Annotated in this window: 51 protein-coding genes and 4 tRNA genes (2 of these 55 running past the window's edge); 25 read left to right on the forward strand and 30 right to left on the reverse strand. The window is 56.3% G+C overall.

The genetic code is table 11. The annotated features are described in order from the left end of the window. Positions 1-158 carry the 3' portion of an acetyl/propionyl/methylcrotonyl-CoA carboxylase subunit alpha gene (locus ACP7BO_RS05180; protein ID WP_426208986.1) on the forward strand. It extends 1783 nt beyond the left edge of the window, so only the last 158 of its 1941 coding nucleotides appear in the window; the start codon falls outside the window, past its left edge; the stop codon is at positions 156-158. Positions 159-236: 78 nt separating this feature from the next. Here the strand turns inward: ACP7BO_RS05180 and ACP7BO_RS05185 are convergent, their stop codons facing one another. Then, on the reverse strand, positions 237-896 hold the full coding sequence (locus ACP7BO_RS05185) for a LexA family protein (RefSeq protein WP_060694173.1): 660 nt from the start codon (positions 894-896) through the stop codon (positions 237-239). 129 nt (positions 897-1025) lie between these two features. Between ACP7BO_RS05185 and ACP7BO_RS05190 the strand changes: the two genes are divergently transcribed. After that, entirely contained in the window at positions 1026-1373 is a 348-nt protein-coding gene (locus ACP7BO_RS05190) for a DUF6124 family protein (RefSeq protein ID WP_397454432.1), read from the forward strand. Positions 1374-1477: 104 nt separating this feature from the next. Here ACP7BO_RS05190 and ACP7BO_RS05195 read toward each other — a convergent pair whose 3' ends face one another. Further along, on the reverse strand, positions 1478-2530 hold the full coding sequence (locus ACP7BO_RS05195) for a Glu/Leu/Phe/Val dehydrogenase dimerization domain-containing protein (protein ID WP_426208988.1): 1053 nt from the start codon (positions 2528-2530) through the stop codon (positions 1478-1480). A gap of 182 nt (positions 2531-2712) precedes the next feature. Here ACP7BO_RS05195 and ACP7BO_RS05200 point away from each other — a divergent pair, with 182 nt between their 5' ends. The 3 genes from ACP7BO_RS05200 (at position 2713) to ACP7BO_RS05210 (ending at position 6277) form a co-directional block, all read left to right on the forward strand. Next, positions 2713-3180 carry an Lrp/AsnC family transcriptional regulator gene (locus ACP7BO_RS05200; protein ID WP_016782348.1) on the forward strand — a complete coding sequence of 156 codons (468 nt, stop codon included), beginning with the start codon at positions 2713-2715 and terminating at the stop codon, positions 3178-3180. Positions 3181-3730: 550 nt separating this feature from the next. Beyond that, positions 3731-4882 (forward strand): M14 family metallopeptidase, encoded by a 1152-nt coding sequence (locus ACP7BO_RS05205; protein WP_426208990.1) that lies wholly within the window; start codon positions 3731-3733, stop codon positions 4880-4882. Between the two features lie 84 nt (positions 4883-4966). Continuing rightward, positions 4967-6277, forward strand: a complete 1311-nt coding sequence (locus ACP7BO_RS05210; RefSeq protein WP_426208992.1) for a protein kinase — start codon at positions 4967-4969, stop codon at positions 6275-6277. Positions 6278-6386: 109 nt separating this feature from the next. Here the strand turns inward: ACP7BO_RS05210 and ACP7BO_RS05215 are convergent, their stop codons facing one another. The 3 genes from ACP7BO_RS05215 to ACP7BO_RS05225 form a co-directional block, all read right to left on the reverse strand. Continuing rightward, on the reverse strand, positions 6387-7091 hold the full coding sequence (locus ACP7BO_RS05215; protein ID WP_060694185.1) for a YebC/PmpR family DNA-binding transcriptional regulator: 705 nt from the start codon (positions 7089-7091) through the stop codon (positions 6387-6389). Positions 7092-7198: 107 nt separating this feature from the next. Beyond that, a complete protein-coding gene (locus tag ACP7BO_RS05220) occupies positions 7199-8590 on the reverse strand; it encodes an FAD-dependent oxidoreductase (RefSeq protein ID WP_397454435.1) in 1392 nt (463 codons plus the stop codon). 15 nt (positions 8591-8605) lie between these two features. Beyond that, complete coding sequence (locus ACP7BO_RS05225; RefSeq protein WP_426208995.1) at positions 8606-9931, reverse strand: MFS transporter; 1326 nt, start codon at positions 9929-9931, stop codon at positions 8606-8608. 287 nt (positions 9932-10218) lie between these two features. Between ACP7BO_RS05225 and ACP7BO_RS05230 the strand changes: the two genes are divergently transcribed. Further along, complete coding sequence (locus ACP7BO_RS05230; RefSeq protein ID WP_397454437.1) at positions 10219-11088, forward strand: LysR substrate-binding domain-containing protein; 870 nt, start codon at positions 10219-10221, stop codon at positions 11086-11088. Positions 11089-11286: 198 nt separating this feature from the next. Here the strand turns inward: ACP7BO_RS05230 and ACP7BO_RS05235 are convergent, their stop codons facing one another. Continuing rightward, positions 11287-12159 carry a LysR substrate-binding domain-containing protein gene (locus tag ACP7BO_RS05235; protein ID WP_426208997.1) on the reverse strand — a complete coding sequence of 291 codons (873 nt, stop codon included), beginning with the start codon at positions 12157-12159 and terminating at the stop codon, positions 11287-11289. A gap of 116 nt (positions 12160-12275) precedes the next feature. On the opposite strand from ACP7BO_RS05235, the gene ACP7BO_RS05240 reads away from it, so the two are divergent. Both ACP7BO_RS05240 and phnX read left to right on the forward strand, forming a co-directional pair. Further along, complete coding sequence (locus tag ACP7BO_RS05240; RefSeq protein ID WP_426208999.1) at positions 12276-13385, forward strand: 2-aminoethylphosphonate--pyruvate transaminase; 1110 nt, start codon at positions 12276-12278, stop codon at positions 13383-13385. Positions 13386-13454: 69 nt separating this feature from the next. Continuing rightward, the gene (phnX, locus tag ACP7BO_RS05245) at positions 13455-14282 is read left to right on the forward strand and encodes a phosphonoacetaldehyde hydrolase (RefSeq protein ID WP_397454440.1); all 828 of its coding nucleotides are present in this window, start codon (positions 13455-13457) and stop codon (positions 14280-14282) included. A gap of 72 nt (positions 14283-14354) precedes the next feature. Here the strand turns inward: phnX and ACP7BO_RS05250 are convergent, their stop codons facing one another. Then, positions 14355-14915: an NADPH-dependent FMN reductase gene (locus ACP7BO_RS05250; protein WP_073509744.1), complete on the reverse strand. Its 561-nt coding sequence runs from the start codon at positions 14913-14915 to the stop codon at positions 14355-14357. Positions 14916-15111: 196 nt separating this feature from the next. Between ACP7BO_RS05250 and ACP7BO_RS05255 the strand changes: the two genes are divergently transcribed. Both ACP7BO_RS05255 and ACP7BO_RS05260 read left to right on the forward strand, forming a co-directional pair. Beyond that, positions 15112-15351 carry a hypothetical protein gene (locus ACP7BO_RS05255; protein ID WP_060694202.1) on the forward strand — a complete coding sequence of 80 codons (240 nt, stop codon included), beginning with the start codon at positions 15112-15114 and terminating at the stop codon, positions 15349-15351. 95 nt (positions 15352-15446) lie between these two features. Continuing rightward, positions 15447-16358 (forward strand): LysR family transcriptional regulator, encoded by a 912-nt coding sequence (locus ACP7BO_RS05260; protein WP_397454441.1) that lies wholly within the window; start codon positions 15447-15449, stop codon positions 16356-16358. 52 nt (positions 16359-16410) lie between these two features. On the opposite strand, the gene ACP7BO_RS05265 is transcribed toward ACP7BO_RS05260, so the two are convergent. The 4 genes from ACP7BO_RS05265 to ACP7BO_RS05280 all read right to left on the reverse strand — a co-directional run bounded on the left by ACP7BO_RS05265 (position 16411) and on the right by ACP7BO_RS05280 (position 19075). Further along, positions 16411-16983, reverse strand: a complete 573-nt coding sequence (locus ACP7BO_RS05265) for a GNAT family N-acetyltransferase (protein WP_060694206.1) — start codon at positions 16981-16983, stop codon at positions 16411-16413. A 44-nt stretch (positions 16984-17027) separates the two neighbouring features. Next, positions 17028-17786 carry a DNA polymerase III subunit epsilon gene (gene dnaQ / locus ACP7BO_RS05270; RefSeq protein WP_073509743.1) on the reverse strand — a complete coding sequence of 253 codons (759 nt, stop codon included), beginning with the start codon at positions 17784-17786 and terminating at the stop codon, positions 17028-17030. Then, positions 17779-18231: a ribonuclease HI gene (gene rnhA / locus ACP7BO_RS05275; protein ID WP_003441387.1), complete on the reverse strand. Its 453-nt coding sequence runs from the start codon at positions 18229-18231 to the stop codon at positions 17779-17781. Before rnhA ends, dnaQ begins: the two co-directional genes overlap by 8 nt. Positions 18232-18316: 85 nt before the next feature. Further along, a complete protein-coding gene (locus ACP7BO_RS05280) occupies positions 18317-19075 on the reverse strand; it encodes a methyltransferase domain-containing protein (RefSeq protein WP_060694210.1) in 759 nt (252 codons plus the stop codon). Positions 19076-19197: 122 nt separating this feature from the next. Here ACP7BO_RS05280 and gloB point away from each other — a divergent pair, with 122 nt between their 5' ends. The 10 genes from gloB to ACP7BO_RS05330 all read left to right on the forward strand — a co-directional run bounded on the left by gloB (position 19198) and on the right by ACP7BO_RS05330 (position 31522). Then, a complete protein-coding gene (gene gloB, locus ACP7BO_RS05285) occupies positions 19198-19977 on the forward strand; it encodes a hydroxyacylglutathione hydrolase (RefSeq protein WP_426209004.1) in 780 nt (259 codons plus the stop codon). Between the two features lie 98 nt (positions 19978-20075). Then, a complete protein-coding gene (locus tag ACP7BO_RS05290; RefSeq protein ID WP_397454443.1) occupies positions 20076-21476 on the forward strand; it encodes a transglycosylase SLT domain-containing protein in 1401 nt (466 codons plus the stop codon). Between the two features lie 156 nt (positions 21477-21632). Continuing rightward, positions 21633-23462, forward strand: a complete 1830-nt coding sequence (locus ACP7BO_RS05295) for an extracellular solute-binding protein (RefSeq protein WP_397454444.1) — start codon at positions 21633-21635, stop codon at positions 23460-23462. Next, positions 23459-25300, forward strand: a complete 1842-nt coding sequence (locus ACP7BO_RS05300; RefSeq protein WP_397454445.1) for an extracellular solute-binding protein — start codon at positions 23459-23461, stop codon at positions 25298-25300. Before ACP7BO_RS05295 ends, ACP7BO_RS05300 begins: the two co-directional genes overlap by 4 nt. After that, entirely contained in the window at positions 25301-26374 is a 1074-nt protein-coding gene (locus tag ACP7BO_RS05305; RefSeq protein ID WP_060694218.1) for a microcin C ABC transporter permease YejB, read from the forward strand. Position 26375: 1 nt separating this feature from the next. Then, positions 26376-27395, forward strand: coding sequence for an ABC transporter permease (locus tag ACP7BO_RS05310; protein ID WP_060694222.1), 1020 nt, complete (start codon positions 26376-26378; stop codon positions 27393-27395). Position 27396: 1 nt separating this feature from the next. Further along, positions 27397-29007 carry an ABC transporter ATP-binding protein gene (locus tag ACP7BO_RS05315; protein ID WP_426209008.1) on the forward strand — a complete coding sequence of 537 codons (1611 nt, stop codon included), beginning with the start codon at positions 27397-27399 and terminating at the stop codon, positions 29005-29007. A 19-nt stretch (positions 29008-29026) separates the two neighbouring features. Then, on the forward strand, positions 29027-29821 hold the full coding sequence (gene fabI, locus ACP7BO_RS05320; protein WP_003441378.1) for an enoyl-ACP reductase FabI: 795 nt from the start codon (positions 29027-29029) through the stop codon (positions 29819-29821). A gap of 202 nt (positions 29822-30023) precedes the next feature. Further along, complete coding sequence (locus ACP7BO_RS05325) at positions 30024-31181, forward strand: cytochrome P450 (RefSeq protein ID WP_426209010.1); 1158 nt, start codon at positions 30024-30026, stop codon at positions 31179-31181. Further along, a complete protein-coding gene (locus tag ACP7BO_RS05330) occupies positions 31178-31522 on the forward strand; it encodes an antibiotic biosynthesis monooxygenase family protein (protein WP_426209012.1) in 345 nt (114 codons plus the stop codon). Before ACP7BO_RS05325 ends, ACP7BO_RS05330 begins: the two co-directional genes overlap by 4 nt. Before the next feature lie 85 nt (positions 31523-31607). On the opposite strand, the gene ACP7BO_RS05335 is transcribed toward ACP7BO_RS05330, so the two are convergent. The 10 genes from ACP7BO_RS05335 to ACP7BO_RS05380 form a co-directional block, all read right to left on the reverse strand. Further along, on the reverse strand, positions 31608-33479 hold the full coding sequence (locus ACP7BO_RS05335; protein WP_397454449.1) for a SurA N-terminal domain-containing protein: 1872 nt from the start codon (positions 33477-33479) through the stop codon (positions 31608-31610). Between the two features lie 228 nt (positions 33480-33707). Beyond that, on the reverse strand, positions 33708-33980 hold the full coding sequence (locus ACP7BO_RS05340) for an HU family DNA-binding protein (RefSeq protein WP_003183171.1): 273 nt from the start codon (positions 33978-33980) through the stop codon (positions 33708-33710). 150 nt (positions 33981-34130) lie between these two features. Next, entirely contained in the window at positions 34131-36527 is a 2397-nt protein-coding gene (lon, locus tag ACP7BO_RS05345) for an endopeptidase La (protein ID WP_397454450.1), read from the reverse strand. Between the two features lie 154 nt (positions 36528-36681). Beyond that, on the reverse strand, positions 36682-37965 hold the full coding sequence (clpX, locus tag ACP7BO_RS05350; RefSeq protein WP_060694234.1) for an ATP-dependent Clp protease ATP-binding subunit ClpX: 1284 nt from the start codon (positions 37963-37965) through the stop codon (positions 36682-36684). A gap of 106 nt (positions 37966-38071) precedes the next feature. Beyond that, positions 38072-38713 (reverse strand): ATP-dependent Clp endopeptidase proteolytic subunit ClpP, encoded by a 642-nt coding sequence (clpP, locus tag ACP7BO_RS05355; protein ID WP_060694236.1) that lies wholly within the window; start codon positions 38711-38713, stop codon positions 38072-38074. Between the two features lie 91 nt (positions 38714-38804). After that, entirely contained in the window at positions 38805-40115 is a 1311-nt protein-coding gene (gene tig / locus ACP7BO_RS05360) for a trigger factor (protein WP_060694239.1), read from the reverse strand. 369 nt (positions 40116-40484) lie between these two features. Continuing rightward, positions 40485-40560 (reverse strand) — tRNA-His (locus ACP7BO_RS05365). Between the two features lie 134 nt (positions 40561-40694). Beyond that, positions 40695-40779: transfer RNA gene (locus tag ACP7BO_RS05370), tRNA-Leu, on the reverse strand. A gap of 55 nt (positions 40780-40834) precedes the next feature. Further along, a tRNA-His gene (locus tag ACP7BO_RS05375) sits at positions 40835-40910 on the reverse strand. A gap of 41 nt (positions 40911-40951) precedes the next feature. Continuing rightward, positions 40952-41028, reverse strand: a tRNA-Arg gene (locus ACP7BO_RS05380). Between the two features lie 280 nt (positions 41029-41308). Between ACP7BO_RS05380 and folD the strand changes: the two genes are divergently transcribed. After that, a complete protein-coding gene (gene folD / locus ACP7BO_RS05385; protein WP_060694241.1) occupies positions 41309-42163 on the forward strand; it encodes a bifunctional methylenetetrahydrofolate dehydrogenase/methenyltetrahydrofolate cyclohydrolase FolD in 855 nt (284 codons plus the stop codon). A gap of 116 nt (positions 42164-42279) precedes the next feature. On the opposite strand, the gene cysS is transcribed toward folD, so the two are convergent. Both cysS and ACP7BO_RS05395 read right to left on the reverse strand, forming a co-directional pair. Next, positions 42280-43662: a cysteine--tRNA ligase gene (gene cysS / locus ACP7BO_RS05390; protein ID WP_426209016.1), complete on the reverse strand. Its 1383-nt coding sequence runs from the start codon at positions 43660-43662 to the stop codon at positions 42280-42282. Between the two features lie 21 nt (positions 43663-43683). After that, positions 43684-45381, reverse strand: coding sequence for a glutamine--tRNA ligase/YqeY domain fusion protein (locus ACP7BO_RS05395; RefSeq protein ID WP_060694245.1), 1698 nt, complete (start codon positions 45379-45381; stop codon positions 43684-43686). Between the two features lie 278 nt (positions 45382-45659). Between ACP7BO_RS05395 and ACP7BO_RS05400 the strand changes: the two genes are divergently transcribed. Both ACP7BO_RS05400 and lpxH read left to right on the forward strand, forming a co-directional pair. Then, positions 45660-46163, forward strand: coding sequence for a peptidylprolyl isomerase (locus ACP7BO_RS05400; RefSeq protein WP_060694247.1), 504 nt, complete (start codon positions 45660-45662; stop codon positions 46161-46163). Further along, positions 46160-46912, forward strand: a complete 753-nt coding sequence (lpxH, locus tag ACP7BO_RS05405) for a UDP-2,3-diacylglucosamine diphosphatase (protein WP_397454452.1) — start codon at positions 46160-46162, stop codon at positions 46910-46912. Before ACP7BO_RS05400 ends, lpxH begins: the two co-directional genes overlap by 4 nt. Positions 46913-47022: 110 nt before the next feature. On the opposite strand, the gene ACP7BO_RS05410 is transcribed toward lpxH, so the two are convergent. The 5 genes from ACP7BO_RS05410 to ACP7BO_RS05430 form a co-directional block, all read right to left on the reverse strand. After that, on the reverse strand, positions 47023-48552 hold the full coding sequence (locus tag ACP7BO_RS05410; RefSeq protein ID WP_397454453.1) for a DHA2 family efflux MFS transporter permease subunit: 1530 nt from the start codon (positions 48550-48552) through the stop codon (positions 47023-47025). Between the two features lie 62 nt (positions 48553-48614). Next, positions 48615-49820, reverse strand: coding sequence for an efflux RND transporter periplasmic adaptor subunit (locus ACP7BO_RS05415; RefSeq protein ID WP_060694253.1), 1206 nt, complete (start codon positions 49818-49820; stop codon positions 48615-48617). A 15-nt stretch (positions 49821-49835) separates the two neighbouring features. Then, positions 49836-51305 carry an efflux transporter outer membrane subunit gene (locus ACP7BO_RS05420; RefSeq protein WP_426209020.1) on the reverse strand — a complete coding sequence of 490 codons (1470 nt, stop codon included), beginning with the start codon at positions 51303-51305 and terminating at the stop codon, positions 49836-49838. Further along, positions 51302-51775, reverse strand: coding sequence for a MarR family winged helix-turn-helix transcriptional regulator (locus ACP7BO_RS05425; RefSeq protein WP_060694257.1), 474 nt, complete (start codon positions 51773-51775; stop codon positions 51302-51304). The genes ACP7BO_RS05420 and ACP7BO_RS05425 overlap by 4 nt, the downstream gene beginning before the upstream one ends. A 249-nt stretch (positions 51776-52024) precedes the next feature. Beyond that, complete coding sequence (locus ACP7BO_RS05430) at positions 52025-52633, reverse strand: tRNA-(ms[2]io[6]A)-hydroxylase (RefSeq protein WP_060694259.1); 609 nt, start codon at positions 52631-52633, stop codon at positions 52025-52027. Between the two features lie 221 nt (positions 52634-52854). Between ACP7BO_RS05430 and ACP7BO_RS05435 the strand changes: the two genes are divergently transcribed. Beyond that, complete coding sequence (locus ACP7BO_RS05435) at positions 52855-53718, forward strand: universal stress protein (RefSeq protein WP_073509732.1); 864 nt, start codon at positions 52855-52857, stop codon at positions 53716-53718. 82 nt (positions 53719-53800) lie between these two features. Here the strand turns inward: ACP7BO_RS05435 and ACP7BO_RS05440 are convergent, their stop codons facing one another. Next, entirely contained in the window at positions 53801-54271 is a 471-nt protein-coding gene (locus ACP7BO_RS05440; RefSeq protein ID WP_060696959.1) for a DUF1289 domain-containing protein, read from the reverse strand. Between the two features lie 406 nt (positions 54272-54677). Here ACP7BO_RS05440 and acnB point away from each other — a divergent pair, with 406 nt between their 5' ends. Then, positions 54678-57278, forward strand: a complete 2601-nt coding sequence (acnB, locus tag ACP7BO_RS05445) for a bifunctional aconitate hydratase 2/2-methylisocitrate dehydratase (protein WP_060694262.1) — start codon at positions 54678-54680, stop codon at positions 57276-57278. Positions 57279-57345: 67 nt separating this feature from the next. On the opposite strand, the gene ACP7BO_RS05450 is transcribed toward acnB, so the two are convergent. Beyond that, a protein-coding gene (locus ACP7BO_RS05450; RefSeq protein WP_397454456.1) for an AI-2E family transporter crosses the window boundary here: on the reverse strand, positions 57346-57519 show its end. The gene runs 897 nt beyond the window's last position; 174 of the gene's 1071 nt are visible here — the last part of the coding sequence; its start codon lies beyond the right edge, outside the window — the gene reads right to left on this strand; the stop codon is at positions 57346-57348.

Raw genomic sequence — 57519 nt, forward strand, 5'->3', positions numbered from 1 at the left:
CCGGGCAAAAGGTCGAAGCCGGCACCCAGTTGGTAGTACTGGAGGCGATGAAAATGGAGCACAGCCTGCGCGCACCTCACGATGGCGTGGTGAAAGCGCTGTTTTGCCAGGAAGGTGAAATGGTCAGCGAAGGCACGGTGCTGGTTGAACTGACGTAAACGCAGCGCCCAAAAAAAGCGGACCTCTGTAAAAGGTCCGCTTTTTTATTCCGGCCCGCAACAACCCGGCCACTGCCCCTAGAGCTTGGTAGTAGCCTGCACTACCACTCCGATAATCCGGCAGTGCTCATCAAACACTGTCTTGGGATATGTCGGGTTCAAAGGCTTGAGGTAGAGCTGACCGCTCTCCTCCATCAACTGGCGAAACGTGGCTTCTTCCGAGCCCGGGGTTCGGGCCACCACCATTTTTCCGGGTTCGGGTTCAATGTCGGGGTCGACCAGAATCATCATCCCTTGTGCAACGCTGATACCTATCGGAGCGGTCATTGCATCGCCCCTCACTTGCAACCAGAACGCTGCACCTTTGGCGTAATGGTCACTGACCTCGAACGCCTCGCCGCGTTCATAGCCCGTCTCTTGCGCCTGCTCGTTGACCTGCCCTGCCGTCACCCAGTTACCGACCGGGTATCGAAACGCAGACGTGATATCGAAGGCATAGTCGTCCGCCGACGTGTCCTCGTTTGCAGCACTGCGATCGCGAATCACCAGGGCAACTTCAAGGTGCTCCAGCCCGAGGGCGTGCAGCACCTTGTTCATCGTTGGCAGGTCGGGTTGACGGCGTTTATTGAGCCAATGACCCACACCGCCCTGAGATGCCCCGACGCGTTCGGCTAGTTTTTCTTGGGTGAGCTTGAGCTCGCGCAATTTGGTTCTGACTAAAGCGATCCATTTATCCATCAGCCGAACAATACGGATTGAATTCGAGCCAACAATACACATTCGGTATTATTTATATCAATTCCAAAAATACCTTATGTACTAATCTGCTGATGGCTGATTCGATTAATCTTAGAACGCAGGCAAATCATGACTCCTATCACAAAAATAACCCCGCAAACCGAGGCGGATATTGAGCTCGAAGCCTTGAAGGACAGCGCCGCTACCCAGCGGGCGCTCGACTATTATTTGAAACCAGCTGTTTCTCAGCAGTTCTTCGAGAAAAAACTGTTCATCGTGCGCAGCGATCTGAGCCAGGAAGAAGCCATGGTCAATGCATCGGATTATCTGCGGTGTGCGATTGCTACCGCGAATGGCGCAGCCGAGAGCCAGCAGGGCTCTCCTCGCGACCTGTTCCTGAGCGTGGCGCACTTTGCCGAGTCAGCCAAGATGCTGCTGGACAAAGCGCTGGATGTTCAGCAAGTGTCTGTGCGCTGAAAGGCCAAAAGGCGCTGGCTGATTCACCTGGATCGGTTGAGATTTGATCGTGCTGGCGGCGCAACACGACTACACAACAGACCCTGTGAGCCAACGCCTTTCAATCATGCGTTCAGGCGCTCCTGAGCGAGGCTGTCGGCAATATCAGTAGTGTTGCGATCCTCAGCTTTGGCTCGCAGGAAGATCTGACGCAAGGTGTCACCAATGCCTTCGACGTGCCGACGTACCTGTTCAGGCGAACCCCCGGTGTACTCGTAGGACACATCAATAATGCCACCCGCATTGATCGCGTAGTCCGGCGCATGCAGGCAACCGCGTCGCCACAACACATCGGCATGAGAGGCTTTGGCCAACTGGTTATTGGCGGCACCGGCAATCACGGGGGCCTGCAGCAACTGCAGCGTTTCGTCGTTGATGATGGCGCCCATCGCACACGGCGAGAACACATCAACGTCCAGCCCGTAAATGTCTTGAGCACCCACTGCGTGAGCACCCAGCTCATCGACTGCACGACGCACGTTAGCCTCCTGGATGTCGTGTACCCAGAGCTCGGCACCCGCAGCCCTTAACTGCTGCGCAAGGTTGAAACCCACTTGCCCCAGGCCCTGGACCGCCACTCGCAAGCCTGTCAGATCGGCACGACCCAGCCGTTGCAAGACCGCTTCACGCAGGCCGATAAACACCCCAAGGGCCGTTGCAGGGGACGGATCTCCGCTGCGAATCCCCCCTCCCAGCTGTTCGCGGGTACCTGCGCCCACCACGTGGCGAGTGCGTTGGCCCATCAAAGCCATTTCGGCGACCCCGGTACCCGAATCTGCGGCCGTGATGTAACGCCCGCCCAAACTCTCGACAAACGCTCCCATGGCCTGAAACAACGCCGGGCTCTTGTCTTTACGCGGATCAGCAATGATCACCGCCTTGCCCCCGCCCAAGGGCAACCCGGCCAGCGCCGATTTGTAAGTCATGCCACGGGACAAGCGCAGTACATCGTTCAAGGCCTGCTGCTCATCGGCATAGGGCCACATGCGGCACCCACCCAGAGCCGGGCCCAAACGCGTGTTGTGTACTGCAATGATGGCCTTGAGCCCGGTGGCTTTGTCGTGACAGAACTGGACTTGTTCGTGCTGATCAAATTCTGGGTGAGTAAAAATCGGCATTTCATTTCTCTCTTGTTTTTAGCCTTGGAAGCAAGCCAGACCGGAAAGTCAGGATCTGACCCGACGCACAGTGCGAAGCAAAAGAGTGAAGGTTTTGCTTAGGATTTTTCTTTCTAAATTGAAGGAAATGTTCTGCTAGTCTGCATTCATCATTCGAAAACAATAAGAAATCAGCACAATTCATGCAGATCAAATTAAGCGCTATCGACCGCAAGATTCTTCGCTTGCTGCAGCACAATGCCGACCTCTCGGCTGCCGAAGTGGCGGAGCACGTTGAGTTATCGCAATCGCCCTGCTGGCGGCGTATTCATCGCTTACAGGAGGAGGGGCTGATCGAGCGCAAGGTCGCCCTGCTCAATCCGAAAAAGCTGGGGCTCAACGTGGTGGTGTTCGTCAATGTGCGCCTTTCAGGCCACGGGCGACGACATCTGACGGAGTTTGAGGAAGCCATCACTGACTACCCCGAAGTGATCGAGTGCTACACCATGGCCGGCGATATGGATTACCTGCTCAAAGTCGTGACCCACGACATCGACAGTTACGAGCGTTTTTTGCGCGACCACTTATTGCAGAAGCCACATGTCCAGGAAGCGCATTCAAATATCGCCATGAGCGAGGTCAAACGCACCACCGAGTTGTTGCTGGACTGAAAACTGTCTGGCCGTGAGGCCACGAGATAGAGGGGTTCAGCGAGGAATGGATAAATAATCCAGGGAAAGCGAGGAAAATAATTTGACTTGCAAATAGGAATGATTATTATTGCATGCAGCTGGTCGCGAGATCAGTCGATAATTCAAGGGACCTTAGGTCGGTCTTTTGAATTAGCTCCTCATCAGGCTAATCACGGTTATTTGACCCGGCTTATGGCCGGGTCTTTTTTTTGCGGCCAGTTATCTGGCTCTGCGTGCTTCAGGCTAATGAAGTCTGGTGTGCGACCGGTTTTTTTCAGTGGCCGCTACGATGCGGGCGATGATAGCAAAAGAACATCGACGAACGGAAGCCTGAAGTCCCTGGGCGATGGCCGTAATGGCAATTTAGCACTTGAGAATCACTCGCAAATACACTATTCTTGCGCGGCGTCAAGGATGACGCCCCCCCCCCTTCAGTTTCCCCCTCCCCGTCCTCCAAAATTCCGTATTGGCCCGGCGCCATTGCGAGGTAAAGTAACGCCCACAATTATCAGATTCCGGGACTTTGACGATGACCGTGGCGCCCTCTTCACTCCGCATCAGCAGTGACTTTGACAGCGGCAATATCCAGGTGCTGGATGCCAGTGACCCTTTGCACGTCAAGCTTGCGATCAAACCCGATACCCGCAGCCCGCACTTTCAGTGGTTCCACTTCAAGGCCGAAGGCCTGACACCTGGCCAGACCCATCATTTTCAGTTGAGCAACGCCAGCCAGTCCTCCTACAACAAAGCGTGGGATGGCTACCAGGCCGTGGCGTCTTATGACCACGAAACCTGGTTCCGGGTACCTACTGAATTCGACGGCAAATCGTTGAATTTCAGCGTGCAGGCCGAACACCCACACATCTGGTTTGCTTATTTCGAACCCTATAGCCGCGAGCGTCATGATCAATTGATCAAGAATGCCCTCCAATGGTCGGGCTGCGAATTGCTGGCAGTCGGCAAAAGTGTTGAAGGCCGCGACATTCAGCTTTTGCGCAAAGGCAATGGCGCCAGCCACAAGCGCAAAATCTGGATCATCGCCCAGCAGCACCCCGGTGAGCACATGGCCGAATGGTTCATGCAAGGGGTCCTCGAGCGTCTGGAACAAGGCAGCGACCCGCAACTGCGCAAATTGCTGGACTTCGCCGACCTTTACCTGATCCCCAACATGAATCCCGACGGCGCGTACCACGGCCACTTGCGGACCAACGCCAACGGCCAGGACCTGAACCGCGCCTGGCAAAACACCGACCCCAATGTCAGCCCTGAAGTGTTCTTTGCGCTTGAACAAATGACTCACTACGGCGTGGACCTGTTTCTGGATATTCACGGGGACGAAGAAATCCCTTATGTGTTCACTGCAGGCTGCGAAGGCAATCCGGGTTACACCGAACGCCTGGCCACTCTGGAAGAGCGTTTTCGCAACCATCTCAGCAACCTGACGCGAGACTTCCAGACCACCCATGGCTATACCCGCGATGAACCCGGCCAGGCCAATATGACCCTGGCCTGCAACAGCGTCGGACAACGCTTTGACTGCCTGTCGCTGACCCTTGAGATGCCGTTCAAGGACAACAATGACGCTCCTGCCCCACAAACCGGCTGGGATGGAAAACGCTCCATGCAACTGGGCAAAAGTGTGTTGAGCACCTTGTCGGACATGGTTCGCGAGTTGCGCTAAACCCCGAATAAGCGGCGGCACGAGGTAAAGCTTCCTCGCTGCTGCCACTTCCTGTCGATTTTCACGAGAACTCTAAGCCTGTTTATGGATACCCTCGCAAAACTGCGCGCTGGCCAATTGGCAGGCCACAAACGTCTTGATCTGTCCTGTGGGCTGACCGAGTTCCCGACCGAGATTTTTCAACTGGCAGACTCGCTGGAAATTCTCAATCTGAGCGGCAACGCTCTGAGCAGCCTGCCCGACGATCTACATCGCCTGACTCATTTACGGATTCTGTTTTGCTCGGACAACAGGTTCACCGAGTTGCCCGAATGCCTGGGCCAGTGCACGCAGTTGAGCATGATTGGCTTCAAAGCCAACCGCATCGCGTCAGTACCCGGCACTTCACTCCCCCCCCAACTGCGCTGGCTGATACTGACCGACAACTGCATCGAGCACATGCCCGAAGAATTGGGTCAGCGACCGCTGCTGCAAAAGCTGATGCTGGCAGGTAATCGCCTGCAACAACTGCCCGCCAGCCTGGCTAACTGCGAACGTCTGGAACTGATTCGTCTGTCTACCAACCAATTGCATGAAGTGCCCGACTGGCTGTTGACCTTGCCCGGGCTGAGCTGGCTGGCCTATGCCGGCAATCCGTTGCGAGAGGATGCCAGCGCTCATCTACCAGCCGACAACACGCCGGACATCGACTGGTCGCAACTTGAGCTTGAGCAAAAACTGGGCGAAGGGGCATCCGGCATTATCTCCAGAGCACAGTGGAGTGCACCCGGGCAGGCAAGCAGATCCGTTGCCGTCAAACTCTACAAAGGCAGCATCACCAGCGATGGCTCGCCACTCAATGAAATGAACGCCTGCATTGCAGCCGGCCAGCATCCAAACCTGATCAAAGTGCTGGGCCGTGTCACGGGCCATCCTGACAACACTGCGGGGCTGGTGATGGAGTTGATCGACCCGTCATTCGCCAATCTCGCCGCGCTGCCAAGCTTCGACACCTGCAGCCGTGACGTGTATGCCGCAACTACCCGCTTTAGCGCCGACAGCGCATTACGCATTGCCCGCGGCGTGGCTTCGGCAGCCGGTCATTTGCATGCGCAGGGCATCTGTCATGGTGATTTATACGCGCACAATATTTTGTTCAATGCCCAAGGGGACTGCCTGCTGGGCGACTTTGGCGCCGCGTGCTTTCACGCCATTGACGACAGCCCGCACACCCGCGCCTTGCAGCGCATTGAAGTGCGTGCGTTCGGGATCTTGTTGGGGGAATTGCTGGAGCGGATCGACTCGGGGTTGAGCGATCAACAGCGAGATCGGCTGCAAGACTTACAGCAGCGCTGCATACAGCCTGATGTACTGGCACGGCCAGCCTTTGTCGACATCACCCGGGCACTGGGATAAATGCCTGATGTTGTAGCCGCCGGCGCTGGCTGCAATGGGGCACAGTGGCCCTCACGTTTGTGAAGGCCCTGCGGTCCTTATCGCAGCCTGCGCCAGTGGCTACACGGAATTAAGCCAACGCCACAAACATCTCTTGTACGTCGTCCTGCTCTTCCAGCTTTGCCAGGAACTCTTGAACTTCAGCCATCTGCTCGTCGGTCAAACCGCTGACCGGGTTTTTCGGCTGATAGCCCAGCTTGGCCGACAACACGGTGAAACCGTGCTCCGGCAGGGCTTTTTGTACGGCATCGAGGTCCGTCGGTTCAGTGATGAACAGCGTAGTGCCTTCCTCTTCACCTTCCTCAAAGTCCTGGGCACCGGCTTCAATCGCCGCCATTTCAGGATCGGCATCCGGGGTGTCCGGTTTGGCTTCGATCATGCCGACATGGTTGAAGTCCCACGCCACCGAACCCGAGGCGCCCAATTGGCCCTTGCGGAAGGCCACACGGATTTCAGCCACCGTGCGGTTAATGTTGTCAGTCAGGCATTCGATGATCAGTGGTACCTGATGCGGCGCAAAACCTTCGTACGTGACGCGGTGATATTGCACCGCCTCAGTACCGATACCGGCGCCTTTGTTGATGGCGCGCTTGATCGTGTCCGCCGGCATCGAGGCCTTTTTGGCTTGCTCATACACCAGACGCAGATGCGAATTCATGTCCGGGTCCGCGCCATTACGGGCAGCGACCGTCAGTTCCTTGGCCAGCTTGCCAAAAATCTTGCCGCGGCTGTTGGCGGCGTCCGCTTTGTGTTTAACCTTCCACTGTGCGCCCATTACTCACTCTCTCAATCTGCTGTGTCGCGGCGGGTAGGCCGTCGAATGGGCGCAAGTTTATACGGCCAGAAGTCGTCAATCGACCAAAAAATCCAATCGGTCTGCCCTCAGCCCTTGTCCGCCTTGCCCGCCGCGGCGGCAAATTTGGCCAAACGCACGTCCAGATGCCTTGGCCTGCGCCCGTGATCCTCTGCCCGCTCCTTGCGGCGAATGGCATTGCGCACCATCAACGAGCCCAAATAGCGAATCGGCTCGGGCGGGAAGTAACCCAGCGGGCCGTTGACCAGCGGCGAGCGCGTCCAGTCGTTGGCGTGGCCCTGGACCAGCGACGCCAAAATCTGCCCGCCCATATGACAGGGGCCCACACCGCTTCCCGAGTAGCCAAAACCGTAGAACACATTGCCATGGCTGCTCATCTGCCCGAAAAACGGCAAGCCGGTCACTGAGCGGTCCGACGGCCCGTTCCAGGTGGCCTCGATACCCACACCGGCAAACGCCGGAAAAAACTGCTGCAAACTTTTTTGCAGCGACCCGGCATAGGGCGAAGGCTGATCAAACACCGGCAGCATGCGCCCGCCATAGGCAAAGGTATTACCGCCCTTGCCCAGCATGATTCGACCGTCCGGGGTGTTGTGGTAGTAGTGCACAAAAATTCGCGAATCCAGCACCGTCACGCCACTGGTAAGGCCGATCTCTTGCAGTAAATCCGGGCGCGGCTCGGTAATCAGCATGTCGCTGGACACAATCGCCACACTGCGGGAGAACTGCGGGAACGCCCTGGCCATCCAGGCGTTCATCGCCAGTACCACACGGTCGGCGCGAATACTGCCGGTCGGGGTCCGGATCAGGGCCGGGGAACCTTCTTCCAGGCCGACCATGGGGGTGTTTTCATGAATCCGGACCCCCAACTGCAAAGCGACCCGACGCAAACCGCGCACCAGTTTGCCCGGCTGCACACTGGCAGCGGCCGGAGAGAACCAGCCCTCGGCATGTTGGGCCGAGCCGGCACGACGCTGCACTTCATCCACCGCCAGCTTGCTGAAGGAGTTTATGGACTGGCGCTCCAGCGCGGCAATCACCCCGTCGGTCGAGCCGACCTGGGCCTGATTGGTGGCGGTGTAGAGCGTGCCATCCAGCCGGTAATCGGCATCTACCCCATACTTTTCGCAAAACGCGCCTATCGCATAGATGCTCTGCTCCGAGGCTTTCACCAGCCGCACCGCCTCCTCCACCCCGAACAGACGCTCAAGGGTGAAATACTTGGCCGACCACGACAGTGCGCAGCCCCCATTGCGCCCGCTGGCCCCCGCTCCGCAGATATCGGCCTCAATCAGCAACACGTCCAGCTCCGGGTTCTGCTCCTTGAGCATGATGGCCGTCCACAGCCCGGTATAACCGCCGCCCACGATGCAGACATGGGCACGGGCCTCACCCGTCAATGCTTCACAAGGCTCGACATGTTCCAGGGCAAGCGCCTGTTCCAGCCAAAAAGGTCGCATGGATAGTTCTCCCACTCAGGTACGAAAAGGCTTGATCAACAACGGATGGTTGGGCACGAAGGCACATTCGCGTTTGTACCCGTCAGGACGGCTGTTCCAGTGCGGGACCAGCACCAGCGCACTAAAGAGTGCGCAGACGGCAAAGACGATAAACACGGTGACCGTATCGAAATAGCCCGGCAGCAGACCACCCAGCACCGCCCCGACCGAACCGCAGCCGTTTACAAAACCCGCCGCCGTGGCACCGGCTTTGGCCGTGCCAAAGTCAATCGCTGCGGCGCCACAGATCATCGAATCCGGTCCGTACAGGGTCAGCCCCATCACAAACAAGAGGGCAACCACCAACAGCACGCTGCCGGACTGCAAAGCCCCCATAAAGAACGCCAGAGAAATGGTCAGCGCCAGCAGACTCAATATGCAGGCGGGCATACGCCGGGCACCGAAGATTTTGTCTGAGGCCAGACCAATCAGGACCGGCCCCAGCAAACCGGCCAGCTCAAACGCCGTGGGAATAATCGCCGCGCCGACCTTGCCCACTTGGGGCATCTGCTCGAAGACAATCACCGGCCCCCACAGCAGAATCGCGTACCGCGCCGGCTTGAGCATGAAGTACGCAAGACCCAGGGTCAGGACCGTTCGATTGCGCATGATTTCGCGCAGTGGAGCCCAAAGGCTGAGGCGTTTTTCGGCGGCCTGTTCTTCAGCCGTCATCCGGGGTTCGGGCTCGACCGTTGGCAAACCGACATCTTCGGGCTTGTTGCGCTGGAAGATAAAAAACAGCACCGCAGCCACCGCCACCACTGCTGCGCTTGAAATAAATGCCGCGTGCCACGTGCCCATCAAGGTGTAGGCCCACCAACCGGCAAACGGCGACGCTACCAACCCGCCAAAGGCGTAACTCGAACTCCACAGCCCCAGCACCCGACCACGCTGCTCTGCCGGAAAAAAACTGCCGATGTTCTTGCACAGTGCCGCCCAGCCCGTGGATTGCGCCAGCCCCTGGATCAGCATGCAGGTGGCGAATATCGGCAAGGTGGCAAAAGTGCCCATCATCAACGCGGCCAACGCTGAAATGATCAAACCGCCCATCACTACCACTCGCGGCCCATAACGGTCAGCGAGGATGCCCCAGGTAAACTGCCCGATCGCGTAGGCCGCAAGGTACACAGCATCGAGATTGGCCATTGCCATCTTATCCAGATGGAAGTTGGGGTCTTCAGCTATGCCCAGTTTTGCAACCGAGAACGCTTTACGGGTGAAGTAGAAGGCCGCGTAGGCCAGCCAAGTGATGGCAAAAACCTGCACGCGCCAACGCTTGATGGTGCCAATGGACTTGTTCATTTCGGGTCTGACCTCAGAGGTGGATGTGCCGGCAGAATCAAAAAAATCTCGCCTGTTTTTTTATTGTGTTGAGCACTTCAATACCGCCTTCAGACATGGACGGCATCAATCAGACAAACCGTGGCGATCCCGTTTTTAGCGGGCTTGAGAATCGCACCGGTCGTGTCACAACCCGGTGCTATCGAGGACATAACGCCGGGCGGGATCGATCAAAGCAATTACTGACTAATAGGTAAAATCGATTTATCGTATTTCACTCATAAGCTCAGCTTGTAAGAGATAACCCGATGCCGGTTTCCCATGCGCAGTTGAAAGCCTTTCATGCGGTTGCCGTCCACGGCAGCTTCACCCGGGCTGCCGAGCGGCTGTATTTAAGTCAGCCAGCCATTTCGGATCAGGTGCGAAAACTCGAAGATCGCTTCGGGGTTTTGCTGTTCCACCGCAATAAACGCTCGGTGCGCCTGACCGACCTGGGGGAGCGTTTGCTGAGCATCACCCAGCGCCTGTTTGTGGTGCAGGCCGAAGCCCAGGAATTGCTGGAGGACTCCCAGGCTTTGCAAACCGGCAGCCTGGTGCTGGCCGTAGATGCCCCCGTGCATGTACTGCCGCAAATTGCCCGCTTCTGCGAACGCTACCCCGGGATCACGGTAAAAATCGAAACCGGTAACACCGACGAATCTCTGGCCCGGCTGTTCAACTATCAGGCCGACCTGGCGCTGCTGGGGCGCGACGTCAATGACCAGAGGCTGCTTAGCCTGCGATTGCGCAGTGACCCAATGGTGGCGTTTGTGGCCCGCTCCCATCCGTGGGCCAGTCGCAGTTCCATATGCCTGGCAGATCTGGAAGACACGCCGCTGGTGTTGCGCGAAGTTGGCTCTGTAACCCGCCAGACCCTGGAAGAGGAAATGAATCAGGCAGGCCTGCGGATGCGGGCCGCGATTCAAGTCGAAGGCCGCGAAGCCGCGCGTGAGGCGGTGGTGGTCGGTATTGGAGTGGGGGTGGTGTCAGCAGCAGAGTTTGGTTCTGACTCGCGGGTGATCGCCCTGCCCATCACCGACTGTACGCGGCGCCTGACCGAAACCCTGGTCTGCCTGCAGGAACAAAGCTCCCGGCGGGTGGTGGAGACTTTTCTGGATATTGTGCGGGAGAGTTTGTAAGCCCTTGCAAATCCCCACGGAAAATAACAAAACCCCCTGTAGGAGCGAGCTTGCTCGCGAGCTTCTCAAAAATATTGCGTTCACTCGGTAATCAATATGCGCTCAATAAAAAGCTCGCTCCTGCAGCAGTCGGACAGCGAGGGTAAAGCCAGATTCTGAGTGTCAGTTCCCCTCAATCAAAGGATCTCCCACAAGGTGTCAGACCGTTTCAAATGCCGGGGCCAGCTCCATAAACGCCTTGATCAGCCGCAACCCGGCGCGCCGCTCCAGGCAGCCGAGCATGTGCCGGTTGACCAGCCCCGCACCGTTGATCGGCACCGCTCGCACCCGGGGGTCATGGCTGACTTCTACCGACGACACAATGCCTACGCCCAATTGCGCAGCCACGGCTTCGGTCACTGCCTCGCGGCTGTCCAGTTCCAGTAATACCCGCGGAGTTACACCAGCGCTCTCGCACGCATCATCAAAGGTGCGCCGAGTGATTGAGGTGGGCTCGCGCAACACCATGATCACCTGGTTCAACTGCGAAATATCGATACCATCCGCCAGCGCCAGCCAAGGATGTTCAAGGGGCACCAAGGCGCAAATCCGTGATTCGGTGAGTGCGCGCAACGCCAGCCCTTTACGCGGCTCGACCTCGGTCAGCACCGCCACATCGGCATGCTCTGAAAGCAGGGCAGCCAGGGTCTCCTGAGCATTACCCAGGCGCAAGTTGACGGTTACCCCGGGGTAACGCGCACGCAGGCTTGCCAGCATCGGCATCACCATGTGCGGGCCGTCCGCAGCCACTTCAAGCCGTCCCGTGAGCAACTGGCGATTGGCCTCCAGCATGACCTGCGCTTCATCCACCAGGCCAAACATGGCACGGGTGATGGCAGCCAGTCTGATCCCCTCTTCCGTCAGCTCCACACGCCGTGCCGTGCGCCGCAGCAAAGTAATCTGGTAGTGCTCTTCGAGGGTCTTGATATGCCCGGTCACTGCTGGCTGGCTGATGAACAGGCGGGCCGCTGCCCGGGTAAAACTGCCTTCTCGCGCCACGGCGTCAAACGCACGGAGTTGAAACAAATTCATAGACATAAGTCTCGCTGATGGCTGGCATAACAATAAACAATTTGATTGATATCAACTCAAACTGCAACTTATGCCGTGTATCCAGTAGCCATCCCCAAGCTTGTGAGGAAACCAGAATGAGTACTGTCGCGCCGATCCTGCTGACCCCTGGCCCGTTGACCACCTCGGCGCGCACCCGCCAGGCAATGATGGTCGACTGGGGCTCATGGGATGACAGCTTCAACCAGCTGACCGCCAGCCTCTGTGAGCAACTGCTGGCCATCGTCAACGGCGCCGACAGTCATTACTGCGTGCCCTTGCAAGGCAGCGGCACCTTCGCCGTCGAAGCCGCCATCGGCACCCTGGTGCCACGCGATGGCAACGTGTTGGTACTGATTAATGGCGCATATGGCAAACGCCTGGCAAAAATCTGTGAAGTCCTGGGCCGGCGTTTCAGCACGTTCGAAACCGCCGAAGACCAGCCCACTACTGCCGCTGACGTTGAACGCCTGCTGCTCGCCGACCCGGGCATCACCCATGTGGCCTTGATTCACTGTGAAACCAGCACCGGGATTCTTAACCCGCTAGCGGAAATTGCCGACGTGATTGCCCGGCATGGCAAGCGTCTGATTATCGACGCCATGAGTTCTTTCGGCGCCCTGGCGGTCGATGCACAAAAGGTGCCCTTTGATGCGCTGATCGCGGCCTCGGGCAAGTGCCTGGAAGGCGTCCCGGGCATGGGCTTCGTCTTCACCCGTAAAGAGTCACTGGCCGCTGCCGCAGGCAACTCTCACTCGCTGGCCATGGACCTGCAGGACCAGCACGCCTACATGGCCAGGACCGGACAATGGCGGTTCACCCCGCCGACCCATGTAGTCGCCGCGTTGCATGAAGCCCTGCTGCAATACAACGAAGAAGGTGGCTTGCCTGCACGTCACCGGCGCTACGCGGACAACTGCCAGACGCTGCTCGACGGCATGGCCGCACTGGGCATTCGCAGCTTCCTGCCAGAGGCGATCCAGGCGCCGATCATCGTCACTTTCCACGCACCCAAAGACCCGCGCTATCAGTTCAAGGCGTTCTACGAGCGCGTCAAGGCCAAGGGTTTCATCCTCTATCCGGGCAAATTGACCCAGGTTGAAACCTTCCGCGTGGGCTGCATCGGCCACGTCAACCAGGCCGAAATGCGAGCCGCCGTCAATGCTGTGGCCCAGGTACTTGAGGAAATGGAAGTGCTTGAAATCTGAAGTTCGCAACGCTCAAAAAACCCCGAATTATTGCGTGCGGCCTCGGCTGCTCATACAGGAATTACTGACATGAACTACACCAACCCAAGCAAACTTCAGGCAGCCATTTTCGACTGGGCTGGCACCGTGGTCGACTTCGGCTCATTCGCGCCTACGCAGATTTTTGTTGAAGCCTTCGGCGAGTTCGACGTCCAGGTGTCCATCGAAGAAGCCCGCGGGCCGATGGGAATGGGCAAGTGGGATCACATCCGCACCCTGTGCGATCAGCCTCAGGTCGCTGAGCGGTACAAAAAAGTGTTTGGCCGTACCCCGACCGACGAGGATGTGACCGCGATTTATGAGCGCTTCATGCCACTGCAAATTGAAAAGATCGCTGACCACTCGGCACTGATACCGGGCGCCCTGGAAACAATTAACGGGCTGCGCGAGCAAGGGATTAAAATCGGTTCATGCTCGGGCTATCCGGCGCAAGTCATGGCCAAGGTGGTCGAACTGGCAGCCACCAATGGCTACATCGCCGATCACGTAATTGCCACCGACGAAGTTCCTAACGGTCGCCCCTGGCCAGCCCAGGCACTGGCCAATGTCATTGCGCTGGGCATTGATGATGTGGGCGCCTGCGTAAAGATCGACGATACCGTACCGGGGATTCTCGAAGGTCGTCGCGCCGGAATGTGGACGGTGGCGCTGCTGTGCTCCGGTAACGCGCTGGGCCTGACCTACGAGCAGTACCAGGCACTGGACCCACACACCCTGGCCACCGAGCGCCAACGCATTCACACCTTGTTCGAAGGCTCACGCCCGCACTACATGATCGACACCATCACTGATCTGCCGGACGTGATTGCCGATATCAACAAACGCCTGGCCAATGGCGAGATGCCACAAAGCAGCTGAGTCCGTACAAACAAAACGCGGCAGCCTGTGATCAGGTCTGCCGCGTTTTGTTTGGGATCAACGCCTCAAGCTTCAGGCCTTGTGATGCTGTTCGACCCACTTGGCAAATTCGTCGATGAACTTCTGCAAAAACGGCCGGGTTTTCTCGGACAGCTTGCCGGACGCATCAAACGCATCGCCTGCGCCGCCCAGATAGGCTTCGGGCTGTTGCATGCACGGGACATTGAGAAACACCAGCGATTGGCGCAAATGATGGTTGGCCCCGAAGCCACCGATCGCCCCCGGCGAGACGCTGATCACGGCTCCAGGCTTGGCATTGAAGACGCTTTGGCCATAAGGTCGGGATCCGACGTCAATGGCGTTTTTCAATACGCCAGGTACCGAGCGGTTGTACTCCGGGGTGACAAACAATACGGCATCGGCCGGGCGGATCAGATCGCGAAAAGTGGTGTAGGGCGCAGGAGGCGGTGTCACATCAATGTCTTCGCTGTACAGCGCCAGTTCGCCAATCTCGACAATGTTCAGCTTCAAGTGCGCGGGAGCCAGTTCTGCGAGTGCCAGGGCCACCTTTCGATTCAGGGAGTCCTTCCTCAAACTGCCGACCAACACTGCCACGTTGTAGACCTTGCTCATAAAAAACCCCGAGTGTTTGGCGATAGGAAGACTAGTTATAGATGATCGGAGGCCTTTCTTGCACCCCGGTTCACCCTATCGGCTTGCAAGCCTGTAAAGTAGCCGGACTATTTTTTCCAAATCGTTAAACTTCCCCTACTGATCAACGGTCTACAGAACCGCAAATTGGGTGTTTATCTCCAGAGGTTCTCTACAAATGGCTGCAGTTCTCGTTGGGCAATTTCATGCAAGGGACGCGGAAGGTCGTGTCTATTCCGTGCATGAGTTTGAAAATTTAGATGCAACAGGCGACCAGCCCGTAACAACCTACAAACTGGCCATTGGCGATCGCGTCAAAAAGACTGATGACGACAACTTCGAGCTGGTGCAGTCGGGCGTCATTCTGATTCGCGAAACTGAATATGTCGCACCTGTAGTCCCGGTAATCCCTGCATAACCTGCTGCACTCGGCATACCGCTGAAGTCACAGGATGAGACTTGGGTCAGGCTTCACAACGCTGAAACCTCATCCGCTGAACATGGACTTCACGCATGCGCTTACGCCATATCGAAGTGATTCAGGCCATCTTGCAAACAGGCAGTCTCGAGCATGCTGGCGAGTTGTTGCAATTGCCAGTGGCCACTCTCAGTTCCACGCTGCATGACGCCGAGCAACAGCTCGGTTTCATGTTGTTTGCCAGCGTACGCGGACGCTTGCAAGCCAGCCGCGAAACCCTTCTGCTGCAACCTCTCGCCAATCAGCTGTATCTGGACTTCGAGCCGCTGCGCCGGTGTGCCGACTCCTTGCGCCAGCATCAGGAGCCTGTAATGCGCGTGGCCTGTAGCGAAACACTGGCCCAGACCCTGCTGCCCTTCAGCATTGCGTTACTCAGACGCCGTTTTGCCGATACACCCACGAGCCTGAGCAGCGCGCCCTGCGCCGAGATCGCTCGCCGCTTATTAATGGAGGAGTGTGATGTCGGCTTCAGCCTGCATCCGGCAGAACAGCCGGGCATCGAATGCCTCAAGCTGACGCAAGGCAAAGTGCAGTTGCTGGCGCCCCACGGCTGGTTGGCTCCCAAGCAAAAGTACATAGGCCTGCAAGATCTGGCTGGCCAGGCAATGATTGGGCTGCAACACCACGACCCGCTGAGCCGCGTACTGGACAGCAAGCTGCAAGCCTTGCGTCCGGCACCCGTGGTGCAGATTCAGGTTCAGAATTATCAGATGATGCGCAGCATGGTGGAGGCTGGCGAAGGGCTGGCGCTGGTCGACCCGTTTACAGCCGCGGGCGCCAAAGCCGGCGGGCTGGATGTGTGTCCACTCTCGCCTGCGATCGCTGTGACGCTGTATGCGCTGACACGCAAGGACTCGCAGCCGGGCCCCGCGTTTCAGGCGTTGTTCGATATCGTGCGGCACAAGGCCGAGGCCTTACTGGCTGATCAGGGTGTGATGGCGCTGTAGGTTGCCTGCAGGAGCGGGGTTAGTCGCGACAGCATCGCCGGCTCCTGCAACCTCAGCAGCGGTTTTCAAACAACAGGTACCAGAAAATCGCCACCTCGCTGGTCTGCGGGTCAATCCCGCGATAACGCAGATGATCGATCCCCCCCACCTGATACCCGCAACGTTCATACAGCCGGCAGGCGCCGATGTTGTTGTTCTGGGTTTCGAGCATGATGCCCGGCAGATTTTTCTTCAGGCTCCAGAACTTGACCACGTCCAGTAATGACTTGGCCACCCCATGGCGACGGGCACCAGCGGCGACAGCCAGCTCATCCACGTGGGCAAAACCATTCCAGTTGGTGCTGACCACAACATGTCCGACCGGCTGTTTGTCCAGATACGCCATGAAGATCGCGCTATCAGGCGCGCCCAGATAGCTTGCGAATTCGTCCGGGTCGATCCCGTAGCATTTGCGGTACGGCGTGACCATATCCAAAGGCCAGTGCTCGACCTTTTTATGCAGGTCGGCACGGGCATAGGCATTCACTTCAAAGCTGAAATCAGTGCCCCACACGTAGGGAGCAAAACCGTCATCAGCCAAACGCACAGAGACTTCCGGGTCCTTTGGATTCATAACCAGGTACATGAAAAATCCTTCTTCGCGGGCAATATCCCCGGCGTCAATCTGAACTATTGCAGGGTCTGTCCTTTGGCTTCGAGGAGCTGGGTCCACAACGAAGGCCCACCTGCGGATTTGGCAATAGCTTCAAGCCGCGCCGCATGCTCGGCGAGGTCGCTTTCACTTGCACGAATAATCCGTCCTGGCTGGCGGTCCGCTGATAAACGGCGGATTTCGCTGGCCTGATTGCCTGAGCCTTCGCCGGAACCATTGCCGTCAGATGCATTACCGGCCAGCGACAGGCTTGTCTGGCCACCGGTCATGGTCAGGTAAACGTCTGCCAGAATCTCGGAGTCGAGCAGTGCGCCGTGCAGTTCGCGACCCGAGTTGTCGACGCCATAGCGTTTGCACAAGGCATCCAGGCTATTGCGTTGCCCCGGGTGACGCGCTCGCGCCATCGCCAGGGTATCGAGGATGGTGCAGTGGCGGGTAATGTCGGCGCGGTCGGTCTGCCCGATCAGGGCAAATTCATTATTCAGAAAGCCGACGTCAAACGCGGCGTTATGAATGATCAGTTGCGCGCCTTTGATGAAGTCAAAAAACTCATCAGCGACTTCTGCAAAGCGGGGCTTGCCCACCAGAAACTCGTTGGTAATGCCGTGAACGCCAATTGCGCCCTCGTCACTCTCACGATCAGGTTGCAGATACACGTGAAAATGCCGACCGGTCAGACGGCGGCCCATCAACTCGACGCAACCGATCTCGATTACCCGGTGGCCATCGGTAACCGGCATACCGGTAGTTTCAGTATCGAGTACAACACTACGCATGCTTGATGCCCCTCATTTCGTCCACCCCGCGATTGGCCAACTGGTCTGCACGTTCGTTGCCGTAATGGCCGATATGCCCGCGCACCCACTGCCATTTCACGGTGTGACGATTGACTTGCTCATCGAGCAACTTCCACAGGTCGGCATTTTTAACCGGCTCTTTGGCGGCTGTTTTCCAGCCACGTTTTTTCCAGTTGACCATCCACTCGGTGATGCCTTTCATCACGTACTGCGAGTCAGTCACCAGCAACACTTCACAGGGACGCTTGAGTTCTTCAAGACCACGAATCGCAGCCATCAGCTCCATGCGATTGTTGGTGGTAGCAGGCTCGCCGCCCCACAGCTCTTTTTCAACACCCTGGCAGACCAGCAAGGCACCCCAGCCGCCCGGGCCAGGATTGCCCTTGCAGGCACCATCGGTGAACATCTCAACGCTATCGCTCATTACAAACTATCCAGAAAAGGCTGCCCTGGCCTGCCAATCAAGGATCAGCAGCACCTGAGGCCGGGTGAACCCGGCCTGACATTAATTAAGGTTCAGTGTGACGCCGATTGACCTTGGCCATCTGCAAGGGAATCAGCTTGCCCATCGGTTCTCTGCGCATCGGGTTGACGGGACGCAAGCCCACCACCATTTTGCGCGCGACCAATACATAGAAGGCGCCGCCGGCCAATTGCCAGCTGCCGGCCTTGCGCTCCCAGCCAGAAAATCGGCTTTGCCACGCTTTGGAGGCGAGCGGCGGACGATAGCACCCAAAGCGGCGTTTCTCCAGCGCAAAGCCCAGCAGATTCAGCCAGTCGGCCACCCGCGAAGGTGAGATGCAACGGGCCTTTCCAAGAGCATCTTTGGCGAAAACATGGCGCAATCCCCAACTGCTCCAGGGGTTGATACCTACAATCAACAAATGCCCGCCGGGACGCACGCTACTGGCGGCTTCTCGCAGCAGACCGTGGGGCGACAGACAGAAATCCAGGCCATGCTGCAATACCACGACATCGGCAGCGTGCTCACATAAAGGCCAGGCCTGCTCTTCACAAATGATCTCGACCCCTGGCAGCGGAGCCCCGAGACGGACGTTGCGTTGCACTTGCGGTGCCTTGGGCGGGGTGTCTGCGCCTGGGCCGTAATGCACCAGATAGCCGCCGAAATAGCGCCCCAATTCCTCCTCGAGTACCCGCTGCTCGTCGTTAAGCAGCATTTGTCCAAGGGGGCCGGACAACCATTCACGCGCCGAACTGATCAGCGCCAGCCACTCAGGGTCTGCCTGAGCCAATGCTTTATCGGTCATTGCTCCTCCATCTCGCCATCTATCTATTACAAGACCCGGGTCTGTTGCAGTTCATCGCGACTCGCCATGAAGCGGCAACAGACCCTAAGATGCGCCATTGTTTCGCACTTGGGAATTGCACCATGTTACAGATCGACGCCCTGCCCGCCTTCAGCGACAACTACATCTGGTTGTTACAGGACACGACTCACAAACGTTGTGCCGTGGTCGATCCGGGTGACGCCGCGCCTGTACTGGCCTGGCTGGCCAGGCACCCGGACTGGACTTTAAGCGACATTCTGGTGACCCATCACCACTTCGACCATGTGGGCGGTGTGGCTCAACTCCACGGGCACACTAACGCGAAGGTCTGGGGGCCGGCACTCGAGGACATCCCGGCCCGACAAGTGGCACTCAACGACAACGATCAAATCGAAATCCTGGGCCTGAAGTTCGATGTGCTTCTAGTGCCCGGCCACACCCTTGGGCACATTGCCTATTACCACGCTGACCCCTCGGCGCCTTTATTACTGTGTGGCGACACTTTGTTTGCAGCAGGTTGCGGCCGGTTGTTCGAGGGCACACCCGAACAGATGCACCGGTCTCTGAGCCGGCTGGCCGCACTGCCCGGCCACACCGGCGTGTACTGCACCCATGAATATACGTTGAGCAATCTGCGCTTCGCCCAGGCGGTTGAACCTAGCAACCCGGACATTGCGGCGAGGGTCGCTCAAGTCACTGAATGGCGGGCAGAAGGTCGCATCAGTTTGCCATCAACTATTGCCCTCGAATTGCTCACAAATCCTTTCCTGCGGGTCAACGAAACATCCGTTAAAGAAAAAGCTGACGAGTGGAACTCCCGCAACAATGACTCGCCCGGTGCGGTCTTTGCCAGCTTGCGCAGCTGGAAAGATAAGTTCTAAACCGGGTCGCGGTTGGCACAAAAATTCTGAACAGTTGACCGCGCCCCCCCTGCTTTCTAGAATCCCCCGACATTTTTGCCTGAACTATCTTCTAGCCAATGTCGTCATCTATAGGTAACTCCATCAATTCAGACGCATTGACGCGCTTGGTCAAAGCCATCGCAGTGGCGGTATCCGCCATTCTCGCGGGCTGCCAATCCATGGATCATTCGGCACAGCCAACCGAACGCGCCAGCCTTAAAATCACCAAGCGTATCCCTCAAGAGCCGCTCTGGCTCAGCGAAAAACCTAGCCCTGTTGCCCCGCAAGATGTGTGGGAACGGATGCGCCAGGGTTTCAAGTTGCAAGACGGCCAGAACGTTAACCCGCGCATCGAACAGCAACGTTTGTGGTTTGCCAGCAACCCGTCGTTTCTCGAAAACGCCGGAGAGCGCGGCAGCCTCTATATCCATTACATCGTTGAGCGTCTCGAAGAGCGCAACATGCCGCTGGAACTGGCACTGCTGCCAGCCATCGAAAGCGCCTACAACCCTATGGCGTATTCCCACGCCAATGCAGTCGGGCTCTGGCAGTTCATTCCTTCAACAGGCCGTTACTTCAATTTGCGTCAAACCCGCGCCTATGACGGGCGACGCGATATAACAGCATCCACCATCGCCGCACTCGACTACCTCAACCGCCTTCACGACATGTTCAACGGTGACTGGCTGCTGGCTCTGGCCGCGTATAACTCCGGCGAAGGCACCGTTAGCCGGGCCATTGAACGTAACCAGAAACTCGGGTTGCCGACTGACTACTGGAACCTGCCCCTGCCGCAGGAAACCAAAGACTACGTCCCCAAATTACTGGCACTGTCCCAAGTGGTTCTGGCCCCCGAGGCCTATGGCATCAACCTGAACCCGATAGCCAACGAACCCTACTTCGAAGTGGTCGAAATCAAACAGTCCATGGACTTGTCACGCGTGGCAGCGCTGGCCGAGATCGACGAAGACGAGATGTTCCAGCTAAACCCTGCCTACAAGCAGCGCGCTACCATCGATGGCCCCCAGCATTTACTGGTCCCCACTTCCAAAGCGCAACTGCTGACAGCCAGCCTGTCCAACCTCAACCAGGAAGAGCTGATCAGCCTGCGCCCTAAAAAGCCGGTATTTGACAACGTTGCAAGCGCTTCACCCGCCAGGCTTAACCGCAAGTACCGGGTCAAGAGTGGCGACAACCTGACGCTGATTGCCAAAGCCAACAAGGTCAATGCCAAAGACCTGCAGCACTGGAACAAACTAAGCGGCAACAACCTGAAGGTCGGCCAGATTCTGGTCATGCAGGACACACGCAAGCCAACAGGCAAAAAACCTACACAATACAAAGTCAAAAAAGGCGACTCGCTGTACATCGTTGCCAAGCGTTTCAACGTTGAAATGCAGCACCTCAAGCGCTGGAACCCGAGCAGCGCCAAAGCCCTTAAGCCAGGACAAATGCTGACGGTTTCCAAGCCTCGCTAAACACTGGCGGACAATATTGCGGGCAAGTTGTTTCCTACATAAATGTGAGAAACAACTTGCCCGTAGTGCTTTCCAGAGTGGCCTTTTTCCCGTAGATACAAGCTGTTACTGTACGGAAACCTTAAGCCCAACGCCTGGATCGGATCTCTTGCCTTGATGCGACCCCTCCTCCCGCTACTAATCAGCCTGGCCTTGAGCTTCCCCGCAAGCGCAACCCTGAGCGAAAGCCACGGTTATGCTCAGTTCGGCACCCTCAGGTATCCGGCCACCTTTACCCATTTCGATTGGGTCAATCCTGATGCGCCTAAAGGCGGGACGCTCAAGGTCATGGCGTTTGGGACCTTCGACACCCTCAACCCCTACACTTTCAAGGGCTCCAGCCCGGTGTCGACCGCAAATTTCCTGCAATACGGGGTCAACGAGCTAAACGAAACCCTGATGGCAGGGACCGGCCAATATGCACCCTCCGGCGATGAGCCGACCTCCAGCTACGGGCTGATCGCGCAATCAGTGGAGTACAACGAAGACCGCAGCTGGGTCGTGTTCAACCTGCGCCCCGAAGCCCGTTTTCACGACGGCACGCCGATCACCGCCTACGACGTCGCATTTTCATACAACCTGCTGCTCAAGGAGGGGCATCCGCAGTACCGGACCAACCTTCAGGAAGTGCAGCGCGTGGATGTCCTCGGGCCCAAGCGCATTCGCTTCGTGTTCAAGCGCGCGGGCAACCCGCTACTGATCTTGCGCTTGGGCGAGCTACCAGTCCTGCCACAGCACTACTGGGTAAACCGCGACTTTAAGGCCACCACCTTCGAACCGCCGCTGGGCAGCGGGCCCTATCGCATCACCAAGGTCACACCCGGCCGGCAACTGGTGTTCGAGCACGTCAAAAACTGGTGGGGGGCCAACCTGCCGGTCAATCGCGGCAAATACAATTTCGACAGGGTTGAAGTGGAGTTCTACCGCGACAGCGATGTTGCCTTCGAAGCATTCAAGGCGGGCGAGTTCGACATTTATATCGAACACCAGGCCAAGAACTGGGCCAATGGCTACAACTTCCCGGCAGTACGTCGGGGCGACGTGATCAAGGCCGAAATCACTCATCAGATCCCGACACAAACCCAGGGCCTGTTCATGAACAGCCGGCGCCCTGCTTTTGCGCAGGCCAAGGTACGTGAGGCCCTGGGGCTTATGTTCGACTTTGAGTGGACCAACCGTACGCTGTTCAACGGTGCCTACAAGCGTGCCACCAGTTATTACCCCAACAGCGAGTTCTCGGCCAGCGGCATTCCACAGGGACATGAGTGGCTAATGCTCTCGCCCTGGCGCAGCCAGCTGCCCCCGGAACTGTTCAATCAGGCCTTTGAGCTATCGCAGACCGATGGCCGTGGCATTCCCCGGCACACCATGCGCCAGGCACTGGGTTTACTGGCCGAAGGTGGCTGGAAACTTTCCGGGCAGCGTCTGCTCGATAACGACGGCAAACCCTTACGGTTCGAAATACTGCTGGTAAACCCCAACCTTGAGCGCATCCTGCAACCCTATGTAGAGAACCTGGCCAGCATCGGCATCGATGCCCGGCTGCGCACCGTGGACCGCGCGCAATATAAGCAACGCCTGGATCAATTCGACTTCGACATGATCCTGATGACCCTGGATCAGACCTTGAGCCCCGGCCTTGAGCAGTGGCAGTACTTCCATTCCAGCCAGGCCAATGTCAAAGGCAGCAAGAACTATGCAGGCGTGGCGAACCCGGTGGTCGATAAACTGCTTGAACGATTGCTAGCAGCCCAGACACGCGAAGAACAACTGTCGGCAGGCCGGGCGCTGGATCGCGTTCTGCTGTGGCAGCACTACAGCATTCCTAACTGGTATCTGAATTACCATCGCCTGGCGTACCGCAACCGGTTCGCCTTCGTGACTACGCCGCCCTACACCCTGGGCCTTAGCGCATGGTGGCTCAAGCCTACGGAGAAAAACCAATGATGCCTTTGCGTACGCTGCTCAAACCTCTGACCGGCCTGTTGCTGGCCAGCCTTGCCTGCGCGGCACTGGCGGCCCCGCAACATGCATTGACGCTCTACGATGAACCCCCCAAATATCCGGCCGGCTTCAAGCATGTCGATTACGTCAATCCGGATGCCCCCAAGGGCGGCACCTTCCGAAAGTCGGCCCTGGGTACGTTTGACAGCCTTAACCCCTTTATCAACAAAGGCGTTCCGGCCGACGACATTGAGCTGACCTTTGACACCCTGACCCGCCAAACCCTGGATGAACCCTTTACGGCCTATGGCCTGATCGCCGAAAAAATCGAAAAGGCTCCGGACAACAGCTGGGTGCGTTTTTACCTGCGTCCCGAAGCCAGATTCAATGACGGCCACCCGATTCGCGCCGAAGACGTGGTGTTCAGCTTCGACACCCTGATGAAAAATGGCTCGCCACTGTACAAGGGTTACTACAGCGATGTTGACCAGGCCATCGCGGAAAACCCGCTACAGGTGAAGTTCACGTTCAAGCACAACAAGAACCGTGAATTGCCGCTGATTCTGGGTCAACTTCCCATTCTTCCCAAGCATTGGTGGGAAAACCGCGACTTCGGCAAGGGTAATCTGGAAATCCCGGTAGGCAGCGGTCCCTACACCATCACCGAGATCAAGCCCGGTCGCTCTATTCGGTATGAAAGGAACAAGAACTACTGGGGCAAGGACCTGCCGATCAATAAAGGGCTGTACAACTTCGATACGATTACCGTCGATTATTTCCGAGACAACAGCGTGGCCTTTGAAGCACTCAAGGCCGGGCAGTTTGATTACTGGCTCGAGATCAGCGCCAAAAATTGGGCCGGCGCCTACAACGGTCCGGCATTCACCCAGGGTCGTCTGAAAAAAGAAGAAATTCGCAACCACAACCCCACAGGCATGCAAGGTTTTGTCTTCAACTTGCGCAAGCCAATGTTTCAGGACGTGCGAGTACGAGAGGCGCTAAGCCTGCTGTTCGATTTTGAGTGGGCCAACAAACAGTTGTTCAGCGGCGCTTACGCACGTACCGGCAGTTATTTTGAAAACTCGGAAATGGCCGCAAAAGCACCGCCCACTGCCGAAGAGCTGGCTATTCTGGAGCCCTTGCGCGGCCAGATCCCCGACCAGGTCTTTACCGACGTGTTCAAGCCCGGCGTCACCGATGCCAGCGGCATGATTCGCGACCAGCAGCGGCGTGCCTATCAACTGTTGCAAGACGCCGGATGGCGCATCGTCGATGACAAGATGGTCGACGCCCAGGGCAAGCCGGTCAAAATCGAGTTTCTGCTGGCACAGACCGAGTTTGAGCGAATCCTGTTGCCTTACAAACGCAACCTCAGTGACTTGGGCATCGACTTGCAAATCCGCCGGGTCGATCCTTCCCAGTACCTCAATCGCCTGCGCTCACGGGACTACGACATGATTGTCGGCAGTTTTCCGCAGTCCAGTTCCCCGGGCAGCGAGCAGCGTGAGTATTGGGAATCGCAAAGCGTCGACAAGCCCGGCAGCCGCAATTTCATAGGACTCAAAGACCCGGCCATCGATCAACTGACCGAGGGCCTGATCAATGCCGAGTCCCGGCAAAGCCTGATCAACCATGCCCGTGCCCTGGATCGTGTCTTGCAATGGGGCTTCTACGTGATCCCCAACTGGCACATCAAAACCTGGCGCGTGGCCTATTCAAACCATATTGGCCATCCCGCGGTTACCCCTATGTACGATATTGGTACCGCGACATGGTGGGCAAAACCTGACGCCAAACCCGTTACCCCCACTCAAACCGAAAGCGCAAACCTGGAGCCTTAAATGCTGGCGTATATATTCAGGCGACTGCTGCTGATCATTCCGACACTGTTCGGGATTTTGCTGATTAATTTCATCATCATCCAGGCGGCTCCGGGTGGGCCGGTTGAACAGATGATTGCCAAACTCGAAGGCTTCGATGGCGCTACCAGCCGTATCGCGGGCGGTGGCTCCGAGGTTTCGGTGGCGGGCTCCAACTATCGCGGAGCCCAGGGGCTGGATCCGGCACTGATCCAGGAAATCGAGAAGATGTACGGCTTTGACAAGCCCGCCCCTGAACGCCTGTGGATCATGATCAAGAACTACGCCCGACTGGATTTCGGCGAAAGTTTTTTCCGGGATGCCAAGGTCATCGACCTGATCAAGGAGAAGATGCCCGTGTCGATCTCGCTGGGATTGTGGAGCACCCTGATCATGTACCTGGTGTCCATCCCGCTGGGCATTGCCAAGGCCACGCGACACGGTAGCCAGTTCGACGTCTGGACCAGTTCGGCAATCATCGTGGGCTACGCCATTCCGGCCTTTCTGTTTGCCATCCTGTTGATCGTGGTCTTTGCCGGAGGCAGCTATCTGGACTGGTTTCCGTTACGGGGCCTGACCTCCAACAACTTCGAAGAGCTGAGCCTGGGGGGCAAGATCCTCGATTACTTCTGGCACCTGGCGTTACCCGTCACGGCACTGGTAATCGGCAACTTCGCAACCATGACCCTGCTGACCAAAAACAGCTTTCTGGATGAAATCAACAAACAGTATGTCGTGACCGCCAAGGCAAAAGGCCTGACCAACCACCGCGTGCTCTACGGCCACGTATTCCGCAACGCCATGTTGCTGGTAATTGCCGGTTTCCCGTCAGCCTTTATCGGGATTTTCTTTACCGGCTCATTGCTGGTCGAGGTGATTTTCTCGCTGGACGGCCTGGGGTTAATGAGCTTTGAAGCGGCGATCAATCGTGATTACCCGGTAGTCTTCGGCACCTTGTTTATCTTCACTCTGGTCGGGCTGCTGGTAAAACTGATCGGCGACCTCTCGTACACCCTGGTTGATCCGCGCATTGACTTCGAAAGCAGGGAGCATTGAGATGAAACTGTCCCCCCTCAATCGAAGACGTTTTGAACGTTTCAAGGCCAACAAGCGTGGCTGGTGGTCACTGTGGATCTTTTTGCTGCTCTTCGGACTCAGCCTTGGCGCCGAGCTGATCGCCAACGATAAGCCGCTGGTGATCAATTACGACGGTGAGTGGTATTTCCCGGCACTCAAGCGCTACCCGGAAACGGATTTTGGCGGGGAGTTCCCGCTCGAAGCCAACTACAAGAGCCCCTATATCCGCGAACTGCTGGCCAAGAAAGACGCCTGGGTATTGTGGCCGCCCATCCCTTACAGCTATCAAAGCATTAACTACGATCTGAAAGTCCCCGCTCCCGCGCCACCCTCCGCCGAAAACTGGCTGGGTACCGATGACCAAGGCCGCGATGTATTGGCCCGGGTGATTTATGGCTTCAGGATTTCGGTGCTGTTCGCCCTGACACTGACCATTTTGAGTTCGATCATTGGCGTGATCGCCGGGGCACTTCAGGGTTTTTATGGCGGTTGGGTCGACCTCGCCGGTCAGCGTTTTCTTGAAATCTGGTCAGGCTTGCCCGTGCTGTACCTGCTGATCATTCTTGCCAGCTTCGTACAGCCGAATTTTTGGTGGCTGCTGGGGATCATGTTGCTGTTCTCATGGATGAGCCTGGTCGATGTGGTGCGCGCCGAATTCCTGCGCGGACGCAACCTGGAATATGTGCGCGCCGCACGGGCTCTGGGTATGCAGGACATGGCGATCATGTACCGCCATATCCTGCCCAATGCGATGGTTTCGACCATGACCTTCATGCCGTTTATTTTGACTGGCGCCATTGGTACCCTCACCGCGCTGGACTTCCTGGGTTTCGGCCTGCCCCCGGGCGCGCCGTCACTGGGCGAACTGGTTGCGCAAGGCAAGTCCAACCTGCAAGCGCCGTGGCTGGGCATCAGTGCCTTCGCCGTGCTGGCCATCATGCTCAGCCTGCTGGTGTTTATCGGCGAGTCCGCTCGCGATGCTTTCGACCCGAGGAAATGAGATGACGCAGGAAAATCTGATTGAAGTGCGTGATCTCTCCGTAGAGTTTGTAAGCGGCGAACGACCCCATCGTGTGGTGCAAGGCATCAGTTTCGACATCAAACGCGGCGAAACCCTGGCACTGGTAGGTGAAAGCGGCTCGGGGAAATCAGTTACCGCACACTCGATTTTGCGACTGTTGCCCTACCCGCTGGCACGTCATCCCACGGGCAGCATCGTCTATGCCGGAGAGGATCTGCTGACTCTGCCGGAGAAAAAGCTGAGGCATATTCGTGGCAATCGCATTGCCATGATTTTCCAGGAGCCCATGACATCGCTGAACCCGTTGCACTGCATTGAAAAGCAAATCAATGAAGTGCTCGGCATTCACAAGGGACTAACCGGCAAGGCGGCCACACAGCGCACTCTGGAGCTGCTGGAGCTGGTTGGCATACCGGAGCCCCGCAAGCGTCTAAAAGCGCTGCCACATGAGCTGTCAGGGGGCCAGCGTCAGCGCGTGATGATCGCCATGGCCCTGGCGAACGAACCCGAACTCTTGATCGCAGACGAACCCACTACGGCACTGGACGTTACGGTGCAGTTGAAAATTCTCGAATTACTGAAGGAATTGCAGGCACGCCTGGGGATGGCGTTGCTCCTGATCAGTCACGATTTGAACCTGGTTCGACGAATTGCGCATCGCGTATGTGTCATGCAGCAAGGTTTAATCGTCGAACAGGCATCGTGTGAACAGTTGTTTCGTTCACCACAGCATCCGTACACCCGGGAATTGCTAAGTGCAGAGCCCAGCGGAGACCCTGCCAGGACAATCGCAGGGCCGCCATTGCTGGCAGTCGAGGACCTGAAAGTATGGTTCCCGATCAAAAAGGGCCTGCTGCGCAAGACAGTTGATTACGTCAAAGCGGTCGACGGCATAAACTTCAGCCTGCTACAGGGACAGACCCTGGGCATTGTGGGAGAGAGCGGATCGGGCAAGTCGACACTGGGCCTAGCGATTTTGCGTCTGATTGCCAGCCAGGGTTTGATTCGTTTCGAAGACAAACGGCTAGACTGTCTGTCGCGTCAGGAAATCCGACCGCTGAGGCGGGAAATGCAGGTGGTGTTCCAGGACCCGTTCGGCAGTCTCAGCCCACGCATGAGCGTCAGCGAGATTGTCGGTGAAGGTTTGCGCATTCACCGTATGGGCACCGCTGCAGAGCAGGAAATCGCAATTATTGAAGCCTTGCGAGAAGTAGGTCTGGATCCGGAAACCCGGCACCGCTACCCTCACGAGTTTTCAGGCGGGCAACGGCAACGGATCGCCATTGCCCGGGCACTGGTTTTAAAACCGGCGTTGATTCTGCTGGACGAGCCAACCTCCGCGTTGGACCGCACTGTACAACGTCAGGTAGTTGAGCTGCTGCGCTCACTGCAAGCCAAGTACAACCTGACGTATTTGTTTATCAGCCATGACCTGGCTGTCGTCAAAGCGCTTAGCCACCAACTGATGGTGGTCAAGCATGGCCAAGTGGTCGAACAGGGTGATGCGCAAAGTATCTTTGCCTCACCGCAACATCCATATACACAGCAGCTGCTGGAAGCCGCCTTTTTGGCGCCAGTGGCTGTCGATTAACCTGATAGAGGAACAACACATGGGTTTTCTCGCCGGTAAGCGCGTCCTGATCGTCGGTGTCGCTAGCAAATTGTCCATCGCTTCTGGCATTGCTGCCGCCATGCACCGTGAAGGCGCTGAACTTGCTTTCACTTATCAGAACGAAAAGCTTAAAGGCCGCGTTGAAGAGTTCGCTGCAGGCTGGGGCTCCAACCCTGAACTGTGCTTCCCTTGCGACGTTGCCAGCGATGAAGAAATCGCCAAGGTCTTCGAAGATCTGAGCAAAAAATGGGACGGTCTGGACTGCATCGTTCACTCCGTTGGCTTCGCACCTGGCGACCAGCTGGATGGCGACTTCACAGACGCGACGACTCGTGAAGGCTTCCGCATCGCTCACGACATCAGCGCCTACAGCTTCGTGGCCCTGGCCAAGGCTGGCCGTCCAATGATGAAAGGCCGCAATGGCAGCCTGCTGACCCTGTCCTACCTGGGCGCAGAGCGCACCATGCCCAACTACAACGTGATGGGCATGGCCAAGGCCAGCCTGGAAGCGGGTGTACGTTACCTGGCAGGCAGCCTGGGCCCGGAAGGTACTCGCGTTAACTGCGTATCGGCCGGCCCGATTCGTACCCTGGCTGCATCGGGTATCAAGAACTTCCGCAAAATGCTGGCGGCCAACGAAGCGCAGACTCCTCTGCGTCGTAACGTGACCATTGACGAAGTCGGCAATGCCGGCGCGTTCCTGTGCTCTGATCTGGCATCGGGCATCAGCGGCGAAATCATGTACGTAGACGGCGGTTTCAACACCACCGCAATGGGCAGCCTCGAAGAGTAACTTCTTCGCAGCAGCAACATTCCAGAACGCCCGGTGCATTGATTGCATCGGGCGTTTTGCGTTGTGGGCTTTAAAGCACCCTGGCGGAGCGAGGGGGCTGCAAATGAGTGCGCGCGTGCAACATTCATACTTCGCTCCTGAGCGAATCATCGGCCAGGAGGATGGGGGAAAGTAAACATTCTTAGTGAAAAGGACGCTCTGAATGACACCCTTCGAGGCTGTAACGCACGCCGACCCCTATACCTGTTATTCGCAACTGAGACACCAGGCAGACTTGTACTTCGACACCCGTCTGGAATGCTGGGTCGCAAGCGGAGCAACAGTCATACAGGCCATGCTGCAACATCCTGATTTATTGGTACGCCCCTGCCATGAACCCGTTCCCCAATTGATAGCTCAAACACCTGCCGGCCTGGTTTTTGGCAACTTGATGCGTATGAACGAAGGGCAGCGCCATCAGTGCCCCAGAGCGGCTATCGAGCCGGTACTGGCAGCAGTGCCACCAGCAGAAATCGCAGCATTGGTTGCACAACTGGTCAAGACAGACTGCTCTGCCAATAGCCTGAACGCGCTCATGTTCACGTTGCCGGTTTCCGTGCTTTGCAGGTTGATGGGCTTTGGTGCGCAGCAGCTACCCACTGTTGCCGCTTTGACACGTGATTTCGTCGCGTGCCTCTCCCCTTTGAGCAATGAATTGCAGCGGCGCAATGCTGATATTGCTGCAACCCGGCTAAGTCAGATGTTTAACCACCTTTTGAAGGATGAATACGCCCCCGGCGCTTTGCTCAAGGCTATTTGCTCAGGTGCACGATCGGGTACGCAGGAAGACCATGACGTATTGATCGCGAATTTGATCGGTTTGTTATCACAGACCTGCGAAGCCACCGCGGGATTGATCGGCAACACGCTGGTAGCTCTGCAACAAGACCCGGAGTTACTTGAAAAAGTCAGCCGAACCCCCGCACTCATACCCGAGTTGGTTACCGAGGTATCTCGCTTAGACCCATCGGTCCAGAACACCCGGCGCTTTGTAGCCAAATCCTGCGTGATCGGCAATTGCACTTTAAAGGCAGGTGATCGGGTTTTGTTGCTGCTGGCATCTGCCAACAGAGATCCGGATATCAATCCAGATCCCGACTGCTTGTTGCTCAAGCGGTCTCAGCGCCAGAGCTTCAGTTTCGGGCACGGCAGGCATCAGTGCCCAGGCCAGCAATTGGCACTGGCGATCACCTCTGAAACCATTGGCGCGCTACTTAAACGACAGGACTCGTCCTCGATCCGCACTTTGCAATGGCGCTATCTCTCATCACTCAATGGCCGGATCCCCCGATTTGGCCGGCAGCCGGAGATTGCGCAATGATTGCCGTTATTTTTGAGGCCAGGCCGCACACCGATCAATTGCAGCGTTATTTCGATCTTGCTGCCGAACTCAGGCCATTGCTCGCTGAACTGGAGGGCTTCATTTCCATCGAGCGCTTCCAGAGCCTCAGCGAGCCTGGAAAGGTGCTGTCACTGTCATTCTGGCGCGACGAAGAGGCCATACAGCGCTGGCGCCGACTGGAAGAGCATCGTCAGGCTCAGTCTGAAGGGCGCGCCCAGGTCTTCGAAGACTATCGCTTGCGCATCGCCCATGTGCTGCGTGACTACTCCCTCACTGAGCGCTCTGAGGCCCCGGCTGATAGCCGAAAAGCACACCCGTGACGGCAGGGATTGCGTTGTTTGTATTACCGCAATAAAAAAGGCCGCTCAATGAGCGGCCTTTTTCTTGATGCGAGTGATCCAACGCTTAGTAGCGCTCGACCTTCGCTTCGTTTTGCAACTGCTTGCGATAAGCTTCGAAGTCTTGCTGGCCAACACGCGAAGCGAGGAAGCGACGATACGACGCCTTCTCTTCATCTGTCGGCTTGGCAGCATCGTTCACGCCATTCAAGCGCAGTACGACAACAGTGCCATCGGCCAGGGTCACGCTACCAAAAGTCGGCTTGTCCTTGGACACAGGCTTGGGCAGGCGGAATACGGCTTGCAGCACGGCAGGATCAATACCTTCCTGACCGCGGGCAACAGCCTCCTCAACCTTCCACGACAGACCATCGATTGGCTGATTCAACGGCAACTTGCCATCGCGCAAACCTTTGATGATGTCCTCAGCCTTGGTTTTAGCTGCAGCACTGGCGTGCTCTTTAACCAATTGCGCACGAATGCTTGAGGCAACGGCTTCCAGAGGCAACTGCTCAGGCTTGAGGTGTTCCTTGACGCGCAACACAACTACCGTTTCCGGATCGAGCTCGATGGCCGTGCTGTTTGCCCCTTCATCCATCACTTCGGTGCTGAACGCAGCCTGGATCACGGCACGGTTGGCAGCAATACCTTCGCCACCCTGACGACCAAACGGTGCAGATGTATGCACAGTCAGTTTCAGTTCTTGAGCTGGCTGAACCAGGTCGGATGCTTCGAAGGCAGAGTCTTCCAGCTGCTTGGTTGCATCAACAAAGCGGCGCTCAACCTGTTGGGTTTTCAGGTCATGCGTCAGCTTGCCTTTCAAGCTGGCGAAACTTGGCACTTCAGGAGCCTCTACGCCCAGCAGCTTGATCAGGTGGTAGCCAAAGCTGGTGCGAACCGGCTCCGACACCTGATCTTTTTTCAGTGCGTAAAGTGCTGTTTCAAAAACAGGGTCGTAAACACCCGGACCTGCGAAACCCAGATCACCGCCATTGGTAGCCGAGCCTGGATCCTGGGAGAACTCTTTAGCCAATGCCTCGAAGCTTTCACCCTTGGCCAGACGCTGCTGGATCTCGGCAATCCTGGCTTTGGCCTGCTCATCGCTGACCTTGTCGTTCACTTCAATCAGGATGTGCGACGCCCGGCGCTGCTCTGCCAGGTTGGCGGTTTCTTTCTGATAAAGAGCTTGCAGCTCATCATCCTTCACAGCCACCTGATCAAAGAACGAAGATTTCTTCAACTCGATGTAGTCGATCACGACCTGATCGGGAGTCATGAATTCTTTGGCATGCTCGTCGTAGTAGGCCTTGATTTCGTCATCGCTCACTTTCACAGCAGCCGGATCGGCCTTGATGTTCAGAGAAGCGAAATCACGGGTTTGTTTTTCGAGACGGGCAAACGCATTAACTTGCTCATCGGTCACGAAACCACTGCCCGCCAAACCGGCACGCAACTGACCAATCAGCATTTCCTGGCCCAGCATGTCGCGGAATTGCAGGCGACCGTAACCCAGCTGGCGAATCACCTGATCGAAACGCTCAGCGCTGAACTGGCCGTTTTCCTGAAACTCAGGCGTCTGCAGAATGACTTGGTCCAAAGCGGCTTCAGAGAAAGAGAACTTCGCCTGATTAGCGCCCTGTAGCAATAATTTGCGATCGATCAGCCCTTTCAGTGCTGCTTCGCGCAGCATTTTCTCATCCAGCATAGAGGCATCAAAATCTTTGCCGAGCTGTTGCATCAGTTGACGACGTTGCATGTCAACAGCTTGGCTGAGCTCGACTTGAGTGATTTCTTCACCGTTAACCTTGGCCGCATCCTGGCTGGTAGAGGTGGCTTTAAAAATAGCATCGAAACCGGTCAACGCCATTAACGCGACGATGACACCGATGATGGTCTTGGCAATCCAGCCTTGTGAATTGTCCCTGATATTTTGCAGCATGCTTCCCCCAGAAACGGTCTTGCATAATGAGCAACCGTGGAGCGTGGGTAGAGTCCGGATAGAAGAAAGGCGCATCCGAGGATGCGCCTTCTCGTAACTGGCGGAGCGGACCGGGCTCGAACCCGCGACCCCCGGCGTAACACGTCGATGAAACCACCGACGGCACTACCGCTCCGCTGCCAAGCCTGGCGTGCGCCTGACCCGGTTGGGTAAATGTGTTACAAAAACTTAGTTAACCGCTTCTTTCAGCGCTTTACCGGCTTTGAAGCCTGGTTTTTTAGCAGCAGGAATTTCCAGCGTTTTACCAGTCTGTGGGTTACGACCAGTGCGAGCCGGGCGATCAGTCACAGAGAAAGTACCAAAACCAACCAGTACCACAGAGTCGCCAGCCTTAAGAGCGCCAGTGACGGATTCGATTACTGCGTCCAGCGCACGGCCAGCTGCAGCTTTCGGGATATCAGCAGATGCAGCGATAGCATCAATCAGTTCCGACTTGTTCACTCTAAGTCCCCTTATATCTATCTGAGTATGTTTCTAAAGTTTTTTTGGTAAAAAGCAAAACGACTGCTGAAGCACTTACGGACACTTATAGAGCCGCTTTATAACAAGGGCTCTAAAAAGCGTCAAGAAAGCACGTCAGGCAAATCCGTATTAATGCGTGCTAATTCTTTCCTTAGAGTCAGACTCTCGCTTGTCATCCTTGGCAACGATCTCGGGAGCCACATCCGGCAAGGGCTCTGGCGCGTATTGCAGCGCAATTTGCAGGACCTCGTCAATCCATTTAACCGGTTTAATCTGAAGATCCTGTTTGATGTTGTCAGGAATTTCCTTCAGATCGCGGACGTTTTCTTCAGGAATAATTACAGTCTTGATCCCACCTCGATGGGCAGCCAGTAACTTTTCCTTCAAGCCCCCTATCGCCAATACTTGGCCACGCAAGGTAATTTCGCCGGTCATCGCAACATCAGCACGAACTGGAATCAGAGTAAGCGCCGAAACCAGAGCCGTGCACATTCCTACACCCGCACTAGGACCATCTTTGGGTGTAGCACCTTCTGGCATATGGATGTGGATATCGCGTTTCTCGTGGAAATCCAACGGGATACCCAAGCTCTTGGCGCGACTGCGAACCACCGTCAATGCAGCAGTAATCGACTCAACCATCACGTCACCGAGGGAACCGGTCTTGATCAACTGGCCCTTGCCCGGTACTACCGCAGCCTCAATCGTCAGCAGCTCGCCACCGACCTGAGTCCAGGCCAGACCGGTCACCTGACCAATTTGATCCTGCACCTCGGCCAGACCGTAGCTGTATTTTCGAACACCCAAAAAGTGTTCAAGAAGCTCTGGTGTGACCGTGATTGCAAAACGTTTTTCCATCGCGTGTTCTTTGACTGCCTTGCGGCAAATCTTCGCAATCTGGCGCTCAAGGCCCCGCACACCGGCTTCGCGGGTGTAATAGCGAATGATGTCGCGAATGGTTTCATTGTCGAACGCTATCTCGCCTTTTTTCAAACCATTGGCTTCAGTTTGCTTGGGGGCGAGGTATTTGACAGCGATGTTGATTTTTTCGTCTTCGGTGTAACCCGGCAGACGAATGACTTCCATCCGGTCCAGCAATGCCGGAGGGATATTCATCGAGTTGGAGGTACACAGGAACATTACATCGGACAGGTCGTAGTCGACCTCAAGGTAATGGTCATTAAAATTGTGGTTTTGCTCGGGATCAAGCACCTCAAGCAGAGCAGAGGCCGGATCACCGCGCATATCACTGCCCATTTTGTCGATTTCATCGAGCAGGAACAGAGGGTTACGCACACCGACTTTTGTCATCTTTTGGATCAAACGACCTGGCATCGAGCCGATGTAGGTACGACGATGACCGCGAATTTCCGCTTCGTCACGCACACCACCCAAGGCCATACGTACGAATTTTCGGTTAGTCGCGTGCGCAATGGACTCGGCAAGAGAGGTTTTACCTACACCTGGAGGTCCGACCAGGCACAAAACCGGCCCACGAATTTTCTTCACACGTTTTTGCACGGCAAGATATTCGAGTATCCGCTCTTTGACTTCATCCAGACCGTAGTGATCGGCATCAAGAATGTCTTCAGCGCGCTTAAGGTCCAGACGCACCTTGCTCTGCGCTTTCCACGGCACCTGCACCAGCCAGTCGATGTAGGAGCGCACGACAGTGGCCTCTGCGGACATCGGAGACATTTGCTTGAGCTTGTTCAGCTCAGCCTGAGCCTTGGCCATTGCATCTTTGGGCAAACCTGCTGAATCGATGCGCTTTTTCAGCTCTTCGATTTCGTTGTGACCTTCATCACCATCGCCGAGCTCCTTCTGAATGGCCTTCATCTGCTCATTCAGGTAGTACTCGCGCTGGCTGCGCTCCATCTGCTTTTTGACACGACCGCGAATACGCTTTTCAACTTGCAGCAGGTCAATCTCGGCATCAAGTAACGCCAACACGTGCTCAACCCGGGTTTGCAGGTCGATGATCTCAAGGATTTCCTGCTTCTGCTCGATCTTGAGTGCCATATGGGCAGCCATCGTATCGACCAGGCGGCTTGGCTCATCAATGCTGTTAAGCGACGACAGAACTTCAGCCGGAACCTTCTTGCCCAGTTGCACATATTGCTCGAACTGAGAGATCAGGCTGCGTACAAACACCTCGGACTCACGTTCCGGGGCAGCCACCTCATCAATCAAGGAAACTTCGGCACTCAGATAGCCATCAGCCTGGCCGAAACGCTCGACAGCACCGCGCTGCTCGCCCTCAACCAAAACTTTAACGGTGCCATCCGGAAGCTTGAGCAATTGCAGAACAGTGGCAATGGTACCTACACGATAGAGCGCGTCTTCGCCCGGATCATCGTCGGCAGGATTTTTTTGAGCCAACAGCAGAATCTGCTTGTCGCCCGTCATCGCAGCCTCAAGGGCCTCGATTGATTTCTCGCGTCCCACGAACAGTGGGATAACCATGTGCGGATAAACCACAACATCGCGCAATGGCAGGAGAGGCAATTCAATGGTTGTCTTCATGATTTCGCCTCTACGGCGGCCATAAGGCCGTAATCAGATGGAAGTAAGCTTGAAGCCAAGATGGGGGCAGTTCCGAAAAAAAACAAGCGTTGTACGACAGGGAAAAAAAAGGGGGCCCGAAGGCCCCTTCTTTAACACGTAACACGTAATACACTTACGCGTCAGGTGCAGCCTTGGCAGTCGCTTCGTTGTTTTCATAAATCAACAACGGCTTGGACTTACCTTCTATAACGCTTTCGTCGATCACCACTTTACTCACCTCGGATTGCGAGGGGATTTCAAACATGGTGTCGAGCAATACGCTTTCCAGAATCGAACGCAAACCACGCGCGCCCGTCTTGCGCTCAAGCGCACGCTTGGCCACAGCTTTCAAGGCATCAGCCCGGAACTCGAGATCAACGCCTTCCATCTCGAACAACTTGCCATACTGCTTGGTCAGCGCGTTCTTAGGCTCGGTCAGAATCTGCATCAGTGCAGCTTCGTCCAGCTCATCAAGTGTCGCCAGAACAGGAAGACGTCCAACAAATTCCGGGATCAGACCAAACTTGACCAAATCATCAGGTTCGACTTCTCGCAGGGACTCGCCAACCTTCTTGCCCTCTTCCTTGCTGCGCACCTCAGCACTGAAGCCGATGCCGCCACGAGTTGAGCGCGCCTGAACAACCTTCTCCAGACCCGAAAATGCACCGCCACAGATAAACAGGATATTACGGGTATCAACCTGCAAAAATTCCTGCTGAGGATGCTTGCGACCACCTTGAGGCGGTACGGAAGCAACAGTGCCTTCGATCAGTTTAAGCAGTGCCTGCTGTACACCCTCACCGGAAACATCGCGGGTAATGGAAGGGTTGTCAGATTTGCGCGAAATCTTGTCAATTTCATCGATATAGACGATACCCATCTGGGCCTTTTCTACGTCGTAATCGCATTTCTGAAGCAGTTTCTGAATGATGTTTTCCACATCTTCGCCTACGTAACCCGCCTCAGTAAGCGTGGTTGCATCTGCAATCGTGAAAGGTACGTTCAGCAAACGAGCCAAGGTTTCTGCCAGCAGGGTTTTACCCGAGCCAGTAGGACCGATCAGCAGGATGTTGCTCTTGCCGAGTTCGACATCGTCATTTTTCTTGTCACGCTGGTTAAGGCGCTTGTAGTGGTTATAAACCGCTACAGCCAAAACCTTTTTGGCACGCTCCTGACCAATGACGTATTGATCAAGGATGCCGCTGATTTCTTTTGGCGAAGGTAATTTATGCGCACTGCTTTCGGCCTGGGCTTCCTGCACCTCCTCACGGATGATGTCATTGCACAGGTCGACGCATTCGTCGCAGATAAAGACCGAGGGGCCGGCAATCAATTTGCGCACTTCATGCTGGCTTTTGCCACAGAAGGAGCAATAGAGCAATTTGCCGTTGTCCTCGCCGTTGCGGGTGTCAGTCATTCGATCGATCCAAATCCGATAGGCTTGCAACACAAGATGAAGGCAACTGCGGGCTTTTTCAAGCCCGCAAAGGGTTAGTAAATCCAACCACCTACATTTGAGCTACTTAAGCGGGCATTTGACGCTTGCTGAACACAGAGTCGATCAAACCGTATTCGGTTGCACGCTCAGCGCTCATGAAGTTGTCACGTTCGGTGTCACGCTCGATAGTTTCGAGAGTCTGACCGGTGTGGTGAGCCAACAGCGAGTTCAAACGGTGACGAATATTGAGGATTTCCTTGGCATGAATGTCGATATCCGACGCCTGCCCCTGGAAACCGCCAAGTGGCTGGTGAATCATCATGCGCGAGTTAGGCAAGCAATGACGCTTGCCCGGAGCACCACCTGCCAGCAGGAAAGCACCCATGCTGCAGGCTTGACCAATACAAATGGTCGATACGTCCGGCTTGATGAACTGCATGGTGTCGTAGATCGACATCCCTGCTGTTACAGAGCCGCCAGGAGAGTTGATGTAGAGATGAATGTCCTTGTCCGGGTTTTCGGCCTCAAGGAAAAGCAGCTGCGCAGCAACCAGGTTTGCCATGTAGTCTTCAACAGGGCCTACCAGGAAAATGATCCGCTCCTTAAGGAGGCGCGAATAGATGTCGTAGGAGCGCTCGCCACGGGCAGACTGCTCAACAACCATCGGGACCAGGCCGCCAGCGGCCTGAATGTCAGAGTTCTGCTGAATATAAGAATTGCGGGACATGTCCGGCAGTCACTCCCAAATAGTCTTGTCTGGAATACGCATAAGCCAGCTCGAGGCTGGCTTATGGTTGTGTTTTCTAACGAGTCAGAAATCAGTCGGCTTGTGGAGCTTCCACCGGCTTAACAGCTTCTTCGTAAGAGACCGCTTTATCGGTCACCTTAGCCTTCTGCAGAACAGTATCCACAACTTGCTCTTCCAGCACAACCGAACGAACCTCGTTCAATTGCGCGTCATTTTTGTAGTACCAAGCTACAACCTGCTCTGGCTCCTGGTAAGCGGAAGCCATTTCCTGAATCATTTCACGAACGCGATCTTCGTCAGGCTTGAGGTCGAACTGCTTGACCACTTCAGCCACGATCAGACCCAGAACTACACGGCGATTTGCTTGTTCTTCGAACAGCTCGGCCGGCAGTTGATCAGGCTTGATGTTGCCGCCGAATTGCTGAACAGCCTGAACGCGCAGACGATCAACTTCGTTGGACAGCAGGGATTTTGGCACTTCAATCGGGTTGGCAGCCAACAGACCGTCCATTACCTGATTTTTGACCTTGGATTTGATTGCCTGACGCAGCTCACGCTCCATGTTCTTGCGAACTTCAGCGCGGAAACCTTCCAGACCTGTTTCCTTGATACCGAACTGAGCGAAGAACTCTTCGTTCAGCTCTGGCAGCTTAGGCTCGGAAACAGTATTGACAGTCACAGTGAACTCAGCGGCTTTGCCAGCCAGGTCCAGGTTCTGATAGTCAGCAGGGAAAGTCAGGTTCAGAACGCGTTCTTCACCAGCTTTAGCACCTACCAGACCTTCTTCAAAGCCAGGAATCATGCGGCCCGAGCCCAGAACCAACTGAGTACCCTTGGCCGAACCGCCAGCAAATACTTCGCCATCAACTTTGCCAACGAAATCAATGTTCAACTGATCTTCGTTCTGAGCAGCGCGCTCAGTCAATTCAAAGCGGGTGTTCTGCTTGCGCAGTACGTCCAGCATTTTGTCCAAGTCAGCATCAGCCACTTCGGCGCTCAGGCGCTCGATAGCAATAGTGTCCAGACCGGTGACTTCGAATTCAGGGAATACTTCGAAGGTCGCAACGTATTCCAGATCCTTGCCTTTTTCGAAGACTTTTGGCTCTACCGAAGGTGCGCCAGCCGGGTTCAGCTTTTGCTCAACCACTGCTTCATAGAACGAAGCCTGGATCACGTTGCCCAGTGCTTCTTGACGCGCATCAGCTTCGTAACGCTGACGAATCACGCTCATTGGCACCTTGCCTGGACGGAAGCCCGGGATTTTGGCCTTTTGGGCGGTCTGCTGCAGACGCTTGTTGACTTCAGCCTCAATACGCTCAGATGGCACGCCAATGGTCATGCGACGCTCAAGAGCGGAAGTATTTTCAACAGAAACTTGCATGGATATTCCTCGTTGCACAGACATTAGCCGGCCGTTTCCGACCCCATAATCAAGGGCATGCATTCTAGTGGGTCAAACTCAAGAAGTCACCCTACCGCAATCGCGCACAGAAACAGCAGGCACATTATTAAGCGCAAGCAGTGATCTGCTCAAACACGCCAATACACAAAAAAGCTTACATAGCCCTAACTCAGAGCCTCTTGCCTTCTATATAGAAGAAGGCATTAACCAAGAGCACGACAACACCCGCAACCGACGCACGGGCGCAAGACAGGCATTATTCAGCAACACAATGTCGCCCACCCATCACATCAAAAAAGCCGGAACGAAAAAAAACGCCAGATTATTAATCTGGCGTTTTTCTAAATATGGGGTGGACGAAGGGGATCGAACCCTCGACAACGGGAGTCACAATCCCGTGCTCTACCAACTGAGCTACGCCCACCATATTGCATTTGAAACTCTTAACATCCCTACGAGCCACTCATGAAAGCGCAGCTTCGTAAAAGAATAAAGCCGCTCGGGGCGGCTTTATTCATCGGTCAAGCGAACCCTACAGAGAAATCGCCAAACCTTATTTGGTGCGGACGGAGAGACTCGAACTCTCACACCTTGCGGCGCTGGAACCTAAATCCAGTGTGTCTACCAATTCCACCACATCCGCATTCAAACTTTTGAAGCAAAGACGCCAGACTATTAATCTGGCGCCTTTCTAAATATGGGGTGGACGAAGGGGATCGAACCCTCGACAACGGGAGTCACAATCCCGTGCTCTACCAACTGAGCTACGCCCACCATATTGCCTTTGTAACCCTACTTGTGCCAAAGCTGCCTAATGGCGCACCCGGCAGGACTCGAACCTGCGACCATCCGCTTAGAAGGCGGATGCTCTATCCAGCTGAGCTACGGGCGCCTTGTTAATCTGTACTCTGTCACGACTACAAACTAAGTGCTTTCAGTATCACCAAGCCAGACATCAACTTCGCTCTACCTTCTTAACCAGTGCTAGGCTCTGCCCGACAAGTGCGACGAATATTATAGGCGACCCTGAAAGCCGTCAACTCTTTTTTAAAAAAAGTTTAGAAATATAAAGGAGTTAGGGGAATAAGCAGACCAAGCGCCTTTGCCCTTACGTCACGGCATGCGAGAATGCACGTCCTTTTTCCACCCTTTACGATGGTTAATCACGCGTAATGACTGCACAACTAATCGACGGCAAAGCGATCGCCGCCAGCCTGCGCAAGCAGATTGCAAAACGTGTCGCCGAGCGTCACGAGCAAGGCCTGCGCACTCCTGGCCTGGCAGTGATTCTGGTCGGCAGCGATCCTGCCTCCCAGGTTTATGTTTCGCACAAGCGTAAAGACTGCGAAGAGGTAGGCTTTCTCTCTCAAGCTTATGACCTGCCTTCGGATACTAGCCAGCAAGCACTGACCGACTTGATTGACCGTCTTAATGAAGACGCGAATATCGACGGCATTCTGTTGCAGCTGCCATTGCCCGAGCACCTGGACGCCTCCAAGCTGCTGGAGCGCATCCGCCCGGACAAGGACGTAGACGGATTCCATCCTTATAACGTCGGACGCCTGGCCCAGCGCATTCCACTGCTGCGCCCCTGCACCCCGAAAGGCATCATGACCCTGCTGGAAAGCACGGGGCAGGACCTGTACGGAATGGACGCGGTAATTGTTGGCGCCTCCAACATTGTTGGTCGCCCGATGGCAATGGAACTGTTGCTGGCAGGCTGTACCGTAACGGTTACCCATCGCTTCACCAAGGATCTGGCCGGCCACGTGGGCCGAGCCGACCTGGTGGTCGTAGCCGCCGGCAAGCCGGGCCTGGTCAAAGGCGAATGGATCAAGGAAGGCGCTATCGTTATCGACGTCGGCATCAACCGCCAGGCTGATGGCAAGCTGGTGGGCGACGTAGTTTACGAAACCGCCCTGCCCCGCGCAGGCTGGATTACTCCGGTTCCTGGCGGTGTTGGCCCGATGACTCGCGCCTGCTTGCTGGAAAATACTTTGTACGCAGCCGAAACACTGCACAAATAAACACCAGCACACGTACCAACAACGGCACCTTCGGGTGCCGTTGTTATTGGCGCAGCCAAAAAGCCGGACAAACAAAAGCCCGCACAGGGCGGGCTTTTGTTCACACAGCGATAAACCTAGTCAGCCAGGCGCCAGGTCGTACCGCCCTTACCGTCTTCAAGCACAACCCCCATAGCCGTGAGCTGATCACGAATCCGGTCCGACTCAGCCCAGTCTTTACCGGCACGAGCCGCCAAACGAGCTGCAATCAACGCATCAACCTGCCCCGCATCCACGCGCCTTTCAGCGCCAGCCTGCAAGAAATCATCAGCCTCAAGCTGCAATACACCCAGCACATCAGCCAATTCTTTCAAGCGCGCAGCCAGGCCCGCAGCCGCCGGCAGATCGGTTTCGCGCAACCGGTTGATCTCGCGAACCATCTCAAACAACACCGCACAGGCCTCCGGGGTACCGAAGTCGTCGTTCATCACCTGTGTAAAACGCTCAACGAACGCCTCACCACCGGCCGGTGCCACTTTTGGCAGCCCCTTGAGGGCGTGATAAAAGCGCTCAAGAGCCGCTTTCGCGTCCTTGAGGTTATCTTCGGAGTAATTGATCGAACTCCGGTAATGGCTGGACACCAACAAGTAACGCACCACTTCCGGGTGATATTTCTCCAGAACGTCACGAATGGTGAAAAAGTTGTTCAAAGACTTGGACATCTTCTCGCCATTGATGCGAATCATCCCGCAGTGCATCCAGGCATTGGCGTAGGTCTTACCCGTCGCAGCCTCACTTTGGGCGATTTCGTTCTCATGGTGCGGAAACTCAAGATCGCTGCCACCACCATGGATATCGAATGTTTCACCCAAGCAGCAGGTCGACATCACCGAGCACTCAATGTGCCAGCCCGGTCGACCCGCGCCCCACGGTGATTCCCAGCTTGGCTCGCCCGGCTTGACGCCCTTCCACAATACGAAATCCAGCGGATCGTCCTTGGCTTCATCGACTTCGATGCGCGCACCGATACGCAAGTCTTCGATCTTCTTGCGCGACAGCTTGCCGTAACCCATGAATTTGGCGACACGGTAATACACGTCACCATTACCCGGGGCGTAGGCATAACCCTTGTCGATCAGGGTCTGGATCATCGCGTGCATGCCAGGGATATGATCCGTGGCACGCGGCTCCATGTCCGGCTTGCGGATATTGAGTCGCGCTTCGTCTTCATGCATTGCAGCGGTCATGCGCGCGGTGAGCGCCTCAAACGTTTCGCCGTTTTTACGGGCACGGTTGATGATCTTGTCGTCGATGTCGGTGATGTTGCGCACATACGTCAAATCGTAACCGCTGAAACGCAACCAGCGCGTGACCAGGTCAAAAGCCACCATGCTGCGGCCGTGGCCCAGATGGCAGTAGTCGTACACGGTCATGCCGCACACATACATACGTACATTGTTGCCGTCCAGCGGCTTGAAAACTTCTTTGCTCTTGGTGAGCGTGTTGTAAATCGTTAGCACGATGGCTCCCTCAAAACTTGATCACTGACCCCAGGAATCACGCAAGGTCACAGTACGGTTGAATACCGGCTGGCCAGGTTTCGAGTCCTTGATATCTGCGCAGAAGTAACCTTCGCGCTCGAACTGGAAACGGTCTTCCGGCTGTGCATTGCCCAGCGACGGCTCAGCACGACAACCCGTAAGAACCTGCAACGAATCAGGGTTGATGTTTTCCAGGAAGCCCGCACCGTCCTCAGCCTTTTCAGGGTTCGGCGAGCGGAACAGACGATCGTACAGACGCACTTCGCATTCGACGCTGGCAGCAGCCGGCACCCAGTGCACAACACCCTTGACCTTGCGGCCTTCAGGATTCTTGCCCAGCGTTTCGGGATCGTACGAGCAATGCAGTTCAACGATGTTGCCATCGGCGTCTTTAATCGCTTCGTCAGCACGAATCACATAGCTGCCGCGCAGGCGCACTTCACCGGCAGGCTCAAGGCGCTTGTAACCTTTTGGCGGCTCTTCCATAAAGTCGTCACGATCGATGTAAATCTCACGGGCGAATGGCAACACGCGTACACCCATGTCTTCTTTAGGGTGGCGAGGCAGCTCAAGGTTTTCGACCTTGCCTTCCGGATAGTTGGTGATGATGACTTTCAATGGACGCAGCACACACATCGCGCGCGGAGCGCTGTGGTCCAGATCGTCACGAATGCTGAACTCCAGCATGCCGAAGTCAACCACGCCGTCGGAGCGGTTAGTGCCAACCATGTCGCAGAAGTTGCGGATTGATTTGGGCGTGTAACCACGACGACGGAAACCCGACAGCGTCGACATGCGCGGGTCATCCCAGCCATGTACGTGCTTTTCATCAACCAGTTGCTTGAGCTTGCGCTTGCTGGTGATGGTGTAGTTCAGGTTCAGGCGCGAGAACTCGTACTGACGCGGCTTGCTCGGCACCGGCAAGTTATCGAGGAACCATTCGTACAGAGGGCGATGACCTTCGAACTCCAGGGTGCAGATCGAATGGGTAATGCCTTCGATGGCATCCGACTGACCATGGGTGAAGTCATAGTTCGGATAGATGCACCACTTGTCGCCGGTCTGGTGGTGATGGGCATGCCGAATGCGATACAGGATCGGATCGCGCAGGTTCATGTTTGGCGACGCCATATCGATCCTGGCCCGCAATACACGCTTGCCGTCCTCGAACTCACCGGCCTTCATACGGGCGAACAGATCGATGTTTTCTTCGACGCTGCGATCACGGAACGGGCTGTTCTTGCCCGGCTCGGTCAAGCTGCCACGGTATTCCCGGGCTTGCTCGGGGGTCAGGTCGCAGACATAAGCCTTGCCTTCCTTGATCAGGTAAACCGCCCACTCATGCAGCTGGTCAAAATATTGCGACGCATAGCGCACTTCACCCGACCACTCGAAGCCCAGCCACTTGACGTCACTTTCGATCGCATCAATGTATTCCTGGTCTTCCTTGGCCGGGTTGGTGTCGTCAAAACGCAAATGCGTGACGCCGCCAAATTCCTGAGCCAGCCCAAAGTTCACGCAAATGGATTTGGCGTGACCGATGTGCAGGTAACCGTTGGGCTCCGGCGGAAAACGGGTCACGATCTGTTTGCATTTACCCGAGTCAAGGTCCGCCTGCACGATAGGACGCAGGAAATTGGCCGGTGCAGCAGGGCCAGCCTTTGGATTCAAAGTAGGGTCGACAGTGGGCTTGCTCATAGGATCCTTGAACGTAACAGGTGCGCGGCCTGGGTCGGCCGACTAAATCAAAGCGCCTATCATAGCCGATGCTGTCAAGTCCCTGACAGAGCAGGCGCTCAATCAAACCATTTGAAATACGGCCTTTTCATCCCCATATGGGAAAAACAGCATCGAAATGCCGTGCGGGCACGCTAAACTGCGCCCCGCGGCTGTGTCTACCCAGCCAGCTTTCGTCCTCTGGCCACCAGGCCGGGTTAAAAAGCTCACCGAATTCATCTGATAGAGCGATAGCAATCATGTCCAAAGTAAAACTGACTACCAACCACGGCGACATCGTGATTGAGCTGAACGCTGAAAAGGCGCCGATTACCGTCGCCAACTTCATCGAATACGTAAAAGCCGGCCACTACGAAAACACTGTATTTCACCGTGTAATCGGTAACTTCATGGTTCAGGGCGGCGGTTTCGAACCTGGCATGAAAGAAAAGAAAGACAAGCGCCCAAGCATTCAGAACGAAGCTGACAACGGCCTGCCAAACGAGAAGTACACCGTGGCAATGGCTCGCACCATGGAGCCGCATTCGGCTTCCGCCCAGTTCTTCATCAACGTGGCTGACAACAGCTTCCTCAACCACTCCGGCAAAACTGCTCAAGGCTGGGGTTATGCAGTGTTCGGTAAAGTGGTTGAAGGTCAGGATGTTGTCGACAAGATCAAAGGTGTCAAAACCACTTCCAAAGCTGGCCATCAAGACGTGCCGGTAGACGACGTGATTGTCGAGAAAGCAGAGATCATTGAGTGATACTACTGATTTCAGATTTGCATCTGGAAGAGGAGCGCCCGGACATAACCCGGGCGTTTCTGGATTTCCTGACCGGGCGTGCGCGCTCGGCTCAGGCGCTGTACATCCTGGGTGATTTTTTCGAAGCCTGGATAGGCGACGATGCAATGACACCCTACCAGCGTTCTATCTGTGAAGCGCTGCGGACACTGAGCGATAGCGGCACGCAGATTTTTCTGATGCACGGCAATCGCGACTTTTTGCTTGGCCAGGCCTTTTGTAAAGCGGCTGGCTGCACCCTGATCAAAGACCCCACCGTGGTCGATTTCTACGGCGAACCGGTCTTGCTGATGCACGGCGATAGCCTGTGCACCCGCGACGAATCCTACATGCGTCTGCGACGCTACCTGCGCAACCCTGTGATCATGTGGATATTGCGCCACCTGCCACTGAGCACCCGTCATAAACTGGCGCGCAAGCTACGCAGCGAAAGCCGCGCGCAGACCCGCATGAAAGCCAACGACATTGTTGATGTGACCCCCGAAGAAGTGCCGCGGGTCATGGCGCACCATGGCGTACGCACGCTGATTCACGGGCACACCCACCGCCCGGCAATTCACAAATTGCAGATTGGCGAACAGGCTGCCAGGCGCATTGTGCTCGGCGACTGGGACAAACAAGGCTGGGCGCTGCAAGTGGATGAGCAAGGCATGCAACTGGCGCCGTTTGATTTCGCCACCCCGCCTTTATTGCAACACCGCGAACAGTAGGAATGTGGGAGCTGGCTTGCCGGCGATGGCATCACCCCGGCGGATCGACCAGACCCGGGCAACACCATCGCCGGCAAGCCGGCTCCCACAAGTTTCAGGCTTTAGCAGGTTTAATGTCCGCTCGCCGCCGGCCCGGGTTTCGCCGCAAACGGCGGCTTGGCCAGCCACACCAGCAAAATCAGCCCCATAAACATCCAGCCCATCAACGTGAAGTAGTCCACGGTCGACAGCATATAGGCCTGGCTGGTCAATACCTGGTCAAGCTGCGCGTAGGCCTTGGTACTCGCCCCGCCCAAATTCTCCAGCGCATGCCGGGTGACGGGATCATAGGTACTCATGCTTTCACTCATGTAGGCATGGTGCTGATCCGCACGACGAATCCAGATCCAGGTGGTCAGGGATGCCGCAAAACTCCCCCCTAGCGTGCGCAAGAACGTCGCCAACCCGGCGCCATCGGCGATTTGATGCGGCGGCAAATCCGACATCAAGATACTCAGGGTCGGCATAAAGAACAGCGCAACGCCAATCCCCATAAACAGCTGCACCAGCGCCACATGCTGGAAGTCCACCTGACTGGTGAAGTCGGCCCGCATAAAGCAACTCAGGCCAATCGCCAAAAAGGCCAGCCCTGCCAACAACCGCAAATCAAATTTATGCGCGTATTTGCCCACAAACGGCGACATCAACACCGGCAAAATCCCGATCGGAGCCACCGCCAAACCGGCCCAGGTCGCGGTATAACCCATCTGTGTCTGCAGCCATTGCGGCAGGATCAGGTTGATGCCGAAGAAACCGGCATAGCCCAATACCAGCACGATGGTGCCGATGCGAAAGTTGCGATAAGCAAATAAGCGCAAATTCACGATCGGGTGCTTGTCGGTCATTTCCCAAATGATAAAAGCCGCCAGCGCCACCACTGACAATGCAGTGCCCATCAGGATGAAGCTGGACTCAAACCAGTCCAGATCATTGCCTTTGTCGAGCACGATCTGCAGCGCTCCGACACCAATGATCAGGGTAATGAGACCTACATAGTCCATCGGCTGACGGGTGATCACCACAGGGCGGGCCTTGAGCTGCTGGCGAACCACCATCACGGCAAAGAAGCCAATAGGAATGTTGATAAAGAAGATCCACGGCCAACTGTAACTGTCCGTGATCCAGCCACCCAATATGGGGCCGGCAATGGGCGCAACCACCGTGACCATCGCCAGCAATGCCAATGCCATCCCCCGTTTCGCGGGGGGGTACACCGCAATCAACAGGGTCTGGGTCATGGGATACAACGGCCCGGCGACCAACCCTTGCAGCACCCGGAAGCCGACCAGTTCGGGCATCGACGTAGAAATACCGCACAGGAACGAAGCCAGTACGAACAGAATCGTGGCCCACAGAAACAGCTTCACCTCACCAAAGCGCCGGCTCAGCCAGCCAGTCAATGGCAAGGCAATCGCGTTACTTACAGCAAATGAAGTAATCACCCACGTGCCCTGCTCCGAACTCACCCCCAGGTTGCCGGAGATGGTGGGCAAAGCGACGTTGGCAATAGTGGTATCGAGCACCTGCATAAAAGTCGCCAGCGACAGGCCAATGGTGGCGAGCACTAAGCTGGGCGGGGAAAAAGACGCGTTTGTACTCATCGCAAATCCTTTAAAACCTGGGTTGCAGCCCTACCGCACGGCAGGGCCTATGGATTGGCGAATCAGCGTTGAACGGCGGTTTTACCCGTCACAGCACTGTTGCTGTCAATCAAGCGCGTAATCATGGCATCGGCATCAGCCAGTTGCTTCTCGTACACATTGGTCGTGAACGAAGCTTTTTGCGGGGGCTGCTGGGCCAGCACCGGGCCACTCTGATCATGCAGATTCACATCGACCGTGGTCGACAAGCCAACTCGCAGTGGATGCTTTTCCAGCTCATCGGCATTGATATGAATGCGCACGGGTACCCGCTGTACGATCTTGATCCAGTTGCCCGTGGCGTTTTGCGCCGGCAACAGGGCGAAAGCGCTGCCGGTTCCGGAACCGATACTGTCGATGGTGCCGCTGTACTTCACGTCACTGCCATAGATATCAGACTCGATGTCCACCGGCTGACCGATGCGCATCTTGTGCAACTGGGTTTCCTTGAAGTTGGCATCAATCCATAACTGATTCAGTGGAATGACGGCCATCAAGGCGGTGCCCGGCTGAACCCGCTGACCCAACTGGACGGTTCGCTTGGCCACATAGCCGGTCACAGGTGCAATCAACGTGGAGCGGGCATTTGCCAGGTACGCCTGGCGTAACTGCGCTGCAGCAGCCTTCACATCGGGATGATCGGCAATCGTGGTGTTATCCACCAGCGCACTGGTGGTATCGAGCTTTTGCTCGGCATTGCGCAGGGCACTTTGCGCAGAGGCCAGATCATCCCGTGCATGGGACAGCTCTTCCTGGGAAATCGCCCCGCCCGCTGCCAGGCTCTTGCGGCGGTTGTAGTTGTCCTGGGCCTTTTGTACTTCGACTTTTTGCGCCGAGACCTGGGCATTCATGCCGTTCACATCGCTGAACAGGCCGCGGACCTGACGCACAGTGCGGGCCAGATTGGCCTCGGCACTCTGCAAGCCAACCAGAGCATCGCTTGGATCGAAGTTGAGCAGCACCTGCCCTTCATGAACCAGATCGCCATCATCGGCGCCGATACTCACCACCGTCCCGGTGACCAGCGGGGTGATTTCCACCACGTTGCCGTTTACATAAGCGTCGTCCGTACTTTCACTCCAGCGACCATACAGCTCATGCCAGGCCCAGACGCCCAACGCGACCAGGATCACCAGAATTGCCAGCCCGCCGAGCCAGAGCTTGCGTTTGCGCTGATTGCCAGCGTCCTGGTTTTGTTGCGTTTCATTCGGTGTTTGCACAGTGGCCATGACGAGTACCTAAATTTATTCTGCCAGCGAGGCTTGAGTGGGAACGGCCGCAACCGTGTTACCGGGCTCAAAGCCACCGCCCAGGGCTTGCATCAGTTGAATCGAAAGGTCGATCTGCTCCGCATTCAGGTCCGCCAACTGGCGCTGGGCCTGGAGCAGTTGTTGCTCAATGCTGAGGACATCGAGGTAGTTGCCCACGCCCGATTCATAGCGCTGCAACCCGGTGTTGTAGGACTCTTGAGCAATATCCGCCGCCCGCTGCTGAGCGCTGATCTGCTGCCCCATGGCTTTTAACTGCTCCAGGGTATCGCTGACATCACCCAGTGCCGCCACCAGGGTCTTGTTGTATTGCGCCACGGCCAGATCGTAATTGGCGTCCTCGGCATCCAGGCCGGCACGCAGACGACCACCATCAAAGATCGGCAGTGAAACGGCAGGCGCAATATTGAAGAAGCGGCTGGCCGAACCGAACAAGGCATCGCCCAGCAACGACTGAGTACCCGCCACTGCGCTCAAGTTGAGATTGGGATAAAAGCGAGTTTTGGCAGCGGCAATATTCTTGCTGGCGGCCTCAACACGCCAGCGAGCAGCGACCAAATCGGGACGACGGCCAAGCAAATCGGCGGGCAAGGTGCTCGGCAACGCCACCACGCCCGGGGTCAGAATTTTCGGCCGGGCAATCTCTATGCCGCGATCCGGCCCCTTGCCCAACAACACCGCCAGCGCAATACGTGCGCTTTTGAGTTGTTTTTCAGCATTGATCACTTGCTCCTGGGAGCTGGCCTCAAGGCTTTCGGTTTGTTGGTATTGATAGTGGCTGTCGATCCCGGCTTGCAGGCGTCGCTTGCTCAAGTCGAGCATTTGGCGAGTACGCGCCAGATCGTCATTGGCCAGATCACGCACGCTGTAGGCATGCCCCAGGTTGCTGTAAGCCCGCGCCACATCAGCAGCCAGAGTCAGACTCGCCGCCTGGCCGTCGACCTCAGCGGCCCGGGCTTGACCCAGAGCGGCCTCCCAGGCATCGCGCTGACCGCCCCACAGATCGAAGGTGTAATTGAATGTCAGATTGACGTCGCGCACCGTGTCATAAACACCGCCCCGACCGCTCGGATCCTGAGAGCGTGACAAGCGTGACCGCGTGACATCAGCCTCGGCATCGAGGGTCGGCATGCGTGCGGCATTGGCTGCACCCGCCGCCGCGCTCGCCTGATGAACCCGGGCACTGGCAATCTGCATATCAGGGCTGTCGCGCAACGCTTCCTGAATCAACCCGTCGAGTTGTCCGTCGCCCAGACGTTTCCACCAGTCTTTTTGCGGCCAGGCGGCTGGCGTCACGCTGACTCCGTTGAGCGACTGTGCCGCCTTGAGGTTTTTCGCCTCAAGACTGGCGCCATCGGTGCTCAACCCGCTGTAACTGGCGCAGCCGGCCAAAGCCATGGACACAAATACCAGGCTCAGGCCTGTACGTAGCGTTTTGTTGCTCATTTTTCACCCAAACGCATGACGGTGATCGGGTCACCGGCCGCCAGCAGTATTTTTTTGAGGATCTGTTCCAGGCTTTGCAACTCTTGCGGGCTGATAGCGCTTGCCAACTGGTTCATTGCATCGGCGCCAACCTGCGGCAGCAGGGCCGCCAATGCCTGACCGTCATCGGTGAGTACCAGACGTACCTGACGGCGGTCAGACTCGGATCGCTGGCGTATCAACAGATTTTTCTGTTCCAGGCGATCAAGCATGCGAGTCATCGAGCCGCTGTCCAGTGACAGGTGACGGCAGAGCTCGGCCGGGGTATCGACGTCGAACTGGGCCATGATGATCAGCACTTTGAACTGCGCCGCCGTGATGCCGAAAGGCTCCATATGACGGTCAATAATGCGGTCTTTGAGCATCGCAGTACGCCCCAGGAGCAAGCCCAGGGTGCAATTTTGAAAAGTATCGGGATGGAAATGCTTCATGAGGAAGCTGCCTAGGCAGTAATGTTTCGAAATATTACTGTCTAGGCAGCTAATGTCAAGTCGATTATTAGGCAGCTATCTATCAGGCTATCCGGAACCACGTAGCAGCTGCCGAATAACGAGGCTGCGTCCGGCGACGAAGTCGCCGTAAAACAGGCCATGTGGCTCTACAGAAAAACCGCATTCTCAGACTTAATGATTGCCTCGCCATCGAACGCAGCCTCGTTCCTTCTTCAGCTGCTACAAACTTTATGCCTGGCCTGGCACGCCGCTATGGAAACGGAATTCAACATCCGGCGATTCGATGAGTTCCTGCTCGGCCACCCTCACCCGCTCGATAACCTGAGCAATATCCTTGGCATCGCCGTATTGGTAGGCGAGTTTCAAGTAGCCCTGGAAGTGCCGTGCTTCGCTTTTGAGCAGCCCGAAGTAGAACTTGCCCAGTTCCTCGTCCAGATGCGGCACCAGGGCTTCGAATCGCTCACAACTGCGCGCTTCAATAAAGGCACCCACCACCAGCGTGTCCACCAGCTTTACCGGTTCGTGATTGCGCACGACCTTGCGCAGCCCAGAGGCATAGCGCCCGGCAGACAACTGACGCAGTTCAATCTTGCGCTTTTTCATCAGGCGCATGACTTGCTCGTGGTGCACCAGCTCTTCACGGGCCAGACGCGACATCATGTTGATCAGATCGACATGGGAGTGGTACTTGGCGATCAGGCTCAATGCAGTGCTGGCGGCCTTGAATTCGCAATTTTTGTGATCGATCAGCAAGGTTTCCTGATCTGCCAGTGCGGCCGCAATCCAGCCGTCAGGGGTCCGACAGCCCAAAAACTCATGAATTTCAGGAAGAATCACGGGCGCGCTCCCGAACATAGGGGGTTGCACAGCAGACCGGCAGTGTTTTGAAAAATCGCTGACATGAGGCTCACAAAGACTGGATTAAGGCGAGGGGCGCCGATTATACGGCCCCTGCGGCGCAGTACCAGCCGCACGACTTGATATGCATCAACACGGGTACGACTGACGAGCAACTATAGTGACTTCAAATCGCCTGAAAACATTTGGAGTTACCGGTCATGCAAACCATACGCAGCCTTTTGGTCGTCATCGAACCCCAATTGATGGAAAGCTTCTCCCTCAAGCGCGCCAAGGAGATCGCCAACAGCACCAAGGCGCACTTGCATCTGTTGATATGCGATAAGGAAAACGACCATACGGCCTTGCTCAGCGTGCTGCAAAACAGCCTGAGCACCGAGGCTTACAGCGTGACCACCAACCAGACCTGGCACGAAAGCCAGCACGCCACCATCATCAGGGAGCAGCAGGCAAAGGGCTGTGCACTGGTGATAAAGCAGCACGTCCCCGACTCCATCCTGAAAAAACTGCTGCTCACGCCGGAAGACTGGAAGTTGCTGCGTGATTGCCCGTGTCCGGTATTGATGGTCAAACACGCCAGAGGCTGGAACGGCGGCGTGGTGCTGGCTGCGGTTGATGTGGGCAACAGCGATGAAGAGCACATGGTCCTGCACAAAACCATTATCGACCAAGGCTTTCGCGTCGCCAGCCTCGCCCACGGCCAGTTGCACGTGGTCAGCGCGCACCCGGCGCCGATGCTGGCCGCGGTCGATGCGGTCTACCCCGTGGACACCCAGTACGAAGCCAGTTACAGAGCTGCCTGCAAAGAGTTTCAGGACGAATACGAAATTGATGACAGTCGCCTGCATATTAATGAAGGGCCGGCAGACATCATTATTCAACAGGTGGCCAGAAAGCTGGATGCGGTAGTAACCGTGATCGGTACCGTAGCCCGCACCGGGCTGTCCGGAGCGCTGATCGGCAATACCGCAGAGGTGGTGATAGACAAGCTTGAATGCGACATTCTGGTGCTCAAGCCTGATGACATCATCCAGCACCTGGAGCAAAAAGCAGCCAAGGCGTGACCCTTATGGCAGCTGTGTCACCACTGTAGGAGCCTGGCCGGCGATGGCTGCATCGCTGGCAGGCCAGCCCCTACAAGGATGCTTACTGCCCCATTGCATCCTTGAGAAAGCCCGGGGCTATATAGCGCTCGTAGTGGGCTTCGGACAGCAGGAAGAATTCCCGATCGATGGCGTCGCGCAACTCGGGCAGGCCCCAGTCACGAAACTCCGGCAGCAGCACCATGCCGTACATTTCCAGTTGATTGATCACCCGCGCGCCACGCGCAATCAATTGATACGCCCAGCAATATTCAGATTGATGGGGCACAAAACGGATCTTGCGGGCCACCAGTTGACCACGCAACGCAGCCGGGTCGAACACTTCCACCTTACCCGTCATCACCTGCACCAAAAGCTGCTCCAGGCGCAGCCAGACTGCACGCTTTGCCTGCTCGTCATAGCCATTCCAGTTGATCACTTCGTGATGGAAGCGCTTGCAACCGCGGCACACAAGGTCGCCGTAAACCGTTGAGCAAAGGCCGATACAGGGAGTCTTGATGGTTTGATTGGACATGGCGAAATAGAGCACTGCAGAGCGAAACAGGCGCACATGTTAGCCCTTTGTCTAACGCAGATCACCCCTCAACCTTCAGGGGCTAACTTACCTTTAACAATTTTTTACCGTAGAATCGGCCTGCCTTTTAAGGCGCCAATGTCCGTTAGAAGCTGTTTTCAAAGCGTCACGAGCACAGTTGATCCCGAAGAACGGTGTTGATGTGGGGTGTTTGCACTGCAAATGCCCGCATCAACATTCATCATCCTCCCCGTTCGGAAGGCGTAAAACTTTGAAAACAGCTTCTGTTGGGAATCCTTGAAACTCTGGCTAAGCGGCTCAAAAAGCCCCGCAGCGCATGAGTGCTCGGCATTCCTGGATGAGCGTCCCGGACACCCATTTGGGACCAATGATGAGGGTAATAACTGTGCTTGAAGCCTACCGCAAACATATCGAAGAGCGTGCAGCCCTGGGTATCGTTCCCCAGCCGCTTAACGCCGAACAAACCGCAAGCCTGGTCGAACTGCTGAAAAACCCGCCTGCAGGCGAAGAAGCATTCCTCGTCGACCTGATCACCAACCGTATTCCACCAGGTGTTGACGAAGCTGCCTACGTGAAGGCCGGCTTCCTGTCCGCCATCGCCAAAGGCGAAGCAACCTCCCCTCTGATCGACAAAAAACGCGCTGTTGAACTGCTTGGCACCATGCAAGGCGGCTACAACATCGTGACTCTGGTCGAGATGCTGGACGACGCAGAGCTGGCACCGGTTGCCGCCGCGCAACTCAAGCACACCCTGCTGATGTTCGACGCCTTCCACGACGTCGCTGAAAAAGCCAAAAACGGCAATGTCCACGCTAAAGCCGTGGTGCAATCCTGGGCTGACGGCGAGTGGTTCAAGAACCGTCCTACCCTGGCTGACAAAATCAGCCTGCGCGTATTCAAGGTCACTGGCGAAACCAACACCGACGACCTGTCGCCGGCGCCGGACGCCTGGTCGCGCCCTGACATCCCGCTGCACGCCCTGGCCATGCTGAAAATGGCTCGCGAAGGCATCGTGCCGGACGTTCAAGGCTCCATCGGTCCGATGAAGCAAATTGAAGAAATGCGCAACGCCGGCTTCCCTATCGCTTACGTCGGCGACGTAGTCGGTACCGGTTCTTCGCGTAAATCGGCAACCAACTCCGTACTGTGGTTCTTCGGCGACGACGTCCCTTATGTACCGAACAAGCGTGCCGGTGGTTTCTGCTTCGGCAGCAAAATCGCTCCGATCTTCTACAACACCATGGAAGATGCTGGCGCACTGCCAATCGAATTCGATGTCAGCAACATCAACATGGGCGACGTGATCGACTTGTACCCGCACGCAGGCAAGGTTTGCAAGCACGGTACTGACGAAGTCATCACCACCTTCGAAATGAAGACCCCGGTTCTGCTGGACGAAGTTCGTGCTGGCGGCCGTATCCCGTTGATCATTGGCCGTGGCCTGACCGAGAAGGCCCGTGCCGAACTGGGTCTGGGTCCATCCGACCTGTTCAAAAAGCCCGAAGCGCCTGTTGAAAGCACCAAGGGTTTCACCCTGGCGCAGAAAATGGTCGGCAAGGCATGCGGCGTGACTGGCGTTCGTCCAGGCACTTACTGCGAACCGAAGATGACCACCGTAGGTTCTCAGGACACCACCGGTCCAATGACCCGTGACGAACTGAAAGACCTGGCGTGCCTGGGCTTCTCGGCCGATCTGGTCATGCAGTCGTTCTGCCACACCGCGGCCTATCCAAAGCCGATCGACGTGACCACGCACCACACCCTGCCAGACTTCATCATGACCCGCGGCGGCGTTTCCCTGCGTCCGGGCGACGGCATCATCCACAGCTGGCTGAACCGTATGCTGCTGCCGGATACCGTCGGCACCGGCGGCGACTCCCACACCCGTTTCCCGATGGGCATTTCGTTCCCGGCCGGTTCGGGCCTGGTTGCGTTTGCCGCAGCCACTGGCGTAATGCCACTGGACATGCCGGAATCGATCCTGGTTCGCTTCAAAGGTGAAATGCAGCCGGGTATCACCCTGCGTGACCTGGTGCACGCCATTCCTTACGTCGCTATCCAGAAGGGTCTGCTGACGGTCGAGAAGAAAGGCAAGATCAACGAATTCTCGGGTCGTATCCTGGAAATCGAAGGCCTGGACAACCTGAGCATCGAGCAAGCGTTCGAACTGTCCGACGCCTCGGCAGAACGTTCGGCTGCAGGCTGCACCATCAAGCTGTCCAAAGAGTCCATCACCGAATACCTGAACTCCAACATCACCCTGCTGCGCTGGATGATCGGTGAAGGCTACGGCGACGCTCGTACCCTTGAGCGTCGCGCTCAAGCGATGGAAGCCTGGGTGGCCAACCCTGAGCTGATGGAAGCTGATGCCGACGCCGAATACGCTGAAATCATCGAAATCGATCTGGCTGACATCAAAGAGCCTGTGCTCTGCGCACCAAACGACCCGGATGATGCCCGTCTGTTGTCCAGCGTTGCCGGTGAGAAAATCGACGAAGTGTTCATCGGTTCGTGCATGACCAACATCGGCCACTTCCGCGCTGCGGGCAAGTTGCTGGACAAGGTCAAAGGTCAGCTGCCAACCCGTCTGTGGCTGTCGCCGCCGACCAAGATGGACGCTCACCAACTGACGGAAGAAGGCTACTACGGCATCTTCGGCAAAGCAGGCGCACGCATGGAAATGCCGGGCTGCTCGCTGTGCATGGGTAACCAGGCACGCGTTGAGCCGAACTCCACCGTGGTGTCGACGTCGACCCGTAACTTCCCGAACCGTCTGGGTGACGGCGCGAACGTTTACCTGGCTTCGGCCGAGTTGGCGTCGGTAGCCTCGATCCTGGGCCGTCTGCCTACCGTAGAGGAATACATGGTCTACGCGGCAGAGATCAACACCATGGCGGCGGACGTGTACCGCTACCTGAGCTTTGATCAGATTGCCGAGTTCCGTGAAGCGGCAGCCAATGCCAATATCCCGGTTATTCAAGCGTAAGCTGATGCAGTAACGAAAAAGCCCCGGCTCTTGTGAGCCGGGGCTTTTTTATGGGCGGGATAAAAATCTAAAGCAGCGGTGCGACGATTTGCTGCTCCCGCGGCCATGCATCAAGTACAGCCTTGAACAGGGTCGCCAGCGGTATCGCGAAGAACACGCCCCAAAAACCCCACAACCCGCCAAACAACAGCACCGCGCAAATGATTGCCACCGGGTGCAAACTCACGGCCTCAGAAAACAG

The organism is Pseudomonas sp. TWR2-1-1 (genome assembly GCF_049897045.1).
Lineage (GTDB): Bacteria > Pseudomonadota > Gammaproteobacteria > Pseudomonadales > Pseudomonadaceae > Aquipseudomonas > Aquipseudomonas versuta.

Excerpts from the sequence above, each read along its gene's own strand:
- ACP7BO_RS05225 (WP_426208995.1), bottom strand. The coding sequence starts at position 9,931 with ATGAACAAGTCCATTGGCACCATCAAGCGTTGGCGCGTGCAGGTTTTT.
- ACP7BO_RS05300 (WP_397454445.1), top strand. The coding sequence starts at position 23,459 with ATGATGCCTTTGCGTACGCTGCTCAAACCTCTGACCGGCCTGTTGCTG.
- ACP7BO_RS05310 (WP_060694222.1), top strand. The coding sequence starts at position 26,376 with ATGAAACTGTCCCCCCTCAATCGAAGACGTTTTGAACGTTTCAAGGCC.
- ACP7BO_RS05260 (WP_397454441.1), top strand. The coding sequence starts at position 15,447 with ATGCGCTTACGCCATATCGAAGTGATTCAGGCCATCTTGCAAACAGGC.
- ACP7BO_RS05185 (WP_060694173.1), bottom strand. The coding sequence starts at position 896 with ATGGATAAATGGATCGCTTTAGTCAGAACCAAATTGCGCGAGCTCAAG.
- ACP7BO_RS05190 (WP_397454432.1), top strand. The coding sequence starts at position 1,026 with ATGACTCCTATCACAAAAATAACCCCGCAAACCGAGGCGGATATTGAG.
- ACP7BO_RS05205 (WP_426208990.1), top strand. The coding sequence starts at position 3,731 with ATGACCGTGGCGCCCTCTTCACTCCGCATCAGCAGTGACTTTGACAGC.
- ACP7BO_RS05280 (WP_060694210.1), bottom strand. The coding sequence starts at position 19,075 with ATGACCGATAAAGCATTGGCTCAGGCAGACCCTGAGTGGCTGGCGCTG.
- phnX (WP_397454440.1), top strand. The coding sequence starts at position 13,455 with ATGAACTACACCAACCCAAGCAAACTTCAGGCAGCCATTTTCGACTGG.
- ACP7BO_RS05290 (WP_397454443.1), top strand. The coding sequence starts at position 20,076 with ATGTCGTCATCTATAGGTAACTCCATCAATTCAGACGCATTGACGCGC.
- ACP7BO_RS05235 (WP_426208997.1), bottom strand. The coding sequence starts at position 12,159 with ATGAATTTGTTTCAACTCCGTGCGTTTGACGCCGTGGCGCGAGAAGGC.
- clpX (WP_060694234.1), bottom strand. The coding sequence starts at position 37,965 with ATGACTGACACCCGCAACGGCGAGGACAACGGCAAATTGCTCTATTGC.
- ACP7BO_RS05250 (WP_073509744.1), bottom strand. The coding sequence starts at position 14,915 with ATGAGCAAGGTCTACAACGTGGCAGTGTTGGTCGGCAGTTTGAGGAAG.
- ACP7BO_RS05315 (WP_426209008.1), top strand. The coding sequence starts at position 27,397 with ATGACGCAGGAAAATCTGATTGAAGTGCGTGATCTCTCCGTAGAGTTT.
- ACP7BO_RS05230 (WP_397454437.1), top strand. The coding sequence starts at position 10,219 with ATGCCGGTTTCCCATGCGCAGTTGAAAGCCTTTCATGCGGTTGCCGTC.
- ACP7BO_RS05425 (WP_060694257.1), bottom strand. The coding sequence starts at position 51,775 with ATGAAGCATTTCCATCCCGATACTTTTCAAAATTGCACCCTGGGCTTG.
- ACP7BO_RS05395 (WP_060694245.1), bottom strand. The coding sequence starts at position 45,381 with ATGAGCAAGCCCACTGTCGACCCTACTTTGAATCCAAAGGCTGGCCCT.
- ACP7BO_RS05325 (WP_426209010.1), top strand. The coding sequence starts at position 30,024 with ATGACACCCTTCGAGGCTGTAACGCACGCCGACCCCTATACCTGTTAT.
- gloB (WP_426209004.1), top strand. The coding sequence starts at position 19,198 with ATGTTACAGATCGACGCCCTGCCCGCCTTCAGCGACAACTACATCTGG.
- lon (WP_397454450.1), bottom strand. The coding sequence starts at position 36,527 with ATGAAGACAACCATTGAATTGCCTCTCCTGCCATTGCGCGATGTTGTG.
- ACP7BO_RS05410 (WP_397454453.1), bottom strand. The coding sequence starts at position 48,552 with ATGAGTACAAACGCGTCTTTTTCCCCGCCCAGCTTAGTGCTCGCCACC.
- ACP7BO_RS05295 (WP_397454444.1), top strand. The coding sequence starts at position 21,633 with ATGCGACCCCTCCTCCCGCTACTAATCAGCCTGGCCTTGAGCTTCCCC.
- ACP7BO_RS05330 (WP_426209012.1), top strand. The coding sequence starts at position 31,178 with ATGATTGCCGTTATTTTTGAGGCCAGGCCGCACACCGATCAATTGCAG.
- ACP7BO_RS05255 (WP_060694202.1), top strand. The coding sequence starts at position 15,112 with ATGGCTGCAGTTCTCGTTGGGCAATTTCATGCAAGGGACGCGGAAGGT.
- ACP7BO_RS05435 (WP_073509732.1), top strand. The coding sequence starts at position 52,855 with ATGCAAACCATACGCAGCCTTTTGGTCGTCATCGAACCCCAATTGATG.
- ACP7BO_RS05195 (WP_426208988.1), bottom strand. The coding sequence starts at position 2,530 with ATGCCGATTTTTACTCACCCAGAATTTGATCAGCACGAACAAGTCCAG.
- ACP7BO_RS05415 (WP_060694253.1), bottom strand. The coding sequence starts at position 49,820 with ATGGCCACTGTGCAAACACCGAATGAAACGCAACAAAACCAGGACGCT.
- ACP7BO_RS05305 (WP_060694218.1), top strand. The coding sequence starts at position 25,301 with ATGCTGGCGTATATATTCAGGCGACTGCTGCTGATCATTCCGACACTG.
- tig (WP_060694239.1), bottom strand. The coding sequence starts at position 40,115 with ATGCAAGTTTCTGTTGAAAATACTTCCGCTCTTGAGCGTCGCATGACC.
- ACP7BO_RS05400 (WP_060694247.1), top strand. The coding sequence starts at position 45,660 with ATGTCCAAAGTAAAACTGACTACCAACCACGGCGACATCGTGATTGAG.
- ACP7BO_RS05335 (WP_397454449.1), bottom strand. The coding sequence starts at position 33,479 with ATGCTGCAAAATATCAGGGACAATTCACAAGGCTGGATTGCCAAGACC.
- fabI (WP_003441378.1), top strand. The coding sequence starts at position 29,027 with ATGGGTTTTCTCGCCGGTAAGCGCGTCCTGATCGTCGGTGTCGCTAGC.
- ACP7BO_RS05215 (WP_060694185.1), bottom strand. The coding sequence starts at position 7,091 with ATGGGCGCACAGTGGAAGGTTAAACACAAAGCGGACGCCGCCAACAGC.
- dnaQ (WP_073509743.1), bottom strand. The coding sequence starts at position 17,786 with ATGCGTAGTGTTGTACTCGATACTGAAACTACCGGTATGCCGGTTACC.
- ACP7BO_RS05420 (WP_426209020.1), bottom strand. The coding sequence starts at position 51,305 with ATGAGCAACAAAACGCTACGTACAGGCCTGAGCCTGGTATTTGTGTCC.
- ACP7BO_RS05265 (WP_060694206.1), bottom strand. The coding sequence starts at position 16,983 with ATGTACCTGGTTATGAATCCAAAGGACCCGGAAGTCTCTGTGCGTTTG.
- clpP (WP_060694236.1), bottom strand. The coding sequence starts at position 38,713 with ATGTCCCGCAATTCTTATATTCAGCAGAACTCTGACATTCAGGCCGCT.
- rnhA (WP_003441387.1), bottom strand. The coding sequence starts at position 18,231 with ATGAGCGATAGCGTTGAGATGTTCACCGATGGTGCCTGCAAGGGCAAT.
- ACP7BO_RS05200 (WP_016782348.1), top strand. The coding sequence starts at position 2,713 with ATGCAGATCAAATTAAGCGCTATCGACCGCAAGATTCTTCGCTTGCTG.
- ACP7BO_RS05240 (WP_426208999.1), top strand. The coding sequence starts at position 12,276 with ATGAGTACTGTCGCGCCGATCCTGCTGACCCCTGGCCCGTTGACCACC.
- ACP7BO_RS05440 (WP_060696959.1), bottom strand. The coding sequence starts at position 54,271 with ATGTCCAATCAAACCATCAAGACTCCCTGTATCGGCCTTTGCTCAACG.
- folD (WP_060694241.1), top strand. The coding sequence starts at position 41,309 with ATGACTGCACAACTAATCGACGGCAAAGCGATCGCCGCCAGCCTGCGC.
- ACP7BO_RS05220 (WP_397454435.1), bottom strand. The coding sequence starts at position 8,590 with ATGCGACCTTTTTGGCTGGAACAGGCGCTTGCCCTGGAACATGTCGAG.
- ACP7BO_RS05210 (WP_426208992.1), top strand. The coding sequence starts at position 4,967 with ATGGATACCCTCGCAAAACTGCGCGCTGGCCAATTGGCAGGCCACAAA.